The 57,671-nt window shown below is 59.0% G+C and carries 45 protein-coding genes and 1 pseudogene (2 of these 46 only partly in view); 18 read left to right on the top strand and 28 right to left on the bottom strand.

All coding sequences use genetic code 11. From position 1 onward, the window contains the following. The 5 genes in view from hofQ to AC1M2H_RS01920 are tightly spaced (at most 2 nt apart) and all read right to left on the bottom strand, a layout consistent with a single transcriptional unit that may run on beyond the window. On the bottom strand, positions 1-1,164 hold the 5' portion of the coding sequence (gene hofQ, locus AC1M2H_RS01940) for a DNA uptake porin HofQ (RefSeq protein ID WP_480150106.1). Its footprint begins 72 nt before the window's first position; 1,164 of the gene's 1,236 nt are visible here — the first part of the coding sequence; the start codon lies at positions 1,162-1,164; its stop codon lies off the left edge, out of view. Continuing rightward, on the bottom strand, positions 1,112-1,483 hold the full coding sequence (locus AC1M2H_RS01935) for a HofP DNA utilization family protein (protein WP_480150105.1): 372 nt from the start codon (positions 1,481-1,483) through the stop codon (positions 1,112-1,114). Before AC1M2H_RS01935 ends, hofQ begins: the two co-directional genes overlap by 53 nt. After that, positions 1,473-1,922 (bottom strand): HofO family protein, encoded by a 450-nt coding sequence (locus AC1M2H_RS01930; RefSeq protein WP_480150104.1) that lies wholly within the window; start codon positions 1,920-1,922, stop codon positions 1,473-1,475. The genes AC1M2H_RS01935 and AC1M2H_RS01930 overlap by 11 nt, the downstream gene beginning before the upstream one ends. Further along, positions 1,906-2,445, bottom strand: a complete 540-nt coding sequence (locus AC1M2H_RS01925) for a PilN domain-containing protein (RefSeq protein WP_480150103.1) — start codon at positions 2,443-2,445, stop codon at positions 1,906-1,908. The genes AC1M2H_RS01930 and AC1M2H_RS01925 overlap by 17 nt, the downstream gene beginning before the upstream one ends. Before the next feature lie 2 nt (positions 2,446-2,447). Continuing rightward, complete coding sequence (locus AC1M2H_RS01920) at positions 2,448-3,233, bottom strand: type IV pilus biogenesis protein PilM (RefSeq protein WP_480150102.1); 786 nt, start codon at positions 3,231-3,233, stop codon at positions 2,448-2,450. 117 nt (positions 3,234-3,350) lie between these two features. On the opposite strand from AC1M2H_RS01920, the gene mrcA reads away from it, so the two are divergent. After that, on the top strand, positions 3,351-5,915 hold the full coding sequence (gene mrcA / locus AC1M2H_RS01915) for a peptidoglycan glycosyltransferase/peptidoglycan DD-transpeptidase MrcA (RefSeq protein WP_480150101.1): 2,565 nt from the start codon (positions 3,351-3,353) through the stop codon (positions 5,913-5,915). Between the two features lie 84 nt (positions 5,916-5,999). Here the strand turns inward: mrcA and nudE are convergent, their stop codons facing one another. Then, positions 6,000-6,560: an ADP compounds hydrolase NudE gene (gene nudE / locus AC1M2H_RS01910; protein WP_480150100.1), complete on the bottom strand. Its 561-nt coding sequence runs from the start codon at positions 6,558-6,560 to the stop codon at positions 6,000-6,002. A 457-nt stretch (positions 6,561-7,017) separates the two neighbouring features. Here nudE and AC1M2H_RS01905 point away from each other — a divergent pair, with 457 nt between their 5' ends. From AC1M2H_RS01905 to pckA, 5 genes are all read left to right on the top strand, one after another. Next, entirely contained in the window at positions 7,018-9,147 is a 2,130-nt protein-coding gene (locus AC1M2H_RS01905) for an intracellular growth attenuator family protein (protein WP_480150099.1), read from the top strand. Between the two features lie 59 nt (positions 9,148-9,206). Continuing rightward, entirely contained in the window at positions 9,207-9,890 is a 684-nt protein-coding gene (gene yrfG, locus AC1M2H_RS01900) for a GMP/IMP nucleotidase (protein ID WP_480150098.1), read from the top strand. Next, positions 9,887-10,288 carry a ribosome-associated heat shock protein Hsp15 gene (gene hslR, locus AC1M2H_RS01895; protein WP_480150097.1) on the top strand — a complete coding sequence of 134 codons (402 nt, stop codon included), beginning with the start codon at positions 9,887-9,889 and terminating at the stop codon, positions 10,286-10,288. Before yrfG ends, hslR begins: the two co-directional genes overlap by 4 nt. A 45-nt stretch (positions 10,289-10,333) precedes the next feature. Beyond that, a complete protein-coding gene (hslO, locus tag AC1M2H_RS01890) occupies positions 10,334-11,212 on the top strand; it encodes an Hsp33 family molecular chaperone HslO (protein WP_480150096.1) in 879 nt (292 codons plus the stop codon). A gap of 359 nt (positions 11,213-11,571) precedes the next feature. Next, complete coding sequence (gene pckA, locus AC1M2H_RS01885; protein ID WP_480150095.1) at positions 11,572-13,194, top strand: phosphoenolpyruvate carboxykinase (ATP); 1,623 nt, start codon at positions 11,572-11,574, stop codon at positions 13,192-13,194. A gap of 108 nt (positions 13,195-13,302) precedes the next feature. Here pckA and envZ read toward each other — a convergent pair whose 3' ends face one another. Continuing rightward, positions 13,303-14,664: a two-component system sensor histidine kinase EnvZ gene (gene envZ / locus AC1M2H_RS01880; RefSeq protein WP_480150094.1), complete on the bottom strand. Its 1,362-nt coding sequence runs from the start codon at positions 14,662-14,664 to the stop codon at positions 13,303-13,305. Continuing rightward, complete coding sequence (ompR, locus tag AC1M2H_RS01875) at positions 14,661-15,380, bottom strand: osmolarity response regulator transcription factor OmpR (RefSeq protein ID WP_001157751.1); 720 nt, start codon at positions 15,378-15,380, stop codon at positions 14,661-14,663. Before ompR ends, envZ begins: the two co-directional genes overlap by 4 nt. A gap of 225 nt (positions 15,381-15,605) precedes the next feature. Here ompR and greB point away from each other — a divergent pair, with 225 nt between their 5' ends. The 5 genes from greB (at position 15,606) to feoC (ending at position 21,787) form a co-directional block, all read left to right on the top strand. Further along, positions 15,606-16,079: a transcription elongation factor GreB gene (gene greB / locus AC1M2H_RS01870; RefSeq protein ID WP_480150093.1), complete on the top strand. Its 474-nt coding sequence runs from the start codon at positions 15,606-15,608 to the stop codon at positions 16,077-16,079. Between the two features lie 152 nt (positions 16,080-16,231). After that, positions 16,232-18,559, top strand: a complete 2,328-nt coding sequence (locus AC1M2H_RS01865; protein ID WP_480150092.1) for a Tex family protein — start codon at positions 16,232-16,234, stop codon at positions 18,557-18,559. A gap of 405 nt (positions 18,560-18,964) precedes the next feature. Continuing rightward, positions 18,965-19,192 carry a ferrous iron transporter A gene (gene feoA, locus AC1M2H_RS01860; RefSeq protein WP_004868486.1) on the top strand — a complete coding sequence of 76 codons (228 nt, stop codon included), beginning with the start codon at positions 18,965-18,967 and terminating at the stop codon, positions 19,190-19,192. Positions 19,193-19,221: 29 nt separating this feature from the next. Continuing rightward, complete coding sequence (gene feoB / locus AC1M2H_RS01855; protein ID WP_480150091.1) at positions 19,222-21,540, top strand: Fe(2+) transporter permease subunit FeoB; 2,319 nt, start codon at positions 19,222-19,224, stop codon at positions 21,538-21,540. A gap of 10 nt (positions 21,541-21,550) precedes the next feature. Next, positions 21,551-21,787, top strand: a complete 237-nt coding sequence (gene feoC, locus AC1M2H_RS01850) for a [Fe-S]-dependent transcriptional repressor FeoC (RefSeq protein ID WP_480150090.1) — start codon at positions 21,551-21,553, stop codon at positions 21,785-21,787. Between the two features lie 49 nt (positions 21,788-21,836). On the opposite strand, the gene AC1M2H_RS01845 is transcribed toward feoC, so the two are convergent. Both AC1M2H_RS01845 and bioH read right to left on the bottom strand, forming a co-directional pair. Beyond that, entirely contained in the window at positions 21,837-22,106 is a 270-nt protein-coding gene (locus AC1M2H_RS01845) for a YdgH/BhsA/McbA-like domain containing protein (RefSeq protein ID WP_480150089.1), read from the bottom strand. A 109-nt stretch (positions 22,107-22,215) separates the two neighbouring features. Continuing rightward, positions 22,216-22,998 carry a pimeloyl-ACP methyl ester esterase BioH gene (gene bioH / locus AC1M2H_RS01840; RefSeq protein WP_480150088.1) on the bottom strand — a complete coding sequence of 261 codons (783 nt, stop codon included), beginning with the start codon at positions 22,996-22,998 and terminating at the stop codon, positions 22,216-22,218. 39 nt (positions 22,999-23,037) lie between these two features. On the opposite strand from bioH, the gene gntX reads away from it, so the two are divergent. The 3 genes from gntX (at position 23,038) to gntT (ending at position 26,013) form a co-directional block, all read left to right on the top strand. Next, positions 23,038-23,712: a DNA utilization protein GntX gene (gene gntX / locus AC1M2H_RS01835; protein ID WP_480150087.1), complete on the top strand. Its 675-nt coding sequence runs from the start codon at positions 23,038-23,040 to the stop codon at positions 23,710-23,712. A gap of 58 nt (positions 23,713-23,770) precedes the next feature. Then, complete coding sequence (gene nfuA, locus AC1M2H_RS01830; RefSeq protein ID WP_045854024.1) at positions 23,771-24,346, top strand: Fe-S biogenesis protein NfuA; 576 nt, start codon at positions 23,771-23,773, stop codon at positions 24,344-24,346. A gap of 350 nt (positions 24,347-24,696) precedes the next feature. Further along, positions 24,697-26,013, top strand: a complete 1,317-nt coding sequence (gntT, locus tag AC1M2H_RS01825) for a gluconate transporter (protein ID WP_480150086.1) — start codon at positions 24,697-24,699, stop codon at positions 26,011-26,013. A 112-nt stretch (positions 26,014-26,125) separates the two neighbouring features. Here the strand turns inward: gntT and malQ are convergent, their stop codons facing one another. Beyond that, positions 26,126-28,216, bottom strand: coding sequence for a 4-alpha-glucanotransferase (gene malQ / locus AC1M2H_RS01820; RefSeq protein ID WP_480150085.1), 2,091 nt, complete (start codon positions 28,214-28,216; stop codon positions 26,126-26,128). A gap of 10 nt (positions 28,217-28,226) precedes the next feature. Next, positions 28,227-30,617: a maltodextrin phosphorylase gene (gene malP, locus AC1M2H_RS01815; RefSeq protein WP_480150084.1), complete on the bottom strand. Its 2,391-nt coding sequence runs from the start codon at positions 30,615-30,617 to the stop codon at positions 28,227-28,229. Positions 30,618-31,237: 620 nt separating this feature from the next. Between malP and malT the strand changes: the two genes are divergently transcribed. Next, positions 31,238-33,943: an HTH-type transcriptional regulator MalT gene (malT, locus tag AC1M2H_RS01810; protein ID WP_480150083.1), complete on the top strand. Its 2,706-nt coding sequence runs from the start codon at positions 31,238-31,240 to the stop codon at positions 33,941-33,943. 6 nt (positions 33,944-33,949) lie between these two features. Here the strand turns inward: malT and AC1M2H_RS01805 are convergent, their stop codons facing one another. The 3 genes from AC1M2H_RS01805 to glpE form a co-directional block, all read right to left on the bottom strand. Next, complete coding sequence (locus tag AC1M2H_RS01805) at positions 33,950-34,708, bottom strand: DeoR/GlpR family transcriptional regulator (protein ID WP_480150082.1); 759 nt, start codon at positions 34,706-34,708, stop codon at positions 33,950-33,952. 51 nt (positions 34,709-34,759) lie between these two features. Next, positions 34,760-35,590 (bottom strand): rhomboid family intramembrane serine protease GlpG, encoded by an 831-nt coding sequence (glpG, locus tag AC1M2H_RS01800; protein WP_480150081.1) that lies wholly within the window; start codon positions 35,588-35,590, stop codon positions 34,760-34,762. 139 nt (positions 35,591-35,729) lie between these two features. Further along, on the bottom strand, positions 35,730-36,059 hold the full coding sequence (glpE, locus tag AC1M2H_RS01795; protein ID WP_041143029.1) for a thiosulfate sulfurtransferase GlpE: 330 nt from the start codon (positions 36,057-36,059) through the stop codon (positions 35,730-35,732). Between the two features lie 213 nt (positions 36,060-36,272). On the opposite strand from glpE, the gene glpD reads away from it, so the two are divergent. Beyond that, positions 36,273-37,793, top strand: a complete 1,521-nt coding sequence (gene glpD, locus AC1M2H_RS01790; protein WP_480150080.1) for a glycerol-3-phosphate dehydrogenase — start codon at positions 36,273-36,275, stop codon at positions 37,791-37,793. Between the two features lie 62 nt (positions 37,794-37,855). Here glpD and glgP read toward each other — a convergent pair whose 3' ends face one another. The 11 genes and pseudogenes from glgP to AC1M2H_RS01735 all read right to left on the bottom strand — a co-directional run bounded on the left by glgP (position 37,856) and on the right by AC1M2H_RS01735 (position 54,072). Next, positions 37,856-40,303, bottom strand: a complete 2,448-nt coding sequence (gene glgP / locus AC1M2H_RS01785; RefSeq protein WP_480150079.1) for a glycogen phosphorylase — start codon at positions 40,301-40,303, stop codon at positions 37,856-37,858. Positions 40,304-40,319: 16 nt separating this feature from the next. Further along, entirely contained in the window at positions 40,320-41,753 is a 1,434-nt protein-coding gene (gene glgA, locus AC1M2H_RS01780; RefSeq protein ID WP_480150078.1) for a glycogen synthase GlgA, read from the bottom strand. Next, entirely contained in the window at positions 41,753-43,048 is a 1,296-nt protein-coding gene (gene glgC, locus AC1M2H_RS01775) for a glucose-1-phosphate adenylyltransferase (protein WP_480150077.1), read from the bottom strand. The genes glgA and glgC overlap by 1 nt, the downstream gene beginning before the upstream one ends. Before the next feature lie 80 nt (positions 43,049-43,128). After that, entirely contained in the window at positions 43,129-45,105 is a 1,977-nt protein-coding gene (gene glgX / locus AC1M2H_RS01770) for a glycogen debranching protein GlgX (RefSeq protein WP_480150076.1), read from the bottom strand. Next, positions 45,102-47,288, bottom strand: coding sequence for a 1,4-alpha-glucan branching enzyme (glgB, locus tag AC1M2H_RS01765; protein WP_480150075.1), 2,187 nt, complete (start codon positions 47,286-47,288; stop codon positions 45,102-45,104). The genes glgX and glgB overlap by 4 nt, the downstream gene beginning before the upstream one ends. 243 nt (positions 47,289-47,531) lie before the next feature. Next, on the bottom strand, positions 47,532-48,635 hold the full coding sequence (gene asd, locus AC1M2H_RS01760) for an aspartate-semialdehyde dehydrogenase (protein WP_480150074.1): 1,104 nt from the start codon (positions 48,633-48,635) through the stop codon (positions 47,532-47,534). Positions 48,636-48,982: 347 nt separating this feature from the next. Next, positions 48,983-50,323: pseudogene (gene gntU, locus AC1M2H_RS01755) on the bottom strand (gluconate transporter). Next, positions 50,323-50,853, bottom strand: coding sequence for a gluconokinase (gene gntK / locus AC1M2H_RS01750; protein ID WP_480150073.1), 531 nt, complete (start codon positions 50,851-50,853; stop codon positions 50,323-50,325). Before gntK ends, gntU begins: the two are co-directional and overlap by 1 nt. Before the next feature lie 185 nt (positions 50,854-51,038). Beyond that, positions 51,039-52,034, bottom strand: coding sequence for a gluconate operon transcriptional repressor GntR (gntR, locus tag AC1M2H_RS01745; RefSeq protein WP_480150072.1), 996 nt, complete (start codon positions 52,032-52,034; stop codon positions 51,039-51,041). A gap of 183 nt (positions 52,035-52,217) precedes the next feature. Continuing rightward, positions 52,218-52,913: a quercetin 2,3-dioxygenase gene (gene yhhW, locus AC1M2H_RS01740; protein WP_041143039.1), complete on the bottom strand. Its 696-nt coding sequence runs from the start codon at positions 52,911-52,913 to the stop codon at positions 52,218-52,220. 121 nt (positions 52,914-53,034) lie between these two features. Then, positions 53,035-54,072 carry an oxidoreductase gene (locus tag AC1M2H_RS01735; protein ID WP_480150071.1) on the bottom strand — a complete coding sequence of 346 codons (1,038 nt, stop codon included), beginning with the start codon at positions 54,070-54,072 and terminating at the stop codon, positions 53,035-53,037. 357 nt (positions 54,073-54,429) lie between these two features. Between AC1M2H_RS01735 and yhhY the strand changes: the two genes are divergently transcribed. Continuing rightward, entirely contained in the window at positions 54,430-54,909 is a 480-nt protein-coding gene (gene yhhY, locus AC1M2H_RS01730) for an N-acetyltransferase (protein ID WP_480151820.1), read from the top strand. 44 nt (positions 54,910-54,953) lie between these two features. Here yhhY and ggt read toward each other — a convergent pair whose 3' ends face one another. Further along, on the bottom strand, positions 54,954-56,696 hold the full coding sequence (gene ggt, locus AC1M2H_RS01725; protein WP_480150070.1) for a gamma-glutamyltransferase: 1,743 nt from the start codon (positions 56,694-56,696) through the stop codon (positions 54,954-54,956). A 120-nt stretch (positions 56,697-56,816) separates the two neighbouring features. Between ggt and AC1M2H_RS01720 the strand changes: the two genes are divergently transcribed. After that, positions 56,817-57,143 (top strand): DUF2756 family protein, encoded by a 327-nt coding sequence (locus AC1M2H_RS01720; protein ID WP_480150069.1) that lies wholly within the window; start codon positions 56,817-56,819, stop codon positions 57,141-57,143. Positions 57,144-57,161: 18 nt separating this feature from the next. On the opposite strand, the gene ugpQ is transcribed toward AC1M2H_RS01720, so the two are convergent. Then, positions 57,162-57,671 carry the 3' portion of a glycerophosphodiester phosphodiesterase gene (gene ugpQ, locus AC1M2H_RS01715; protein WP_480150068.1) on the bottom strand. It continues 231 nt past the right edge of the window, so 510 of the gene's 741 nt are visible here — the last part of the coding sequence; the start codon falls outside the window, past its right edge; its stop codon occupies positions 57,162-57,164.

The raw sequence follows: 57,671 nt of genomic DNA, 5'->3' as shown, positions 1-57,671 counted from the left end.
GCGAAACAGCTGACCAAGCAGGGGTATATCGCCGAGTAGCGGAATAGCGTCGCGGGCCGATTTGTTTTTTTGTGAAAAAATCCCTCCCAGCGCGAGGGTTTCACCGCTGCTGACCTCGACCTGGGTTTCAATTTCCTGTTTATCGATCGCCAGCACCTCGCCATTTTCCTGCTTCAGCACCTGGCCCGGCATATTTTCGCTAATACGCAGCTTCAGACGCACGCGGTTCTGCTGCAGCACCGTTGGCGTCACCTCCATTCCCAGCACCGCCTCTTTGAACTCGACCGACGTTGCGCCGCTCTCTCCCCGGGAAACCTGATAGGGTATCTCGCTCCCCTGCTTGATGCTGGCCGGCTGCATATGGGAAGCCAGCAGCCGCGGGCTGGCGATGATGTCTACCTGCTGCTTTTGCTCCAGCGCCGACAGCTCCAGCGCCAGCAGGCGCCCGTTGATGCGCCCGATATTAAAACCTGCTCGCGTGCTGGCATCGCTCACCGCCAGCTGGCCGCCCAGCGCAGTAAACGTGCCCGAGCCCGGCGGGCTGCTGGCTTCAGCCAGGCTCCATTTCACCCCCAGCTCGCGCAGGCTGGTTTCGCTCATTGAGACAATATGCGCCGCCAGCTCTACCTGACCGACGGGCTGGTCCATCTCCAGAGCCCAGGACTTCAGGACGGCCAGATGCTCAGCGTCATCGCGAATCATCAGCCGGTTGGTGCGTTTATCGACGGTCAGGCTACCGCGCGGGCCGAGCAGCTTGTCGCCATCCTTCGCGAGCTCGTCCGCATCAGCATAGCGCAGCACAATGCTATGCCGCTGCAGGGGAAGGTTCTGTGCTCGCTTTGCGCGCTCCGACTCAAGCTGCGCCTGCTGCGCTTTTTTCCACGCCAGAGTATGCACGTACAGTATCGTTCCCTGCTGACTGAACGTCAGCCCGGCGCTGTCGACGACCGAGCGCAGGGCCTGCTGCCAGGGAACGTTAGTCAGCTGCAGCGAGAGCGTCCCGCTAACGTCGGAAGCGACCACCAGATTCTGCTGACGCAGCGCCGCCAGCGTTTGTAGCACCTGCACCACCGGGGCATCATCGACCACCAGAGAGATCGGTGGCTCTTTTTTAGCCGCCGCGACCGCCAGCGGCAGCAGAAATAACAGGCTTATCCATCGCATCTTTTTTCTCCTCACGCAGCCAGCGCCAGTGCAAAGGGTCGCATCCCGGCCCCGTCGTTATCTCGATTTTTTCCGCCGTCAGCAGGCTAATCTGCCAGCCGGCCGCGAGGGTGTCGTTCACCCTCACCCGACGCCACTTTCCCGCGCTGTCCTGCAGGATACCGATCCACTGCTCCGGGGAGCCTATCGCCCCGCCGTAGCGCCACTGCGTCAGCTGCGCCACCTGACAGCGATCTTCCGCCGGCTGGAAGGGGTCGCGCTCCTCAGCGGCCAGAGGAAGAGACAGCAGCAGCGCCAGGCGCCACCATTTACTCCGCATCTTCGGCCTCCAGCTGCAGGCTCAGCCGCAGTACCTTTTTCTGCGGATGTAGCGAAAACGCGGTCACCCGCATTCCGCAGTCTGCCAGCCAGGCAAACAGGGCCGGTACCGACGGCCAGCGCAGCTCAAGCTCCATCTCCCCGCCTCTTCCTCCGGGCCGCCACGCAATCAGCGCCGCCCCATCAACCGGCAGATGAAGCGGGGAAAAAACCCGGCTCGCGGGCCCGACGGCCCCCTCCCGGGCCAGCGCTGCCCGTAGTGGCAAAAGCTTCTGCCACTGCTGACGTAGCCGATCCGAGCGGCCGCTTTCCTGCGCCGGCGGCGGAGATAGCAGCCACAAACCGGCGGCGATGGCGAGCGGCAGCGCGATTGCCAGCGCCAGCCAGCCGCCGCGCAGGGGAAAAAGCGATGCCTTCCAGTGCTCAATCAGTGCCCGCATAAAGGCTTTCTCCTGCAAGAGAAAAACTAAACAACCAGCGCCCACCGGCATCGCGTCGGGTTTCACCGGTTTTTGCCAGTCGAAAGCCATCGACCGTCGTCAGCGCGGTTGCCAACGTCGATAGTGCGTTCAGGCGTAGGGTCAGGCCGTTGAGCGTCAGGGTGTGTTGCTGATATTCCAGCCGGGTAAGCCAGGCCGGTTCCGGCACCAGCGAGGCAATCTGGCGCAGCCGCGGCTGCCAGGATCGGGTCAGCTCCCGCTGCTGCTGGCGCAGGCGCTGCTTTTCATGCTGCCTAAGCTGCTCCTGCATCAGGCGCTCACGCTGCTGGAGTGCCGCGTACAGCTGATTTTCGGCGGCTAGCCTCACTGAACCTGACCTGTCGTCCGCGTCCCGCGACGCCCGGGAAAGCGACAGCGCCATCAGCAGGCCCAGCAGCAGCTCGCCGGCGGAGAGCAGCCAAAGGCGTAGCCGCTGCCGCCGACGCATTTCCCGCCAGGGAAGAAGGTTGATAGTCTGCGCCACGATCAGCGCACTCCCAGCGCCAGCCCAAGCGCCACGGCGAAGCTATCGCCGCAGGAGGGGAGCGGAGGCTGCAGGCGATGGATCACGCTCCACGGATCAAAGCGATATTCATCGGCAGACCGGGCCGCACAAAGCCCGAGCTGGCGAGCGTTTAATCGCGCAGAAAGCTGAGCGAATGAGGCTACCTCTGCGCACGGGCAGCTGCCCCAGCTATCCTGCAAAGCCCATATCCAGTGAATTTCATCGTGCCACGCCAGTCCTGATAGTTCCGGCGGCAGCCAGGGGAAAAAGGCGCTGAGGGCGCTGGCATCCGGGACAATCGCCCTCACCCTGAGCTTTAACCGGGCGGCAAGCTGGCGCAGCGCGTCGATATCAAGCCGCTGAGCGGCGGTCACCAGCCACTCGTTGGAGGCCGAGGATGCGCTATAATCGACGCATAATGAGGATACTGGCATTTCCAGCTGCTGAGCCATGGCGTTGGCCGCCCACATCGCCTGCTCGCTTTCCCGCAGGGAAAGCTGTGGAGGAGGAACGCTTTTTTGCAGCGTCCGGCTGGCCGGAAACGCGATACTCACCTGATGCTGTAGCGGCAGCTCCCGTCGCCAGCCGCGCAGCCGCTCGGCCAGCGCCACGCAGTCGGCCACCTGCCCGTTTCGGACGATGCCGGGCGCCAGCGCGATATGCCACCAGCGGCACAGCGCCCAGCGGGATCGTTCAAACCGCAGCGCCACGATAGCTATCTTATCCTGCTGGATATGCATTCCTATTCGCCAGTTCCTGAAAGCCATGCCGATATCTCCTTATCCGCCGTTACGGTTGAGCTCTATCAATGCACCAGGCTTGCCTTTATACTACCGCGCGTTTGTTTATAAACTGCCCAAATAAAACTAAATGAGAAATCTCCGGTGAAGTTCGTAAAGTATCTATTCATCCTTGCAGTCTGTTGCGTTCTGCTGGGTGCAGGCTCGATTTTTGGCCTTTATAAATATATTGAGCCACAGCTCCCCGACGTCGCGACCCTGAAGGATGTGCGCCTGCAGATCCCGATGCAGGTCTACAGCGCGGACGGCGAGCTGATTGCGCAATATGGCGAGAAGCGCCGTATTCCCGTGACCCTGCAGCAAATGCCGCCCGAGCTGCTCAAGGCGTTTATTGCTACCGAAGACAGCCGCTTTTACGAGCATCACGGCGTCGACCCGGTCGGTATTTTCCGTGCGGCCAGCATCGCCATGTTCTCTGGTCATGCGTCGCAGGGCGCCAGCACTATCACCCAGCAGCTGGCGCGTAACTTCTTCCTTAGTCCGGAGAAGACGCTGATGCGTAAGATCAAGGAGGCATTCCTCGCGATCCGCATCGAGCAGCTGCTGAGCAAAGATGAAATCCTCGAACTGTACGTGAATAAGATCTACCTCGGCTACCGCGCCTACGGCGTCGGCGCCGCGGCGCAGGTCTACTTTGGTAAATCTGTCGAGCAGCTCAGCCTGAGCGAAATGGCCGTCATCGCCGGCCTGCCGAAGGCTCCGTCGACCTTTAACCCGCTATACTCGCTGGATCGCGCAACCGCACGCCGCAACGTGGTGCTGGCGCGTATGCTGAGCGAAGGCTATATCACGCAGCCTCAGTACGACCAGGCGCGCAGTGAAGCGATCGATGCCCGCTACCATGCGCCGGAAATCGCCTTCTCCTCGCCGTATCTCAGCGAGATGGTGCGTCAGGAGATGGTTAACCGCTACGGCGAACAGGCCTATGAAGACGGCTACCGCGTCTACACCACGATTACCCGTAAAAACCAGCAGGCGGCCCAGCAGGCGGTACGTAATAACGTGCTGGACTACGATATGCGTCACGGCTACCGCGGACCGTCAGCCGTGCTGTGGAAGGTGGGTGAAACCCCGTGGGACAGCAAGAAAATCATCGCGACGTTAAAAAACCAGCCCGCCTCCGGGCCGCTCTCTCCGGCGGTCGTAACGTCGGCTAATCCGCAGGAAGCCGTGGCGCTGCTCGCTGACGGCACGTCGGTGTCGCTGAATTTGGACGGCATGCGCTGGGCGCGTCGCTTTATCTCCGATACCCAGCAGGGCGCAACGCCGCGTAAGGTGAACGACGTGGTGCAGACGGGGCAACAGATCTGGGTCCGTCAGGTGGGCAGCAGCTGGTGGCTGTCGCAGGTGCCGGACGTAAACTCGGCGCTGGTCTCCATTAATCCGCAAAACGGCGCCATTATCGCGCTGGTCGGCGGCTTCGACTTTAACCAGAGCAAATTTAACCGCGCCACTCAGGCCCTGCGTCAGGTGGGGTCGAACATTAAGCCGTTCCTCTACACCGCGGCGATGGATAAAGGCCTAACCCTGGCGAGCATGCTCAACGATGTGCCCATTTCCCGCTGGGACGCCGGCGCGGGTTCCGATTGGCAGCCGAAAAACTCGCCGCCGCAGTACGCGGGCCCCATTCGCCTGCGTCAGGGGCTGGGACAGTCGAAAAACGTGGTGATGGTTCGCGCGATGCGCGCGATGGGCGTTGATTACGCGGCGGAATATCTACAGCGCTTCGGCTTCCCGGCGCAGAACATCGTGCACACCGAATCGCTGGCGCTGGGCTCTGCATCCTTTACGCCACTGCAGGTTGCCCGCGGCTATTCGGTGATGGCTAACGGCGGCTTCCTGATTACACCGTTCTTTATCAGTAAGATAGAAAACGATCAGGGCGGCGTTATCTTCGAAGAAAGGCCGAAAGTTGCCTGCCCGCAGTGCAACTCCCCGGTGATTTACGGCGATACGCCAAAGTCCAACGTCCTCGAGAATAAAGACGTTGAGGAGGTGGCGACCTCTGAAGATTCGCAGAACCCGGCAGCCCCGCCGCAGCCGCAGCCGCAGCTTGAGCAGGCTAACCAGGCGCTGGTTGCCCAGAGCGGAGCCCAGGAGTACGCGCCGCACGTCATTAACACCCCGCTGGCCTTCCTGATTAAAAGCGCGCTGAACAGCAACATCTTCGGCGAGCCGGGCTGGATGGGAACCGGCTGGCGCGCCGGCCGCGATCTCCAGCGCCACGATATTGGCGGCAAAACGGGGACCACCAACAGCTCGAAAGATGCATGGTTCTCAGGCTATGGCCCCGGCGTCGTGACCTCGGTATGGATTGGCTTTGACGATCACCGACGCGATCTGGGCCGCACCACCGCTTCCGGCGCCATTAAAGATCAGATCTCCGGTTACGAGGGCGGAGCAAAAAGCGCCCAGCCGGCGTGGGATGACTTTATGAAGAGAGTGCTTGAAGGCATACCGGAAGAGCCGCTGACGCCGCCCGCGGGCGTAATCACGGTCAATATCGATCGCAGCACCGGCCAGCTGGCCAGCGGCGGCAATAGCCGTGCGGAGTATTTTATTGACGGCACGCAGCCCACCCAGCAGGCGGTTCATGAAGTCGGTACAACACTCACCGACGGCGGTGGCGAGACCCACGAGCTGTTCTGACAAAAAAAGCGCCTGCGGGCGCTTTTTCTTTTTCATCTCTTCGTACGATCGATGCGTCGCATCGCCGCAAGGCGCGTCTTCGAGCTACATCCGCCCCTGCGCCTGCAGCCATTCGCGCAGCAGGAACAGCGCGCTGACGTTGCGCGCTTCGTTAAAATCCTCTTCGTCCAGCAGCGTCATCAGCTCAGAGAGCGGCCAGCGCACCTGCGGTAAAGGTTCCGGCTCATCGCCCGGCAGCGACTCAGGGTAGAGATCTTCGGCAACCAGGATATTCATTTTGCTGGAAAAGTAGGAGGGAGCCATGCTCAGCTTTTTCAGAAACGTCAGCTTCTGCGCGCCGAAGCCGACCTCTTCTTTCAGCTCGCGATTGGCCGCTTCCAGTACGCTCTCACCCGGATCGATCAGTCCTTTTGAGAAACCTAACTCATAGGACTCCGTTCCTACCGCGTATTCGCGAATCAGAATAATATGGTCGTCGACAATCGGCACAATCATCACGGCTTCACGCGTGGAGGGCCGCATGCGTTCATAAACGCGCCGCACGCCGTTGCTGAATTCGAGATCCACGCTTTCAACGTTAAAAAGACGCGAACACGCTACCGTTTCAACATTGAGAATAGTGGGTTTTTGTAATGATTTGCTCATCGTCATCGGTCTATGCTGTGATTACAGAGGTCATTGTGCGATATGGGGCACGCTTTCGGCAATTCAATTCGCCACTAATTTACATAGTTGCAACGTTGCCGGCCTCAATGAGAGAATCATAAAGATAAAAAAGTCAATAGGTTGAAATGTATTTGAGAATTTACTGATTCCTGCAGTTTGACGTTTTTGATAAGCTTATATGTTGCTGTAATGCGCAATAAATTTTCCCTTACTTACACAATATCTGCCGGTAGCAAACTGCAGGCGCACGCAACGAGCCTCTTCCACCGGGCGTTAGCGTCGCGGGCAGCCTGAGCGGATAGCGCGCTGAAACCGACGCGTACCCAGCGTACCCGAGGATTTCGCGCTCTTCCCTGGCCCATAACCGCAGGTAGCATTGTCCTGAAGGATGGCTTTTGAGTGTTAATGGCAAAAGAATAACTATGATGGGATGGGCATGGGCACCTTTCTGATTTTCTTCACGGCACTGCTGCTCTGCGCGCTGCTGATCGGGTGGTGGTATCGCGCACACGCCAGGCGTCGTCGCCTCCCGTTACTGAGCGCCTTTAGCGATGCGGCTACGCGCAAGCTTTCCGCCGAGGAGCGCCGGGAGGCCGAAAAGTACCTCGAAGGACTCAGCCAGGCGCAGAAGATACCGGCTACGGGCGCCAGCGTCGCGCCCGTCTCGCTGACGCTGAACGCGCAGAGCGATACCGTTATTACGGTTACCCGGGCCATCACCCGCTACGGCATCACCACCGACGATCCGAACAAATGGCGCTACTTCCTTGATTCGGTGGAGGTCCACCTGCCGCCGTTTTGGGAGCAGCACATCAACGACGAAAATAGCTTCGATCTGATCTCAACCGACAGCCTGCCGCTGGTTATTGCGCTCAACGGCCACGCGCTCAGCGACTATCCGCAGGAGGCCCGCGGCTACGCGCTTGAAAGAGCCTCGGCAACCCAGGCATCCATTCGCGGCGAAGAGAGCGAGCAGATCGAGCTGCTGAGTATTCGCCAGGAGAGCGCGGAAGAGCATGCGCTGAACCGCCCCGACGGTCTACGCGAAGCGGTGCTGATAGTTGCCGCGTTCCTGCTGTTTTACTTCAGCCTGATCGGCCCCTACGTTTTCACTCCCTGGCTGCTCGGTGGCGGGATCCTGCTGCTGCTCGCTGGCCTGTGGGGGATGTACGCTCCGCCGCGTAAAAACGCCCTGCGGGAGATCCACTGCCTGCGTGGAATGCCAAAACGCTGGGGCCTGTTTGGTGAAAACGATCAGGAGCACATCAATAATATCTCCCTGGGTATTATCGACCTGATCTATCCTCGCCACTGGCAGCTCTGGATTGCCCAGGATCTCGGTCAGCAAACGGATGTCGATATCTACCTCAATCGTCACGTCGCGCGTCAGGGACGCTTCCTGTCGCTGCACGATGAGGTCAGGAACTTCCCGCTCCAGTACTGGCTACGCAGCGCCATTATCGCCGCCGGCGCCCTGCTGGTGGTAGTGATGCTGTGGGCCAGCGTGCCGCTGAATATGCCGTTTAAATTTACGCTTTCGTGGCTCAAAGGCGCGCAGACGATTGAAGCGACGACCGTAGCGCAGTTAGAGAAGTCGCAGGTCCGCATCGGCGATACCCTGCGGCTTAAGGGCACCGGCATGTGCAATATCCACACGCCGGATACCTGGACGGCAAAAGAGAGCTCGCCGTTTATGCCGTTTGACTGCTCGCAAATCGTCTGGAACGATGCGCCTCCCCTGCCGCTGCCGGAGTCTGACGTCGTCGGCAAAGCCACCGCGCTGATGCAGTCCGTCCAGCGCCAGCTGCACCCGGACGCGGACGACGATTCGCGCGTCAGCCCGGCGCTGCGCTCGGCCATTCAGAAATCAGGCATGGTGCTGCTGGATGATTTTGGCGATATCGTGAGCAAAACGAACAGCCTGTGCTCGGCAAAAGATGACTGCACGCGCCTGAAGAATGCGCTGGTCAACCTTGGCAATACGCGCAGCTGGGATGCGCTGACCAAACGCGCCGGCTCGGGCAAGCTGGACGGCGTCAACGTGCTGTTACGCCCGGTCAGCGCCGAGTCGCTGGAAAACCTGGTGACCACCTCCACGGCGCCGTTCGTACTCCGCGAAACGTCGCGCGCGGCACAGGCGCTGAACAGCCCGGCTCCCGGCGGTTTTTTAATCGCCAGCGATGAGGGCAGCAATCTGGTCAATCAGCCGTGGCCCACCGTCAGCCTGTATGATTACCCTGCCCAGGACCAGTGGGGCGAGCTGCAGCGGCTGGCCGGAATGCTGATGCATACGCCTTTCCACGCCGAGGGTATCGTCACTAATCTCTATACCGATGCCAACGGCACGCAGCATATCAACCTACACCGCATTCCCGATCGCTCAGGGCTGTGGCGCTATCTCGGCACGACGCTGCTGCTGCTGCTGATGCTCGGCTGCGCGTTCTGGCACGGCGTGCTGGCGATCCGCCGCTACCAGCGCCATCGCCAGCGGATGGAAGAGATTCAGAAATATTATGAAAGCTGCCTGAACCCGGTGCTCATCCCCGCGCCGGAACATCACGAGTAACCCTTTGCGCGACGGGGTGTGTTAACCTGTCGCGCATTTCCCCTCGCTGGAGACTCACCATGCGCTTTGATATCGCCTGGCAGAAGGTTGATACCGTTCTGCTGGATATGGATGGCACCCTGCTCGACCTCGCCTTCGATAACTATTTCTGGCAAAAGCTGGTGCCGGAAACCTGGGGAGCCGCCCGCGGCCTTAGCCTGCAGGAGGCCAGAGAGGCGATGCGTCAGGAGTATCACGCGGTGCAGCATACGCTAAACTGGTACTGTCTGGACTACTGGAGCGAGCGCCTGAATTTGGATATTCGTGCGATGACCAGCGAGCAGGGACCGAAAGCCGCCCTGCGCGAAGATACCGTGCCGTTCCTTGATGCCCTCAAAGCCAGCGGCAAGCGGCGCATTCTGCTGACCAACGCCCATCCGCACAACCTGGCGGTCAAGCTCGAGCACACCGGTCTGGATGCACACCTTGATTTATTGCTTTCCACCCACACATTTGGTTATCCGAAAGAGGATCAGCGCCTGTGGCATGCGGTGGCTGAGGAAACCGGCTTCGATGCGCGCAAGACGCTGTTTGTGGATGACAACGAGGCGATCCTCGATGCGGCGGCGCAGTACGGTATCCGCTACTGCCTTGGGGTGACCAATCCGGATTCCGGGCTGGCGGAGAAGCGCTACGCCCGCCATCCAGGCATGAATGATTACCGGCGCCTGATCCCCTCGCTGATGCTAAAGGAGAGGCTATGAAAGAGAAGCCCGCCGTCGCCATCAGGCTGGACAAATGGCTTTGGGCAGCCCGCATCTATAAAACCCGCGCGCTGGCGCGCGAGATGATTGAAGGCGGCAAGGTGCACTATAACGGACAGCGCAGCAAGCCCGGGAAAATCGTTGAGCTGGACGCTACCCTGACGCTACGCCAGGGCAACGACGAACGCACCGTCATCGTAAAAGGCATAACTGAACAGCGCCGGCCCGCCAGCGAAGCCGTTGCGCTGTACGAAGAGACGGTAGAGAGCATCGAGAAACGCGAGAAAATGGCGCTGGCGCGCAAAATGAACGCGCTAACCATGCCGCATCCCGACAGACGTCCGGACAAGAAAGAGCGCCGCGACCTGATGAGATTTAAACACGGCGATAGTGAATAACGACCTGAACGCCAGGCGGCGCTGTTGCCAGCAAGAGAGACTATTATGACTCAACACGATCAATTACATCGTTACCTGTTTGAAAACTATGCCGTGCGCGGTGAGCTGGTTACCGTTTCAGACACTCTGGAGCAAATTCTGGCTAATCATAGCTATCCGCAGCCGGTGAAAACCGTGCTGGCGGAGCTGCTGGTGGCCACCAGCCTGCTGACCGCAACGCTGAAGTTTGCCGGTGATATTACCGTGCAGCTGCAGGGAGACGGTCCTCTCTCTCTGGCGGTGATTAACGGCACTAACCAGCAGCAGCTGCGCGGCGTCGCACGCATCCAGGGCGAGATCCCGGAAGATGCCGACCTGAAAACGCTGGTGGGTAACGGTTATCTGGTCATCACCATCTCTCCGAATGAGGGCGAGCGCTATCAGGGCGTTGTCGGTCTGGAAGGCGAAACCCTGGCCGCCTGCCTGGAAGATTACTTCCAGCGCTCGGAGCAGCTGCCGACCCGCCTGATCATTCGTACCGGCGAACATGACGGAAAACCGATGGCCGGCGGCATGCTGCTGCAGGTGATGCCGGCGCAGGACACCCAGGCCGCTGATTTCGAACACCTGGCTACCCTGACGGAGACCATTAAGGCCGAGGAGCTGTTGACCCTGCCGGCTAACGATGTCCTGTGGCGCCTGTACCATGAAGAAGAGGTCACGGTTTACGATCCGCAGAACGTGGAGTTCAAATGTACCTGCTCCCGCGAACGCTGTGCGGGCGCGCTGAAGACGCTGCCGGATGAAGAAATTGATAGCATCCTGGCCGACGAGGGCGAAATTGATATGCACTGCGATTACTGCGGCAATCACTATCTCTTCAACGCTATGGATATTGCTGAAATCCGCAATAACGCTTCTCCGGCCGATCCCCAGCTTCACTAACCATCCTGTCCGCCAGGCGCGTCGTCGGGGGGTTGCTCCCCCGCCGTTCCTGGCGTCAAGTTTTTTACGCGCGAGATGAATCGATTCCCACTGAAAGTGTTACGTAATTTTCTTTCAGGAAAGCGATTACATTCACAGTTCAGCAGTTTTTTTAATTACTTTTTAACCATTAATAAACATCTATCCCCACCAATCGCCAATTTCCTGAGATAATCCTCCCGTTTCGTGACAGGAGTCACCGTGTTTTCCGTCAGCAGGGCGTTTGTCGAGATACGTAAATCTATGAGCCTGGTCGCGGTCTATACCCCTCAATAACCCCTACAATTTAAAGCAGTATATATTGGCTAAGGAGCAGTGACATGCGCGTTAATAATGGTTTAACCCCGCAGGATCTCAAGGCTTATAGTATCAACGACGTCCAGGATATCGTCCACAATCCCGACTACGACACATTGTATCAGGAGGAGCTCGACCCCAATCTGGAAGGGTATGAGCGTGGCGTATTAACCAGTTCTGGTGCTATCGCCGTCGATACCGGTATTTTCACCGGCCGTTCGCCGAAAGATAAATATATCGTTCGCGACGATACGACCCGTGACACCGTCTGGTGGTCCGATAAGGGTAAGGGCAAGAACGACAACAAGCCGCTCTCACAGGAGACCTGGCAGCACCTGAAGGGGCTGGTTACCCATCAACTCTCCGGCAAGCGTCTGTTCATCGTTGACGCCTTCTGCGGCGCCAACGCCGACACCCGCCTGAGCGTACGCTTTATTACCGAGGTGGCCTGGCAGGCGCACTTCGTCAAAAACATGTTTATCCGCCCTACGGATGAAGAGCTGGCGGGATTTGAGCCGGATTTCATCGTCATGAACGGCGCGAAATGCACTAACCCGCAGTGGCAGGAGCAGGGGCTGAACTCAGAGAACTTCATCGCCTTCAACCTGACCGAGCGTATCCAGCTGATTGGCGGGACCTGGTACGGCGGCGAAATGAAAAAAGGGATGTTCTCGATCATGAACTACCTGCTGCCGCTGCAGGGCATCGCGTCAATGCACTGCTCGGCCAACGTCGGTGAAAAAGGCGATGTCGCCGTCTTCTTCGGCCTCTCCGGCACCGGTAAAACCACCCTTTCCACCGATCCGAAGCGCCGCCTGATCGGCGATGACGAACACGGCTGGGATGACGACGGGGTGTTTAACTTCGAAGGCGGCTGCTACGCGAAGACCATTAAGCTTTCCGAAGCCGCTGAGCCTGATATCTACCACGCCATTCGCCGCGACGCGCTGCTGGAAAACGTCGTCGTTCGCCCGGACGGCACCATTGATTTTGATGACGGCTCAAAGACCGAGAACACCCGCGTCTCCTACCCGATCTACCACATCGAGAATATTGTTAAGCCGGTATCGAAAGCGGGCCACGCGACCAAGGTTATCTTCCTGACCGCCGACGCCTTTGGCGTGCTGCCGCCGGTATCGCGCCTGACCGCCGATCAGACGCAGTACCACTTCCTCTCCGGCTTTACCGCCAAGCTGGCGGGAACCGAGCGCGGCGTGACGGAACCAACGCCGACCTTCTCCGCCTGCTTCGGCGCCGCCTTCCTGTCGCTGCACCCGACGCAGTACGCGGAGGTGCTGGTGAAACGCATGCAGGCATCCGGCGCGCAGGCCTACCTGGTGAACACCGGCTGGAACGGCACCGGCAAGCGCATCTCGATTAAAGACACTCGCGCGATCATCGACGCGATCCTCAACGGTTCACTGGATGACGCGGAAACCTTTACGCTGCCGATGTTCGACCTGCAGATCCCAATCGAGCTGCCGGGCGTGGATAGCCATATCCTCGATCCGCGCAACACCTACGGTTCGCCGGAGCAGTGGCAGGAAAAGGCCGAGCAGCTGGCGACGCTGTTTGTGGAAAACTTCGAGAAGTATACCGATACGCCGGCGGGCGCGGCGCTGGTTGCCGCAGGGCCGAAGCGCTAAGCGTGAACGAGCGTTAAGAAAAAGCCGGGCTTTGCCCGGCTTTTTTATGCCTAATCTTTATGCCTCGTTGCCCGGCTTCGCGGGCTGACAGCCTGGCGCAGCACGCTATCAGCTCTCTTTGTTCTGCCTCGCCGGCACGAGGGCGCGATGGACGGGGATCGGCAGCCATGCGCGGATCAACAGCCCGCCCCGCTCGCTGGAGCCTATCTCCAGCCGACCGTTATGGTTGTCGACAATACGCTGCACGATGGCCAGCCCCAGCCCGGTACCGCTGGTGCTGCGGGCGCTATCGCCGCGCACAAACGGCTGGAACAGGTGCTCGCGCTGCTCCGGCTTGATGCCCGGACCATCGTCCTCGACCTGGAACCACGCGCTGCTTGCTTCACTGCCGCTGCTGACCTTAATCCAGCCGTTGCCGTAGCGCGCGGCGTTCACCACCATATTGGCCAGCGCGCGCTTGATGGACAGAGGATGGATGCGCAGCGGGATCTCCCCCGCCTGCAGGTCGGTGGCAATTTCGCGCTCATAGCCGCTTTCCGCCGCGATAACCTCGCCCAGCACCGAGTTCAGGTCCGCCAGCTCCATCGGCATCTCCTGCCCGGTACGCAGATAGTCAATGAACTGCTCGATGATGGCGTTACACTCTTCGATGTCTTTATTAATCGACTCGGCAAGGTAACCGTCCTCCTCCGCCATCATCTCCGTCGCCAGGCGAATACGCGTCAGCGGCGTGCGCAGATCGTGGCTCACGCCGGCCATCAGCAGCGTGCGATCGTCAGCCAGCTGCTTAACGCCTGCGGCCATATGGTTGAAGGCGCGGGTCACCGAGCGGACCTCTGACGCCCCGTACTCGCGCAGCGGCGGCGGAATAATGCCCCGCCCAACCTGCAGCGCCGCGTGCTCAAGGTCAACCAGCGGTCGGTTCTGAATACGGATAAAGAGCCAGGCGCCGCCAATCGCCAACAGCATAATCGCCAGGGTATAGCGGAACAGCGGCGAGAAATCGCCCTGATGGATTTCCGTCAGCGGGACGCGCACCCAGATATTCGGGGAGAGCCAGGTTTTCAGCCACACCACCGGCGAGCTTTTGTTGACCTCGACCCGCACTTCGGTTGGCCCGCCGAGCTGGTGCGCCATCTGCTGACTTAAAAATTCGTAATGTTGCGCCCAGCGCAAACCCGCATCTTCCGCCGCTTCGTTGGAATAGAGCGAAATGCCCAGTTCCCGATAAATCTCGCGACGAAAGGCCGGAGGCACCACCAGCTGGGTGCCATCCTCGAGCTGCAGCTTATCGGTCATCAGCATACGGACTTCGTATGCCAGAACCTTATTAAACTGCTGCAAACTCGGCAGGATCGCGAAATTCAGCACCACCAGGTAGGTCGTCACCAGGCTGACGAACAGCAGGGTGACAATCAGCAGCAGGGTGCGAGCAAACGAACTTCGCGGCGAAAAGCGCACGCGTTTCATGCCTTAGAGCCGTCCGGTACGAAGACGTAGCCAAGGCCCCACACGGTCTGGATATAGCGCGGATGTGCCGGGTCCTCTTCCACCATGCGGCGCAGGCGGGAGATTTGCACATCGATGGAGCGCTCCATCGCCGAGTATTCGCGGCCGCGGGCAAGGTTCATCAGCTTATCGCGGGAGAGCGGCTCGCGCGGGTGGCTCACCAGCGCCTTCAGCACCGCAAACTCACCGCTGGTCAGCGGCATAGGCTCATCTTCACGGAACATCTCGCGGGTGCCGAGGTTAAGCTTGAATTTACCAAACGCGATAACCGCCTCTTCCTGCGAGGGCGCGCCCGGCAGCTCATTCGCCTGACGGCGCAGCACGGCGCGGATACGCGCCAGCAGCTCGCGCGGGTTGAAGGGTTTGGGAATGTAGTCGTCGGCGCCGATCTCAAGGCCCACGATACGGTCAACTTCTTCCCCCTTCGCCGTCACCATAATGATCGGCATCGGGTTGCTCTGGCTACGCAGGCGACGGCAAATGGACAGGCCGTCTTCGCCGGGCAGCATCAAATCCAGCACCATCAGGTGGAAGGACTCGCGGGTCAGCAGGCGATCCATCTGTTCGGCGTTGGCGACGCTTCGAACCTGGAAGCCTTGCTCGGTCAGATAACGCTCGAGCAGCGCGCGCAGGCGCATGTCGTCATCGACAACCAGAATCTTATAATTCTCTTGCATTGTTTATACTCCCAAAGGTTCACTGCAATGGTCAGTGCGTATTCTCAAAAAAGCCCGTGCCGCCCACCAGCTAAATCTGGTATATATTCCAGGCTAAATTGTTACAAAGCATATTTTACAGCAGCTTAAGTATACATTTAATCATAAGACACATTGTTTATTCTGTCGGTATTATCACGCATGACGTACCGCGCAATGCCCGACAATCAGAAGGTAGACCGATTAATGAAAACGCCGCTGATTACCCGTGAAGGGTATGAAAAACTTAAAAAAGAGATGGACTATCTATGGCGCGAAGAGCGCCCTGAAGTCACTAAAAAAGTTACCTGGGCGGCAAGTCTTGGCGACCGCAGTGAAAACGCCGACTATCAGTATAATAAAAAACGCCTGCGCGAAATTGACCGCCGGGTGCGTTATCTGAGCAAATGTCTTGAGCATCTGAAGATCGTTGATTACTCCCCGCAGCAGGAGGGTAAAGTGTTCTTCGGCGCGTGGGTCGAGATTGAAAACGATAACGGCGACAGCAAGCGCTTTCGCATCGTCGGCTACGATGAAATCTTCGGCCGCAAAGACTATATCTCGATCGACTCGCCCATGGCCCGCGCCCTGCTGAAGAAAGAGGTCGGTGACCTGGCTATCGTCCAGACGCCCGCCGGCGAAGCCAGCTGGTACGTTAACGAAATTGAATACGTCAAATAGATCCCTGGGCCATCAGGCTATTTTATCTGCCGCCTTGCGCCCGGATTTATGCCCGGAAGATTCCGAGAGACCTCCGCCGCGACTGGCATTTTGCGATGTCAGTCCGTATAACTATCCCCTGATTTTTTTGATCCAGTAGATGAAGCCAAGCCATGATGAATGATTCGCTCTGCCGCATTATTGCGGGTGAACTTCAGGCCAGGTCTGAACAGGTAGAAGCTGCCGTTCGCCTGCTTGATGAAGGGAACACCGTGCCGTTTATTGCACGTTATCGTAAGGAAGTCACCGGCGGTCTGGATGACACGCAGCTGCGTAATCTGGAAACCCGCCTCGGCTATCTCCGCGAGCTGGAAGAACGCCGTCAGTCGATCCTCAAATCGATCGGCGAGCAGGGCAAATTGACCGATGCGCTGGAAAAAGCCATCGCCACCACCCTGAGCAAAACCGAGCTCGAAGATCTTTACCTGCCGTATAAGCCCAAGCGCCGCACCCGCGGGCAGATCGCTATCGAAGCCGGGCTGGAGCCGCTGGCGGACCTGCTGTGGAACGACCCGTCCCACGACCCGGAGGCCGAAGCCGGCAAATTTATCAATGCCGACAACGGCGTGGCGGATACCAAGGCCGCCCTTGACGGCGCGCGCTATATCCTGATGGAGCGCTTCGCTGAAGATGCCGGGCTGCTGGCAAAAGTGCGCGACTATCTGTGGAAGAACGCCCATCTGGTCGCCACCGTGGTCAGCGGGAAAGAAGAGGAAGGCGCGAAGTTCCGCGACTACTTCGATCATCATGAGCCAATTTCAACCGTGCCTTCACACCGCGCGCTGGCGATGTTCCGCGGCCGCAACGAAGGCATCCTGCAGCTGGCCCTCAACGCCGACCCGCAGTTCGACGAGCCGCCGAAAGAGAGCCACTGCGAGCAGATCATTATCAGCCATCTCGGCCTGCGCCTGAATAACGCTCCGGCAGATAGCTGGCGTAAAGGGGTGGTGAGCTGGACCTGGCGCATCAAGGTCCTGATGCATCTCGAAACCGAGCTGATGGGCACCGTACGCGAACGCGCGGAAGATGAAGCCATCAACGTCTTTGCGCGTAACCTGCACGACCTGCTGATGGCGGCGCCTGCGGGGCTGCGCGCGACGATGGGCCTCGACCCGGGCCTGCGTACCGGCGTGAAGGTGGCGGTCGTTGACGGCACCGGCAAGCTGGTCGCCACCGACACCATCTATCCGCACACCGGCCAGGCGGCGAAAGCCGCGGTGGCGGTCGCCGGGCTGTGTCAAAAACACAACGTTGAGCTGGTCGCTATCGGTAACGGCACCGCCTCGCGCGAAACCGAACGCTTCTTCCTCGACGTGCAGCAGCAGTTCCCGAAGGTCACCGCGCAGAAGGTGATCGTCAGCGAAGCGGGGGCGTCGGTCTATTCGGCCTCCGAGCTGGCGGCGCTGGAGTTCCCGGACCTTGACGTTTCCCTGCGCGGCGCCGTATCTATCGCCCGCCGCCTGCAGGATCCGCTGGCCGAGCTGGTGAAGATCGATCCGAAGTCTATCGGCGTCGGCCAGTATCAGCACGATGTCAGCCAGACGCAGCTGGCGCGCAGGCTGGATGCGGTAGTTGAGGACTGTGTGAACGCCGTCGGCGTTGACCTCAATACCGCCTCCGTGCCGCTGCTCACCCGCGTCGCCGGGCTGACCCGCATGATGGCGCAGAATATCGTCGCCTGGCGCGATGAAAACGGCCAGTTCCAGAACCGCCAGCAGCTGCTGAAGGTGAGTCGCCTCGGTCCCAAAGCCTTTGAGCAGTGTGCGGGGTTCCTGCGCATCAACCACGGCGATAACCCGCTGGATGCCTCCACCGTGCACCCGGAAGCCTATCCGATCGTTGAGCGGATTCTGGCCGCTACGCAGCAGGCGCTTAAAGAGCTGATGGGTAACAGCAGCGAACTGCGCAACCTCAAGCCTGGCGAGTTCACCGATGAGAAATTCGGCGTCCCGACGGTGACCGACATCATCAAAGAGCTGGAAAAACCGGGCCGCGATCCGCGTCCGGAATTCAAAACCGCGAAGTTCGCTGACGGCGTAGAAACCATGAACGATCTGCTGCCGGGCATGGTGCTGGAAGGGGCGGTCACCAACGTCACCAACTTTGGCGCGTTTGTCGATATCGGCGTACACCAGGACGGCCTGGTGCATATATCATCGCTTTCGAATAAGTTCGTTGAAGACCCGCATACCGTGGTCAAAGCGGGCGATATCGTCCAGGTTAAGGTGATGGAAGTTGACCTGCAGCGTAAGCGTATTGCCCTGACGATGCGTCTGGATGAACAGCCCGGAGAAGGCAACGCGCGTCGCGGCGGCGGCGAGCGCCCGCAGGGCAATCGTCCGCCGGCAAAAGCGGCAAAACCGCGCGGCCGTGAAGCGCAGTCGAACGGCAATAGCGCCATGATGGACGCGCTGGCGGCGGCAATGGGTAAAAAACGCTAGCCCTCCTCTTTGCCCCCCGTTCCGGGGGGCTATCTCCTGCTAATCGCTCAGCAATATTGCGTAAACGCTTCGCGATAAATTCCAATAGTCTGTTAATAAACGCGAGCGCAAGTCTATTTATTAAATATTCATTTCATTAACCAATGAAACCTCAATTAAACAGTAATGTCAGAATGTAATATTTTATTTATTTAATCCTATCGCACAGACCTTGAGTCATATCAATAAAACAGCGAATTTCCGCACAAAGTCTATTATTACGCCAGTTATGTATTGATGATAAAAACTATTCTCATTATCATTATTTACAGTATCAATTCTTCTTCGTTGGCGATGTTCCCCGATGCCGCACAGTCGCTGCGCACGGTAAACTCTCGCTCAGTTAGCGATATATAAGTAGGCCCTATGCAATTCACTCCCGATAGCGCTTGGAAAATTACCGGTTTCTCTCGCGATATAAGCCCGGCTTACCGGCAGAAACTGTTATCCCTTGGCATGTTGCCTGGCTCCTCTTTTAACGTCGTACGCGTGGCGCCGCTTGGCGATCCTGTTCATATCGAAACCCGGCGCGTGAGCCTGGTATTACGTAAAAAGGATCTCGATTTAATAGAACTGGAAGCGGTTGCACAATAACTTCCGGCCCGGCAATAAGAGTCTGAAATATGAAAAAGTTAACCATTGGTTTAATTGGCAATCCTAACTCCGGCAAGACCACTTTATTTAATCAGCTCACCGGCGCGCGCCAGCGCGTGGGTAATTGGGCCGGCGTGACCGTTGAGCGTAAAGAGGGAGCCTTTACCACCACGGATAATCAGGTCACGCTGGTTGACCTGCCCGGCACCTATTCACTGACCACCATCTCCTCGCAAACCTCGCTGGATGAGCAGATTGCCTGTCACTATATTCTCAGCGGCGACGCCGACCTGCTGATTAACGTCGTCGATGCCTCAAACCTTGAGCGTAACCTCTACCTGACGCTCCAGCTACTGGAGCTGGGGATCCCCTGCGTTGTGGCGCTGAATATGCTGGATATCGCCGAGAAGCAGAAAATTCGCATCGACGTCGACGCTCTTTCAGCGCGGCTTGGCTGCCCGGTTATCCCGCTGGTGTCGACCCGCGGTCGCGGTATCGAAGCCCTGAAGATGGCTATCGATCGTCACCACAAAAATAAAGAGATTGAGCTGGTGCACTATCCGCAGCCGCTGCTGCGCGAGGCGGAAAAGCTGGCGCAGGCTATGTCCCGTGACATTTCATCGCGCCAGCGCTGCTGGCTCGGCCTGCAGATGCTGGAAGGCGATATTTATAGCCGCGCCTACGCCGGCGACGCCGCCGACAGGCTCGATGCCGTCCTTGCGAACCTGGGCAACGAGATTAACGATCCGGCGCTGCATATTGCCGATGCCCGCTACCAGAGCATTGCCGCCATCTGCGATGCCGTCAGCAACACCCTGACCGCCGAGCCGAGCCGCTTCACCGCCGCGATGGATAAAATCATCCTCAACCGGGTGCTTGGGCTGCCCATTTTTCTGTTCGTCATGTATCTGATGTTTTTACTGGCCATCAACATCGGCGGCGCCCTGCAGCCGATATTCGACGCCGGATCGGTAGCTATCTTTATCCACGGCATTCAGTGGCTGGGCTATACCCTGCATCTGCCGGAGTGGCTGACCGTATTCCTCGCCCAGGGGGTCGGCGGCGGCATCAACACCGTGCTGCCGCTGGTGCCGCAAATCGGCATGATGTACCTGTTCCTCTCCTTCCTCGAAGACTCCGGCTATATGGCGCGCGCGGCGTTCGTGATGGATCGACTGATGCAGGCGCTGGGCCTGCCGGGGAAATCCTTCGTGCCGCTGATTGTTGGCTTCGGCTGCAACGTGCCGTCGGTGATGGGCGCGCGTACGCTGGATGCGCCGCGCGAGCGCCTGATGACGATCATGATGGCGCCGTTTATGTCCTGCGGCGCGCGGCTGGCTATCTTTGCCGTCTTCGCCGCCGCCTTCTTCGGGCAAAACGGCGCGCTGGCGGTATTTTCGCTGTACCTGCTGGGCATCGTGATGGCGATCCTCACCGGCCTGATGCTCAAGCACACCATTATGCGCGGTGAAGCCTCGCCGTTCGTGATGGAGCTGCCGGTGTATCATGTACCGCATATCAAGAGTCTGGTCATCCAGACCTGGCAGCGCCTGAAAGGCTTCGTGCTGCGGGCGGGTAAAGTCATTGTGATCGTCAGCATCTTCCTCAGCGCGTTCAACAGCTTCTCGCTCAACGGCAGGCTGGTAGATAACATTAACGACTCGGCGCTGGCGTCGGTGAGCCGGATCATTACCCCGCTGTTTAAGCCGATTGGCGTTCATGAAGACAACTGGCAGGCGACGGTCGGGCTGTTTACCGGCGCAATGGCCAAAGAGGTGGTCGTCGGCACGTTAAACACGCTTTACACCGCCGAAAACATTCAGAATGAAGCCTTTAATCCTCAGGAATTCCACCTCGGCGACGAGCTGCTGGCGGCGGCGGATGAAACCTGGCAGAGCCTGAAAAGCACCTTCAGCCTGAGCGTGCTGGCGAACCCCATTGAAGCCAGCAAAGGTGATGGCGAAATGGAAACCGGCGCCATGGGCGTGATGAGCAGCAAATTCGGCAGCGCCGCCGCGGCGTATAGCTACCTGATTTTCGTCCTGCTCTATATCCCGTGTATCTCGGTGATGGGCGCCGTCGCCCGCGAATCAAGCCGCGGCTGGATGTCGTTCTCCATTCTCTGGGGGCTGAACATCGCTTACTCGCTCTCCACGCTCTACTATCAGACCGTGAGCTTTAGCCAGCACCCACGCTACAGCCTGGCATGCATCCTCGCCGTCGTGCTGTTCAACATCGTGCTCTTTGGCCTGCTGCGCCGCGCGCGCAGTCGGGTCGACGTCTCGCTGCTGGCGACGCGCAAAACGCCGTCGTCGTGCTGCCAGAGCCCGGCCGGCGATTGCCACTAAGGAGCGATGAATGGCTTCGTTAATTGAAGTACACGATATGCTGGCTCTGCAGGGGCGCATGGCGGCCGCGCAGCTCAGCGCCCGCCTGCAGGCGCCGCAGCCGCTGATTGACGCCATGTTGGGTCGGCTCGAAGGCATGGGTAAGGTTCAGCGGATCGCCGAGGACCCGGAGGGATGCCTGTCCGGCAGCTGCAAAAGCTGCCCGGAAGGAAAGGCCTGCTTACAGGAGTGGTGGTCGCTGCGTTGAGGGCTGGTGAAGAACTGGAGAAGCGGGTCCAGAGGACCCGCCTGGCGGATTATTTATAAACGTCGGCGTTAGCGTGAACCGTTTTTTCGTTCTTCTCGCCGGCAATCACCACGAAGTATTTACCGCCGAGCTCATCCGCCTTTTCCGACAGATCGCGCTTCGCGTCCATCGGCGAGGTCGTATTGGCGGTGGTAATGCTGCCGATTTTCGTCAGATTCATCGACGCCACTTCATCTTTTTGAATCTCTTTCGCCGCAAAGGCGCCAAAAGACAGGGTTCCAATCACCAGAGATGCAACAATACTCGTTATAAGTTTCATAGTTTCAATGCTCCAGAAGGTTGTTTTTATAGATCGCGAAGACGACGGCTATCATCATTCCCCGCGACCCTCTAAGTATTACCAGGAGCCTGATTTTTGCCACAGCGCGCTAAAACGCATGGCTCAGCCGGCTTTTTAGCGCCAGCAGCGTGTCGCAAAACGCCTGCGGATGCGAAATAAACGGCGCATGCGCCGCCTTGTCGAAGACCACGGATTCACTCTTTTCCCACAGCGTATCAAGAAGAGGGACGATTTTGCGCGGTACCAGGCCGTCCAGGCGACCGTACAACCGCAGGAAAGGCATCGGCAGCGCGGCCAGCGGCTGGCGCAAATCGGCGGTTTTGAGGATTTCCAGGCCGCCGTTCAGCGTCGCTATCGACGGCATCGGCAGCGACAGGACGGTGCTTTTCAGCGCCCGCGCATCCTGGCGCGCGCTTTCGGTTCCCATGGTTTGCAGGGCAAGAAAACGCTCAACGGTGCGCTGAAAGTCATCGCCGAGCTGCTGCTGAAAACCGCTCAGCACTTCCGGCTTAATGCCCGGCCAGTCGCCGTGGGCGCTGAAGCTCGGGGACGACGCGACGGTGACCAGCGCCAGCACGCGCTGCGGATGGCGTAAGGCTACCTGGCTTGCCACCAGCCCACCCAGGCTCCAGCCCAGCCAGATGGCCTGCTCGGGGGCTTTTGCCAGCACCTGCTGCGCCATCTCCTCCAGCGACAGCGCGCCGAAGCCGCGGCTGCGACCGTAGCCCGGCAGGTCAACTACGTGCAGCGTGAAGTGCGAAGCCAGCTGCGGCGTAATGCAATCCCACACCCCGGCATTCAGTCCCCATCCGTGCAGCAGCACAAGATGACACTTCCCTTCGCCAACGGTTTGCCACCAGATGTCGTTCATCAGCTATCGTTCTCTTTTCACCAGATATGAGGGGGAAATATGCTAACAGCACACGGCTTATGCTGGCTATGCCAAATGCCGCTGGCCGTTGCCAGCTGGGGATTTTGCTCCCGCTGCGCCGCATCGCTGGCGCCCCGCCTGCCGCGGTGCCCGCGCTGCGGCCTGGCCGCCGGCGTCGACACCGCACCCTGCGGGCGCTGTATCCAGGATCCGCCGCCGTGGCAGCGGCTGGTGGCCGTCGGCGACTACCTCCCGCCGCTAAGCGGCCTGATCCATCAGCTGAAATTTACCCAACACCCGGAGCTGGCCCCGGCGCTGGCTCGCCTGCTGCTGCTGCGTATCCGCCAGAGCGAAGACCTGCCTCCTGCGGATCGGATTGTCGGCGTCCCGCTGTGGCAGCGGCGGCAGTGGCGGCGGGGTTATAACCAGAGCGATCTGCTGTGCCGCCCGCTGGCCCGCTGGACGCGCGCCGCCTGGCGCAGCGACGCGCTACGGCGCAGCCGCCCTACCGGAACCCAGCGCCAGCTCACCGCGAGGCTGCGCAAACGGAACCTGAAAAATGCGTTTCAGCTTGAATTATCCGTTCAGGGCCACCATATCGCCATTGTGGATGATGTCGTCACAACCGGAAGCACCGTCGCCGAGATATCCCGCCTGCTTTTGCGAAACGGCGCCGCGACGGTTCAGGTATGGTGTATATGCCGTACCTTGTAGACCCCTGCTGATGGGCGTATAATAACCCAGTAAAATAGTCAACTATTAGGCCAACGCTATGATCCGTATTTCCGATGCTGCACAAGCGCACTTTGCCAAACTGCTGGTAAATCAGGAAGAAGGGACACAAATTCGCGTATTTGTGATTAATCCCGGCACCCCAAACGCTGAGTGCGGCGTATCCTACTGCCCGCCGGATGCGGTGGAAGACACCGACACGACGCTGAAGTTTGAGCAGCTGACCGCCTACGTCGACGAACTCAGCGCGCCGTACCTGGAAGACGCCGAAATCGACTTCGTGACCGATCAGCTTGGCTCCCAGCTGACGCTGAAAGCGCCAAACGCCAAGATGCGTAAAGTCTCCGACGACGCGCCGCTGATGGAGCGCGTTGAATATATGCTGCAATCGCAGATCAACCCGCAGCTGGCCGGCCATGGCGGTCGCGTGACGCTGATGGAAATCACCGAAGACAACCTGGCGATTCTGCAGTTCGGCGGCGGCTGTAACGGCTGCTCAATGGTCGATGTGACCCTGAAAGAAGGGATCGAGAAGCAGCTGCTGAACGAATTCCCGGACCTGAAAGGCGTGCGCGATCTGACCGAGCATCAGCGCGGCGAGCACTCCTACTACTAAGCCGTCCGTCATACCGCACTCCCCAGCCCGGCCGGACTTTTGCCGCCGGGCCGCCCCTTCTGGCGTTCCCCCTTCCGCATTATCGTTAGTCGTACCGGCAAACAACCCGGGAAAGAGTATGACTTAAGTCTCATATTTAAAATATTCACCGCCAGGGTGATTCTCAACCTTCACATGTTACCCGTATCATCTCTCTCAGGCTCCGCTGCTATAAAAATAGCCAGCTATCCTTTCTGATAAGAAGTGATAGTCGATTTTATGGCGCCATACAGTTTGTATCCCCGCCCGGAGCAAACGGAACAAGATTGACGTTTTACGTTACCCATAACAAATGAAAGGCCAGGTAAATTATGCCATTAGTCATCGTTGCTATCGGGGTCGCCCTGTTATTACTGCTGATGATCCGCTTCAAAATGAACGGCTTCATCGCTTTGATTCTGGTGGCGCTCGCCGTCGGACTCATGCAGGGCATGCCTCTGGACAAAGTCATCGTCTCCATCAAAAACGGCGTTGGGGGCACCCTCGGCAGCCTCGCGCTGATCATGGGCTTCGGCGCAATGCTCGGCAAGCTGCTGGCGGACTGCGGCGGCGCGCAGCGCATTGCCACCACGCTCATCGCTAAATTTGGCAAAAAGCATATTCAGTGGGCGGTGGTCCTGACCGGCTTCACCGTCGGTTTCGCACTGTTCTATGAAGTGGGCTTCGTCCTCATGCTGCCGCTGGTGTTCACCATCGCCGCGTCGGCCCGCATCCCGCTGCTGTACGTTGGCGTGCCGATGGCGGCCGCGCTCTCCGTTACCCACGGCTTCCTGCCGCCGCACCCGGGCCCGACGGCGATCGCCACCATCTTCCACGCTGATATGGGTAAAACCCTGCTCTACGGTACGCTGCTGGCCATCCCGACCGTGATCCTTGCCGGCCCGGTCTTCGCCCGCTGCCTGAAAAATATCGATAAGCCGATTCCTGAAGGCCTGCACAACCCGAAAACCTTCACTGAAGAAGAGATGCCGGGCTTTGGCGTCAGCGTCTGGACTTCTCTGGTGCCGGTGGTGCTGATGGCGACGCGCGCCGTTGCCGAAATGGTGCTGCCGAAAGGCCACGCGTTCCTCTCCTGGGCCGAGTTCTTTGGGGACCCGGTGATGGCAACGCTGATCGCCGTCCTGATTGCCCTGTTCACCTTTGGCCTCAACCGCGGCCGCTCGATGGAACAGATCAACGAAACCCTGACCTCGTCGATTAAAATCATCGCCATGATGCTGCTGATTATCGGCGGCGGCGGCGCCTTTAAGCAGGTTCTGGTTGATAGCGGCATGGATAAATACATCGCCTCGATGATGCATGAATCCAACATGTCCCCGCTGTTTATGGCGTGGTCCATTGCGGCGGTTCTGCGTATTGCGCTGGGTTCGGCGACCGTCGCGGCCATTACCGCGGGCGGTATTGCGGCTCCGCTGATCGCCAGCACCGGCGTCAGCCCGGAGCTGATGGTTATCGCCGTCGGCTCCGGTAGCGTGATTTTCTCCCACGTCAACGACCCGGGATTCTGGCTGTTTAAGGAGTACTTCAACCTGACCATCGGCGAGACCATTAAGTCGTGGTCGATGCTGGAAACGATTATCTCCGTCTGCGGTCTGGTGGGCTGTCTGCTGCTGGGAATGGTTGTGTAAGAGACGTAAGCATAAAAAAGGCCGGGTATGCGTCACGCTACCCGGCCTTTTTATTTATCGCCTTAGCCGCTTCCCGGCGACAAATTACCGCCGCCGGGGAAGCACGATCTCACTACGGTTTCTTCTTTGCCGCCGCCCTGCGGCGCTTATCTAAATCCTTGATCAGCTTATTGACCTGCGCATCGGCAAACATCTGCTCAAGCGAAGTCGCAAGCTTACGCCGCCAGTTCGGGTACTCGGTGCTGGTGCCCGGAATGTTCACCGGCGAAGCCATCTCCAGCCAGTCCTCCGGCTGCAGGCCCAGCAGCGCGCTATTGCTGTCGGCAATGTAGCGCTGCATCCCGCGGTTGAGGGTCGAGGTCATCGTCATCAGCGACGCTTTATGCCCGGCGCGCTTAGGCAGACAGCCGTACTGATGCAGCGCATCCAGCAGCCCCTGCTTCGCCAGCTCCCTGTCCTGGTACAGCCCGCGCAGCACCACTTCATCCGGATAGATCCCCAGAGATTTACCGAGCGTCAGGTCGCCGCTTTCCCAGTAGCCGCGCAGCGTTGGCAGGTCATGCGTTGTTGCCACCGCCATCGACTGCTCCGGATAGTTCTGCGGCGCGCGGAACGTCTTCTCATGATCATTTTCAAAGTACAGCACTTTGTAGGAGTAGACGCCGCTCTTACGCAGCTTGCTGACAATTTCCACCGGCACGGTGCCGAGATCTTCACCGATCACCATACAGCGATGGCGCTTGCTCTCCAGCGCCAGAATAGACAGCAGATCGTCGACCGGATACTGGACGTAGGCACCGTGATCGGCTGTTTCGCCGTACGGGATCCACCACAGGCGCAGGACCGACATCACGTGGTCGATGCGCAGCGCGCCGCAGTTTTGCATATTGGCGCGCAGCAGCTCGATAAACGGCTCATAGGCGCGGGAGACGATGATATGCGGATCCATCGGCGGCAGGCCCCAGTTTTGCCCGAGCGGCCCGAGAATATCCGGCGGAGCGCCAACGGAAGCCTTCAGGCAGTAGAGCTCGCGATCGCACCAGGTTTCAGACCCGCCCTCCGCCACGCCCACCGCCAGGTCACGATAGAGACCAATCGGCATCGCATCGCGCTGGCTGGTGTGCCAGCAGGAGGCAAACTGCGAACAGGCCAGCCACTGCAGCCAGAGGTAAAAATCCACCTCGTCGGCGTGCTCGGCACAGAAAGCCTTCACTTCCGGGCTGGAGATATCCTGATACGCCTTTGGCCAGGCCGGCCAGCCCCAGCGCAGCGGATCGAGCTCGACCTGCCGCGCGTGCAGCGCATCATACGCCGCCTGCCAGTAGAGGCTTTCCCCTTCGCGCAGAACGAACTGACGGAACTCCGTCATCGCCTCATCGCTGCGGGCCGAGAAACCTTTCCAGGCCATGCGCAGCGCGGTCATTTTCAACGTCGTGACGGCGGTGTAATCAACGTCATCCGCCTGTCGCGCCGCCCGTAAAGCCTGCTGGGTCGCCGGCAGCTGCCACCACGCCTGCGCCTCTTTGCTCAGGCGGAAATCTTCGACCGCGTTAACGTCGATATAGATAACGTTCAGCCAGCGGCGCGAGGAGGGGCTATACGGACTGGCGCTTTCCGGGTTAGCCGGATAGAGCGCATGAATCGGGTTGAGGCCAATGAACGCCCCGCCTCGCTGAGCGATTTCCGGCAGCATCGCGCGCAGGTCGCCGAAGTCGCCAATCCCCCAGTTTTTTTCCGAACGCAGCGTATACAGCTGCACGCAGGCGCCCCACAGCTTTTGCCCCTCTTTCAGGGCCTGCGGCTCGTAGCAGCGCGCCGGGGCGACAATCGCCCGACAATGCCAGCGATCGCCGTCCCGGGTGAGCGTCAGGGTATGATAGCCTTCCGGCAGCTTCGTCGGCAGCGACAGCGTGTCGCCTCCTGTTACCTGCCCCTGATACTGCTTCCCTTCTTCGGTGGTAAGGATCCACTGAAACTCACCGTGCCCGGCCACCGGCAGCGACATTTTTTTGCCGTGGGTGAAAACCTGTACATTCGGCAGCGGATTAACCGCCGCCTGCGCGGCGGTCGTCGTACGGTGCATCGCATCAAGCAGACGCTGCTTGGTCACCGCGGCAATCGACTGCGGCTTGCCGTGGGCGTTGATGTAGCTCGGGCTGATCCCCGCCGCCAGCGCGGCGTTATCAAGGCGTTTCATCTCCATAGGCCTGTCCTTAGCGTTTTGCCTGCCAGATACGTTGCTGATAATCGCGAATTGAGCGATCGGAGCTGAACATGCCGCAGCGGGCGGTATTCAGAATCGTTGCCCGGGTCCAGGCATCCTGGTCACGGTACAGCTCATCCACCTGCTTCTGCGCGGCCACATAGCCCGCGAAGTCCGCCAGCACCAGGTACGGATCGCCGCCTTTGAGCAGGCTATGCAGCATCTGGTCAAACGCGTGCTTATCACCGTCGCTGTACTTACCGCTTTCCAGCTCTTTCAGCAACGCGTCCAGCAGCTTGTCTTTCTTACGCCATTTCAGCGGATCGTAACCCTTCGCCTTCAGCGCCTTAACTTCTTCCACGGTATTACCGAAGATAAAGATGTTTTCCTCGCCCACCTGCTCGGCGATTTCAACGTTGGCGCCGTCCAGCGTACCGACGGTCAGCGCGCCGTTCAGCGCCAGCTTCATGTTGCCGGTACCGGAGGCCTCTTTACCCGCCGTCGAGATCTGTTCAGAGACGTCCGCTGCCGGGATCAGCATTTCCGCTGCCGACACGCAGTAGTCCGGCAGGAAGACCACCTTCAGCTTATCGCCAACCAGCGGATCGCTGTTGACGGCCTGTGCCACCTTGTTGATCGCGAAAATGATATTCTTCGCCAGGTAGTAGCCCGGCGCCGCCTTCGCGCCGAACAGGAATACGCGCGGTACGCGGTCGGCCTGCGGGTTTTCGCGAATCTCTTTATAGTGCGCCAGGATGTTCAGCAGATTGAGGTGCTGACGTTTGTACTCATGCAGGCGCTTGATCTGGATATCAAAAATCGCCTGCGGGTTAATATCGATCCCGGTACGGGCCTTCACAAATGCGGCGAGGCGAACCTTATTGGCCTGCTTAATCTCGCGATAGCTCTGGCGGAACGCCGCATCATCGGCGTACTTCTCCAGGTTAATCAGCTGGTCGAGATCGTTAGCCCACTCTTTTTTCAGCGATTTATCGAGCAGCGCGGCCAGGGCCGGGTTGCACTGTTTGATCCAGCGGCGCGGCGTGATGCCGTTGGTTACGTTGTGGAATTTGTTCGGCCACAGCTGGTGGTATTCCGGGAACAGATCCTTCACCACCAGCTCGGAGTGCAGCGCGGCGACGCCGTTCACCGCAAAGCCGCTGACCACGCACATGTTGGCCATGCGCACCTGCTTGTCATGCACCACCGCCAGCTTAGCCCATACCTGCTCATCGCCCGGCCAGGTTTTATCTACCAGCGTCTTAAAGCGGGCGTTGATCTCTTTGATAATCTGCATATGGCGCGGCAGCAGCGCTTTGACCAGCTTCTCGTCCCAGCACTCCAGCGCTTCAGGCATCAGCGTGTGGTTGGTGTAGGCGAAGGTTTTACTGGTGATTGCCCACGCGTCGTCCCAGCTCAGCTGGTGCTCATCGATCAGCACCCGCAGCAGTTCAGGGATCGCAATCGTCGGGTGGGTATCGTTCAGCTGAATCACTTCATAATCCGCCAGCTCGGCCAGCTTACGGCCCGCCAGGTGATGACGACGCAGAATATCGGCAACCGAGCAGGCGCACTGGAAGTACTGCTGCATCAGGCGCAGCTTTTTCCCGGCCTGGTGGTTATCGTTCGGATAGAGCACTTTGGTCAGCTTTTCCGCGTCGATACCCTGCTGCTCGGCGCGCAGGAAGTCGCCGTCGTTAAATTTCGTCAGGTTAAACGGGTGCGCGTGCTTAGCCTGCCACAGGCGCAGCGGCTGGGCGACGTTGTTGCGATAGCCCAGCACCGGCAGATCCCAGGCTTCGCCGGTAATGACAAACGCCGGCTGCCAAAGCCCGTTTTTCGAGACCTTGCCGCCTAATCCTACCTGCACGTCAAGCTGCTCATTGTGGCGGAACCACGGATAGCTGCTACGTCCCCAGTCATCCGGCGCTTCCGCCTGCTGGCCGTCGTCGAAAGATTGACGGAACAGACCGTATTGATAGTTCAGGCCATAGCCGGTCGCCGACTGGCCGACGGTGGCCATCGAATCGAGGAAGCACGCCGCCAGGCGGCCCAGACCGCCGTTACCGAGGCCCGGATCGATCTCCTCTTCCAGCAGGTCGGTCAGGTTGACGTCGTGCGCCTTCAGCTCATCGCTGCCCCCTTGATACCAGCCGAGGTTAAGCAGGTTGTTGCCGGTCAGACGGCCGATCAGGAACTCCATCGAAATGTAGTTAACGTGGCGCTGGCCTTCCGCAGCCTCGGCCGCCGGCTGCGCCGCCAGCAGCTCGGCTAACGCGCCGCTCACCGCACGCCACCACTGACGCTGGGTCATCTCAGAAGCGGACTGTAGGCCAAAATGCTGCCACTGACGCGTCAGTGCAGCCTGAAACCGATCTTTGTTAAAAGAAGTCTGTGACATAGGAAATCCGGGTCCTTTACTAAAACGTTAGCGTTAGTGTGCCGACCTCCCGGCGCAACGTCCTCATCCCGGCAGGGATTAGCCAGGGAGGAGTAGCAGGGATGAGCAAAAAGTGTGATCGCGACCACTATAACAGTAGCCTCCGGCTAAAAAGATGCTGCAAAATTCGCCGCTTCGAAACAATATATCGCTCAATTACCGTGCTAACAGATTTGTTACAGGCCACTACCGCGCGGATGAATAAAACAAGCCCTTTGTAATAATCGGCAAATAACAATTAGCTCTCCGGCAAAATAAGCATGCTTGATGAAGTAAATACGGCAAAGAGATTACTGATCAGAATTAACTGACATTAACTTAATAAAAACAAACAACTACAAAAAATGGGAATACAAGTAATTTCCCGGCAGGCGGAAGTGGAGCAAACCCAGACGGCATGCACACTGGTACCGGTTTTAGGATGCTGACGATCTTATTGAGAATTTGTGACACGGTGCAAATTCAAGAGCATAAAATTCGGACATAACTTGCAATAACTTTCATTATCGCCGACCTTATTAGATATTAATTACGAAGCGCAAAAAAAATCGCCCCTCTCTTGCACAGCGAAATGTTGAACTATGTTGATTCCGTCTAAATTAAGTCGCCCAGTCCGCCTTGAACACACCGTGGTTCGCGAACGATTGCTGGCCAAACTTTCCGGCGCGAACAATTATCGTCTCGCGCTGATCACCAGCCCCGCCGGGTACGGCAAGACCACGCTCATTTCCCAGTGGGCGGCAGGAAAAAATGAGCTCGGCTGGTTCTCGCTGGATGAAGGCGATAACCAACAGGAGCGCTTTGCCAGCTACCTGATCGCCTCGATTCAACAGGCGACCGGCGGCCACTGCGTGGCCAGCGAAAAAATGGTGCAAAAGCGCCAGTATGCCAGCCTGCCCTCGCTGTTCGCGCAGCTGTTCATCGAGCTTGCCGAGTGGCAGCGCCCGCTATTCCTCGTCATTGACGATTACCATCTGATCAATAATCCGGTGATCCACGACGCCATGCGCTTCTTCCTGCGCCATCAGCCGGAAAACCTGACGCTGGTGGTCCTGTCGCGCAACCTGCCGCAGCTGGGTATTGCCAACCTGCGCGTGCGCGATCAGCTGCTGGAAATTGGCAGCCAGCAGCTGGCGTTTACCCATCAGGAAGCCAAACAGTTTTTCGACTGCCGCCTCGCTTCGCCTATTGAGGCTGAAGACAGCAGCAGGCTGTGCGACGACGTCGCCGGTTGGGCAACGGCCCTCCAGCTTATCGCCCTCTCCGCGCGCCAGAACAACTCCTCCGCCCAGCACTCCGCCCGCCGCCTCGCCGGGATTAACGCCAGCCACCTTTCCGACTACCTAGTGGATGAGGTGCTGGACAACGTCGACGCGCGCACCCGCAGCGTACTGCTGAAAAGCTCCCTGCTGCGTTCGATGAACGATGCGCTCATCGTCCGCGTTACCGGTGAAGAAAACGGCCAGATGCAGCTGGAGGAGATTGAGCGTCAGGGGTTGTTCATGCAGCGCATGGACGATTCCGGCGAGTGGTTCCGCTACCATCCGCTGTTCGGCAGCTTCCTGCGCCAGCGCTGTCAGTGGGAGCTCGCCACCGAACTGCCCGAAATTCACCGCTCTGCGGCGGAAGGGTGGATGGCGCAGGGCTTCCCGAGCGAAGCGATTCACCACGCGCTGGCGGCCGGCGATGCCAAAATGCTGCGCGATATTTTACTTAATCACGCCTGGGGCATGTTCAACCACAGCGAGCTGGCGCTGCTCGAGCAGTCGCTGGCGGCGCTGCCGTGGTCAAACCTGCTGGAAAACCCGCGGCTGATCCTGCTGCAGGCCTGGCTAATGCAGAGCCAGCACCGCTACAGCGAAGTGAACACCCTGCTGGCCCGCGCCGAGCAGGAGATGGACGCGGAGATGGATATCGCCATGCACGGCGACTTCAACGCCCTGCGCGCGCAGGTCGCCATTAACGCCGGCGATCAGGACGAAGCCGAACGTCTGGCAATGGTGGCCTTAGAAGAGCTGCCGCTGGCAAGCTACTACAGCCGCATCGTCGCCACCTCGGTGCACGGCGAAGTTCTGCACTGCAAGGGCCAGCTGAGCAAATCGCTGGCGGTAATGCAGCAGACGGAGCAGATGGCGCGTCGCCACGATATCTGGCACTACGCCCTGTGGAGCATGATCCAGCAGAGCGAGATTCTGTTTGCCCAGGGCTTCCTGCAGGCGGCGTGGGAAATTCAGGAAAAAGCCTTCCAGCTCATCCGCGACCAGCATCTCGAACAGCTGCCGATGCACGAATTCCTGCTGCGTATTCGCGCCCAGCTGCTGTGGGCATGGGCGCGGCTGGACGAAGCCGAGGCCTCCGCGCGCGGCGGGATGGACGTTCTTTCAAGCTATCAACCGCAGCAGCAGCTGCAGTGCCTGGCGCTAATGGTGCAGTGCTCGCTGGCGCGCGGCGATCTGGACAACGCCCGCAGCCACCTGAACCGGCTGGAAAACCTGCTCGGCAACGGCCACTATCACAGCGACTGGGTGTCAAATGCCGACAAGGTGCGGGTGATCTACTGGCAGATGATCGGCGATAAAGCCTCGGCGGCCAACTGGCTGCGCCAGACGCCGAAGCCGGAGTTCGCCAATAACCACTTCCTGCAGAGCCAGTGGCGCAACATCGCCAGGGCGCAAATCCTGCTCGGTGATTTCGACTCCGCCGAAATGGTGTTGGAAGAGCTCAATGAGAACGCGCGCTCGCTGCGCCTGATGAGCGATATTAACCGCAACCTGCTGCTGCTCAACCAGCTCTACTGGCAGGCGGGACGCAAGAGCGAGGCGCAAAAGGTCCTGCTGGAAGCGCTCACGCTCGCCAACCGCACCGGCTTTATCAACCACTTTGTGATCGAAGGCGAGGCCATGGCCCAGCAGCTGCGCCAGCTTATTCAGCTTAATACGCTGCCGGAGCTGGAGCAGCATCGCGCTCAGCGCATTCTGCGCGATATCAACCAGCATCATCGCCACAAGTTCGCCCACTTCGATGAAGGCTTTGTCGAACGGCTGCTCAACCACCCGGAAGTCCCGGAGCTTATCCGCACCAGCCCGCTCACCCAGCGCGAATGGCAGGTGCTCGGCCTGATCTATTCCGGCTATAGCAACGAGCAGATCGCCGGCGAGCTTGACGTGGCGGCAACGACCATTAAAACGCACATTCGCAATCTGTATCAGAAGCTCGGGGTCGCGCACCGCCAGGATGCCGTTCAGCACGCCCAGCGGCTGCTTAAAATGATGGGATACGGCGTCTGACGCCGTTTAGCACAGCTCCAGCTGCAGGTTATTGTCCTTAATAACCTTCAGTACGCCCGCCGGCGGCATCACGTCGGTGTAGACCGCATCAACCATGCTGATGCTGCCCATGTTCACCATCGCGTTACGGCCGAACTTCGAATGATCCACCACCAGCATCACGTGACGCGAGTTTTCAATAATCGCGCGCTTGGTGCGGACCTCGTGATAGTCAAACTCCAGCAGCGAGCCGTCGCTATCGACGCCGCTGATGCCGAGAATGCCAAAATCAAGACGGAACTGGGAGATAAAATCCAGCGTCGCTTCGCCGATAATCCCGCCGTCCCGGCTGCGCAGCTCGCCGCCCGCCAGAATGATGCGGAAATCGTCCTTCGCCATTAGCGTATTGGCAACGTTGAGGTTGTTGGTGACGATGCGCAGATCGTTATGCTCCAGCAGCGCGTGCGCCACCGCTTCTGGCGTCGTACCGATATCGATAAACAGCGTCGCCCCGTCGGGGATCTGGCTGGCAACCTTGCGGGCAATGCGCTCTTTTTCCTGGGTCTGGGTCGCCTTCCTGTCGTGCCAGGAGGTGTTGACCGAGCTGGACGGCAGCGCGGCGCCGCCGTGATGGCGCAGGATCATTTTTTGTTCGGCGAGATCGTTCAGGTCACGACGAATGGTCTGCGGGCTGACGGCAAATTGCTCCACCAGCTCTTCCGTACTGACATATCCCTGTTTTTTTACCAGCTCGATAATAGCGTCATGACGTTGTGTTTGTTTCATGCAATATCCCTGGGAAAATTTGACTCGCTTATCATGGATGACGGGGAGTCTCTATGTTCGTTTTCGCACATGCTGAGTATCCACAAACGCCATCGCCAGTCCGGTCACCAGGCCGGCTACGTGCGCGCCGTTCGCAATCGACATGCCAAAAACATCAAACCATCCAGCAATTAACCATACTAAGGAGAAGAGTATCAAGCCGCGCTGTAAATAAACGCCGCTCTGCGGATCCCGCTCTCCCCGCAGCCAGACGTAGCCCATCAGCGCATACACCACGCCGGATAAGCCGCCAAACCAGGGGCCGCTAAACTGGTGTTGAACAAATCCGCTCAGCAGCGCGCTGATGACGGCGATCACCACCAGCTTGCCGCTGCCAATCCGCTTTTCAACCGCGCCGCCGAGGTACCACCACCATAGCAGGTTAAACAGAATGTGCATCAGCGAGAAGTGCATCAACGCATGGCTAAAGTAGCGCCAGACCTCGAACTTCAGCGCGGGATCGTACGGCCAGGCCAGCAGTAGCATAACCGGCTGGTCGCCAAGGACATTTTGCAGCGCAAAGACCAGCACGCAGAGCGTGAGAACCGCCCACGTAACGGGCCCGGCGTTGTGGCGCAGGGTCGCGAAGAAGGGAAAACGCTGGTAGCGCAGCCCGCTGTTGGTTTGTCCCGACTGCCAGCTTGCCGCCAGATAGCGCGGATCGGCGGGGTTTTCGAGAAAGCGGGTCAGTTCGGCCTGCACCCGCGCGGTCTGGCTCTCATCCGCCAGCCAGACGTCGCTCTGGCCGTGCTGCTGAATTGTCAGGATAACGCCCTGAGTCGCCATATAGTCGACAAACGCCTGGGCCACGCGCGGATTGGCAAAAGAGGTAATCATTAACATGCAGCGGATCGCTTATTCCACACAAAGGGGGACAGTATATACGCAAAATCATGCAGGGTGCGTGGCGACGGGCGCCGCGGGCGAGCATCGATGCCCGCAACGGAAGGCGTTCGAACCCTAAAGCCTATACGCTAACGTCTCAGAGCGTGCCGTGCGCCACTTCCGCCGGGAAGTGACGATGCCAGGCATCGAAGCCGCCGTCCACGCTGTAGACTTTGTCATAGCCCTGCTGCAGCAGATACTGCGCGGCGCCCTTGCTGCTGTTGCCGTGGTAGCACATCACCATCACCGCCGTCTCAAAGTCGTTATCACGCATAAACGCGCCCAGCGTATCGTTGGTCAGATGAAACGCACCCGGAGTGTGGCCCATCGCGTAGCTTTGCGGGTCGCGGATATCCACCAGCACCGCCATCGCCTGCTGCAGCTTCTGATGCGCCTCTTCTACGTTGATACATTCAAAGTGATCCATGTGCTCTTGTCTCTTTATTACGGGGGATTTAGCAGGCTGGTTGCCGGCCATGATTCTACTGCCTAGTTTACCGTCAGACGCGAAATAAACGCCAATATGTTACATGCATCACTCTGAAATGTTTTTTTGATGTTACCAAGGGCGCGTTTGTTTGCTATATTGAGCGATATCGAACATTTGTGAACTTAAACGAAAGTGTCAGAGGTAGCGAACGTGGAAACCAAAGATCTGATTGTGATAGGGGGAGGCATCAACGGTGCCGGTATCGCGGCAGACGCCGCCGGGCGTGGTTTATCCGTACTGATGCTGGAAGCGCGCGATCTCGCCTGCGCCACCTCCAGCGCCAGCTCAAAGCTGATTCACGGCGGGCTGCGCTACCTTGAACACTACGAATTCCGCCTGGTCAGCGAAGCGCTGGCCGAGCGTGAAGTGCTGCTAAAAATGGCGCCGCATCTCGCCTTCCCGATGCGCTTCCGCCTGCCGCACCGCCCGCATCTGCGCCCGGCGTGGATGATCCGCATTGGTCTGTTTATGTACGATCACCTGGGAAAACGCACCAGCTTACCCAGCTCAACCGGCTTGCGATTTGGTGCAGAATCGGTACTTAAACCTGAAATCGTGCGCGGTTTCGAATATTCCGACTGCTGGGTAGACGATGCGCGGCTGGTGCTGGCGAACGCGCAGATGGTGGTGCGCAAGGGCGGCGAGGTCCGTACCCGCACCCGGGCCATCTCGGCAAAACGCGAAAACGGCCTGTGGGTAGTCGAGGCGGAAGATATCGACAGCGGCGAGAAATTTACCTGGCAGGCCCGCGGTCTGGTCAATGCCACCGGCCCGTGGGTTAAACACTTCTTTGATGAAGGGATGCACCTGCGTTCACCTTACGGCATCCGTCTGATTAAAGGCAGCCACATCGTGGTACCGCGCGTGCATACCCAGAAGCAGGCCTACATTCTGCAAAACGAAGACAAGCGAATTGTCTTCGTGATCCCGTGGATGGACGAGTTCTCGATAATCGGCACCACCGACGTGGAGTACAATGGCGATCCGCAAAAAGTGGCGATCGATGAGAAAGAGATTAGCTACCTGCTCAACGCCTACAACGCTCACTTTAAAAAGACGCTGTCCCGGGACGATATCGTCTGGACCTACTCCGGCGTCCGTCCGCTATGCGACGATGAATCTGATTCACCGCAGGCGATTACCCGCGACTATACGCTCGATATTCATGACGAAAACGGCCAGGCGCCGCTGCTGTCGGTCTTTGGCGGCAAGCTGACGACCTACCGCAAGCTGGCAGAGCACGCGCTGGAGAAACTGACGCCGTACTATAAAGGCATCGGCCCGGCGTGGACCAAAACCGCCGTGCTGCCCGGGGGCGATATCGACGGCGATCGCGACGATTACGCCGCGAAGCTGCGCCGCCGCTTCGCGTTTATCAGCGAATCAATGGCCCGCCACTACGCTCGCACCTACGGCAGCAACAGCGAATGGGTGCTCGGCGAGGCGGCATCGCTTGCCGACCTCGGGGAAGATTTTGGCCACGAGTTTTATGAAGCCGAGCTGAAATATCTCGTGGAGCATGAGTGGGTGCGCAGCCTGGATGACGCCATCTGGCGCCGTACCAAACAGGGGATGTGGCTGAACGAGGAGCAGCAGGCGCGAATTAGCGCATGGCTGGCGCAGCACGTGGGAAAGTCTGAGCTCTCTGGCCTCGTAGTCAGCGCAGCCTGAGGGCGGAGTCAGTATCAAAAAAACGGGGCCTGCTGGCCCCGTTTTTTATGTCGTAACGGTGGCTACAGGCGCACCGGATCGATATGCCAGATATGGTCGGCGTACTCCTGAATCGTACGGTCGGAAGAGAAGTAGCCCATATTGGCGATGTTGAGCATCGCTTTGGTGGCCCACTCCTCCGGGTGACGATACAGCTCATCCACCTTATCCTGACAATCGACGTAGCTGCGATAATCCGCCAGCACCTGATAGTGGTCGCCAAAGTTAATCAACGAATCCAGCAGGTCGCGATAGCGTCCCGGCTCCGACGGGCTGAACAGGCCGGTACCGATTTGCGTCAGCGTCTGGTGCAGCTCCGGGTCCTGCTCGTAGTAGTCACGCGGTTTGTAGCCGCTGGCCCGCAGCGCCTCAACCTCCTCCGCGGTATTGCCGAAGATGAAGATATTCTCCTCGCCCACGTGCTCCAGCATTTCGACGTTAGCCCCGTCGAGGGTACCAATGGTCAGCGCGCCGTTGAGCGCAAACTTCATGTTACTGGTCCCGGAGGCTTCCGTTCCCGCCAGCGAGATCTGCTCGGAGAGATCCGCCGCCGGAATAATCAGCTGGGCCAGGCTAACGCTGTAGTTCGGGATAAACACCACTTTCAGCCTGTCGCCAATCTGCGGGTCGTTGTTGACCACCGCCGCCACGTCGTTAATGAGATGAATAATATGCTTGGCCATGTAGTAGGCCGAAGCGGCTTTCCCGGCGAAGATATTGACCCGCGGCACCCACTCGGCGTCGGGATCGGCCTTGATGCGGTTATAGCGCGCAATGACGTGCAGCACGTTCATCAGCTGCCGCTTGTACTCGTGGATGCGCTTGATCTGCACATCAAACAGCGCCTTCGGGTTCACCACCACGTTAAGCTGCTGGCCGATATAGTTCGCCAGCCGCTGCTTGTTCTCCAGCTTCGCCTGGCGCACCGCCTGGTTTACCGTCGGATAATCAATATGCTGCTCCAGCTCCTTGAGCTGGCTGAGATCGGTACGCCAGGTGCGGCCAATATTTTCATCCAGCACCTTCGACAGCGGCGGATTCGCCACCGCCAGCCAGCGGCGCGGGGTGACGCCGTTGGTCACGTTGGTGAAGCGCATCGGGAAAATCCGCGCAAACTCGGCAAACAGCGACTCCACCATCAGCCTCGAGTGCAGCTCGGAAACGCCGTTAACCTTGTGGCTAACCACCACCGCCAGCCAGGCCATCCGCACCTGGCGGCCGTTGGACTCGTCGATAATCGAGGTCCGGCTCAGCAGCGCGGTATCGTTGGGATACTGCTCCTGCAGCGTCTTGAGGAAGTAGTCGTTAATCTCAAAGATAATCTGCAGATGGCGCGGCAGAATTTTACCCAGCATATCGACGGGCCAGGTCTCCAGCGCTTCGCTCATCAGGGTATGGTTGGTATAGGAGAAGACCTGACAGGTCACCTCAAACGCCTCATCCCAGCCAAACTTATGCTCGTCAATCAGCAGACGCATCAGCTCCGGGATCGACAGCACCGGGTGGGTGTCGTTGAGGTGGATAGCGATTTTGTCGGCCAGGTTGGCGTAGGTTTTATGCAGCTGATAGTGGCGGCTAAGAATATCCTGCACCGTCGCGGAGACGAGGAAATACTCCTGCCGCAGGCGCAGCTCGCGCCCGGAGTAGGTGGAGTCATCCGGATAGAGCACCCGGGAGACGTTTTCGGAGTGGTTTTTATCTTCTACCGCCGCGAAATAGTCGCCCTGGTTGAATTTACCCAGATTGATCTCGCTGCTGGCCTGAGCGCTCCACAGCCGCAGCGTATTGGCGGCATCGGTATCGTAGCCCGGGATAATCTGATCGTAGGCCTCCGCGAGGATCTCTTCGGTTTCCACCCAGCGGGACTTTTTCCCCTCCTGCTGGGTTCGCCCGCCGAAGCGCACCTTATAGCGGGTATTATGGCGCTCAAACTCCCACGGGTTGCCGTATTCCAGCCAGTAGTCCGGAGACTCCTTCTGTCGGCCATCGACGATATTCTGCTTAAACATCCCGTAGTCATAGCGGATGCCGTAGCCGCGGCCGGGCAGGCCCAGCGCCGCCAGCGAGTCGAGGAAGCAGGCCGCCAGGCGCCCAAGCCCACCGTTGCCCAGCCCCGGGTCATTCTCCTCGTCGATCAGCTCTTCAAGGTTCAGCCCCATCTCCTCCAGCGCGTTGTTCACATCCTCATAGATGCCCAGCGACAGCAGCGCGTTAGAGAGGGTACGGCCAATCAAAAACTCCATCGACAGGTAGTAAACCTGGCGAACTTCCTGCGAAAGCTGGGCGCGGTTAGAGCGCAGCCAGCGCTCCACCATCCGGTCACGCACGGCAAACAGCGTGGCGTTAAGCCACTCATGCTTATTGGCGATCGCCGGATCTTTGCCGATTATAAACATCAGCTTATAGGCGATAGAGTGCTTTAACGCCTCAACGCTCAGCGTCGGTGATGCGTAGCTAAAGGGTACATTCATCGCAATGACTCCTGGGTTACATCAAGCGTTGATAAAGTTCGCGATAAGAGCTCGCTGCGACCTGCCAGCTAAAATCCATATTCATCGCCTGACGCTGCACGTAACGCCAGAGCGAAGGGCGCGACCACAGAACGAATGCGCGCCGGATGGCTCGCAGTAGCGACAGGGCATTGCTGTCTTCAAAGACAAATCCGCTGGCCAGGCCATCGGCCAGATTTTCCAGCGAGCTGTCGGTGACGGTATCCGCCAGGCCGCCGGTACGCCGCACCAGCGGCAGCGTGCCGTACTTGAGGCCATACAGCTGCGTCAGGCCGCACGGTTCAAAGCGGCTGGGAACCAGGATAACGTCGGCGCCGCCCATGATGCGGTGCGAAAAGGCCTCGTGGTAGCCAATCTGCACGCCCACTTTGCCCGGATGTTCGGCAGCCGCGGCCAGAAAGCCCTCCTGCAGTACCGGATCGCCGGCGCCAAGCAGCGCCAGCTGTCCGCCCTGCTCCAGCAGGCCCGGCAGCGCTTCAAGCACCAGGTCCAGCCCCTTCTGGCTGGTCAGACGGCTGACCACGGCAAACAGCGGCACCTTGTCGTCCACCTTTAGCCCCATAGCAATTTGCAGCTGGCGCTTGTTCTCCGCCTTGTCTTCAAGACTGTCGCGGTCGTAGCGCGCGGCCAGCAGCAGATCGTTTTGCGGATTCCAGATATTTGCATCCACGCCGTTAAGAATGCCCGACAGGCGCCCCTCGTGCTGCCGCTGGCGCAGCAGCCCCTCCATGCCGTAGGCAAACTGCGGTTCGGTTATCTCCCGGGCGTAGGTTGGGCTGACCGCCGTAATATGGTCGGCATAGTAAAGGCCCGCTTTGAGGAACGAGAGCTGGCCGTTGAACTCAAGGCCGTGCATGTTATAAAACGACCACGGCAGCTCGATCTCGTTCATATGCCAGGAGTAGAACATCCCCTGATAGGCCAGGTTGTGCACCGTGAACACCGATTTCGCCGGGTGGCCGCGCGCCGCCAGATAGGCCGGCGTCAGGCCCGCGTGCCAGTCATGAGCATGCACTACGTCAGGGCGCCAGAAGGGATCCAGCCCGCAGGCCATTTCGCTGCCCACCCAGCCAAGCAGCGCAAAGCGCAGTACGTTATCGGTGTAGGCATACTGGTTGGTATCGTGGTAAGGACTCCCCGGGCGATCGTAGAGATGTGGGGCATCAATCAGGTAGATGCCTACGCCGTTAAAATGGCCAAACAGCAGCGTAATGCGGCCGGCAAAGGTGTCTCTGCGCGTCACCACCTGCGCATCGGGTATTCCGCGACGAATATCAGGAAACGCGGGCAGCAGCACCCGCGTATCGATACCTTCTGCAATTTGTGCTGCAGGCAGCGCACCGATAACATCCGCCAGACCGCCGGTTTTTAACAGCGGGAACATCTCTGAACATACGTGTAAGACCTGCATTATCGCTCCTGTGGGTGCCCCAACTTCCTCAGCATGTCCCGGGTGACCAGCACAATACCTTCCTCTGAGCGGTAGAACCGACGCGCATCTTCTTCCGCGTGTTCGCCAATCACCATGCCTTCCGGAATCACGCAGGCGCGGTCGATCACGCAGCGACGCAGGCGACATGAGCGCCCCACCCACACGTCTGGCAATAAGACTGCCGAATCAATGTTACAGAATGAGTTCACCCGCACGCGCGGGAACAGCACCGACTGCACCACCACCGAACCGGAGATAATACAGCCGCCGGAAACCAACGAGTTCAGCGTCATGCCGTGGCTGCCGGAGCGATCCTGGACGAATTTCGCCGGCGGCAGCGACTCCATGTGGGTGCGAATCGGCCAGTTCTGATCGTACATATCCAGCTCCGGCGTCACCGACGCCAGGTCGAGGTTCGCCTTCCAGTAGGCTTCAAGCGTCCCCACGTCGCGCCAGTAGGGTTCGGCCTCGGGATCCGACTGTACGCAGGAGAGTGGGAAAGGATGTGCATAAGCCATGCCAGCTTCGGTTATCTTCGGAATGATGTCTTTGCCGAAGTCGTGGCTGGAGTTTTCATCGTTATCATCTTCCGCCAGCAGCTCATAAAGATAATCGGCATCAAAGACATAGATCCCCATGCTGGCCAGCGATTTGCTGGCGTCGCTCGGCATGGCGGGCGGCACGGCGGGCTTTTCGACAAACTCAATGATCCTGTCGCTCTCATCGACCGCCATCACGCCGAAAGCGGATGCCTCTTCGATGGGCACCGGCATACAGGCCACGGTGCAGCGCGCCCCTTTTTCGACGTGATCGATAAGCATGCGCGAGTAGTCCTGCTTATAGATATGATCGCCGGCGAGGATCACCACGTACTCCGCCTTATAGCGGCGAATGATATCGAGGTTCTGGGTTACCGCATCCGCGGTGCCGCGATACCAGTTTTCCCCGTGCACGCGCTGCTGCGCCGGCAGCAAATCGACGAACTCGTTCATCTCCTCGCTAAAGAACGACCAGCCGCGCTGGATATGCTGTACCAGCGTGTGCGATTGATACTGGGTGATCACGCCAATACGGCGAATACCTGAGTTAATGCAGTTAGATAATGCGAAATCGATAATGCGAAACTTACCGCCAAAATGGACGGCCGGTTTTGCGCGCTTAATCGTTAAATCTTTCAGTCGGGTACCGCGACCACCCGCGAGAATCAACGCAACGGTTTTGATGGGCAGCTGACGCGCCAGCATCAACGGATCGTTCTTTTCTAGCCTAACCATGATTAACTCCTTTTTACATCCCAGCCTTCCTGCCCTTCCCGCCGCGTTGCCGCCGCGAAGCTTACCGGAAGCCTCAGGACTTACGACCTTTGAAATACGCACACTCCGTGCGCGGGCCCATGCCAGACATCCATGATGACCGGATTATTCTCTCCGGCGAACGGAAGAACGGCGTGCCATTCCCCCGCGGGTAATTCCATACTGGTAACTTCTGGGGTGGCGTTCAGCGTAATCAGCCAGCGTTCGGATAGCTGGATTTGCATACGCATCGCGCCATGCTGCCACTCATCAGCGCTCAGCGGCTGCGCGTGTTGGTTTAGCCAGCGCACGCTGCCGTCTCCCTCCTGCCACCAGCGGTTGCCGGTTAACGCGGGGATACGGCTGCGTAGATGAATCAGCGCGGCGGTGAACGCGGTGAGCCCGCTGTTCGCCTTGCCCCAGTCAAGCCAGGTCAGCGCGTTGTCCTGACAGTACGCATTGTTGTTGCCATGCTGGCTATGGCCGTGTTCATCACCCGCCAGCAGCATCGGCGTACCCTGCGACAGCAGGAGCGTCACCAGCAGGGCGTGAACGCTATCGCGCCGCCTTTCAATCACGTCGAGCGTAGCCTCTAAACCCTCTATACCATGATTGCTGCTGTAGTTATTGTTAGTCCCATCGCGATTATCTTCCCCGTTCGCCTCATTATGTTTCTGATTGAAACAGACGCAGTCGCGCAGGGTGAAGCCATCATGGGCGGTAATCAGATTGACCGCCGCCGCCGGCTGCCGACCGCTGCGCTGAAAGAGGTCGCTGGAGGCGGCAAAGCGTTGGGCGAAGTCGCCCAATGACACGTTTTGCTGCAGCCAGAAACGGCGCGCCACATCGCGAAAATGGTCGTTCCACTCGGCAAACAGCGGCGGGAAATTGCCCACCTGATAGCCGCCGGCGCCGATATCCCAGGGCTCAGCAATCAGCTTCACCTCCGCCAGCTGCGGATCGCTGCGGATCGCCTCAAACAGCGGCGCATCCTGACGAAACTCCGGCGTCCGTCCCATGACCGAAGCCAGATCGAAGCGGAAGCCGTCAACGTGGCACTCATCCACCCAGAAACGCAGGCACTGGCGGGCGTACTCCACTACCCCAGGATGGCTGAGGTTGATGGTGTTCCCGCAGCCGGTCCAGTTGTGGTAGTCGCCGTCTTCTCTTATCCAATAATAGCTACGGTTGTCGATTCCGCGCAGGGAGAAGGTCGGTCCCTCAAGGTCGATTTCAGCGCTGTGGTTCAGCACCACGTCGAGAATCACCTCGATGCCCGCGGCGTGAAGCGCCTTCACCGCGTCGCGAAATTCGTCAAGCGCGCGCTCGGGCTCGCTGGCGTAGCGCGGGTCGAGGGCGAAAATCGCCAGCGGGTTGTAGCCCCAGTAGTTGCTTAATCCCATCCGCTGCAGGCGCGGCTCGCTGGCAAACTGCGCCACCGGCATCAGCTCCAGCGCGGTAATTCCCAGCGTGTTGAAATAGTCGATCATCACCGGATGACCCAGCGCCCGGTAGGTGCCGCGAATCGCCTCGGGCAGCCCGGGATGCAGATACGTCAGCCCCTTGACGTGGGCTTCATAAATGACCGTCTGACCCCACGGCGTGCGCGGCGGTTCGTCGCCCAGCCAGTCGTAACGCAGGTCGACGACCCGCGACTTCGGCGCGATCGCCGCGCTGTCGCGGTTATCGGGCTGCCGGTCGCCGCCGTGAAGACGCTCATCGTCAGGCAGCGCGCCCTCCACCCGATGGCAGCAGGGATCGAGCAGCAGCTTCGCCGGGTTGAAGCGATGCCCCTGCCCGGGCTCCCACGGGCCGTGAACGCGATAGCCGTAGCGCAGCCCCGGCCCGACGCCGCCCAGCCAGCCGTGCCAGACGTCGCCGCTGCGCGCGGGGAGATCGAAACGTCGTTCGTTCCCCTGCTCATCGAACAGGCAAAGCTCTACCCGCTCGGCATGGGCGGAAAAGAGGGTAAAGTTCACCCCCTTCCCGTCATAGCTTGCGCCCAGCGGAGCGGGCTTTCCTGGAGAAAGCGTCGTCATTGCGCCTCCCGTACCAGCCAGATGGTTGCCAGCGGCGGCAGGGTCAGCGCGAGCGAGTGCTCGCGGCCGTGGCTGGCGATCGCCTCGCTTTCCACCGCTCCCCCGTTGCCGGTATTGCTGCCGTGGTAGTACAGCGAGTCGGTGTTCAGCTCTTCGCGCCAGCGCCCCGGCTGGTTTATCCCGAAGCGATAGCCGTGACGCGGCACCGGCGTGAAGTTGCTGGCGACGATAATCTCGTTCCCGGCCCTGTCGCGACGAACGAAGACAAACACCGAGCGCTCGTGGTCGTCCACGACCAGCCATTCAAAACCGTAGCGGTCAAAATCAAGCTCGTGCAGCGCCTTGTGCCGACGATAGGTATGGTTCAGGTCGCGCACCAGACGCTGGACGCCGTGGTGCCAGTTGTCGCCGCCTTCCAGCAGATGCCAGTCGAGGCTGGCGTCGTGGTTCCACTCCCGCCCCTGGGCAAACTCGTTGCCCATAAACAGCAGCTTTTTACCGGGGAAGGCAAACAGCCAGCCGTAGTAGGCGCGCAGGTTGGCAAACTTCTGCCACGCGTCGCCGGGCATGCGGTCGAGAATCGATTTTTTACCGTGCACCACTTCATCGTGGGACAGCGGCAGGACGAAGTTCTCGGTGTAGTTGTAGAGCATGCCGAAGGTCATCTTGTCGTGATGATGACGGCGGTGAACCGGATCGAGCTTCATGTAGTCGAGGGTGTCGTGCATCCAGCCGAGGTTCCATTTGAACCAGAAGCCGAGTCCGCCCGTCGGGGCGGGACGCGAAACTCCGGCAAAGTCGGTGGACTCTTCGGCCATGGTGACCGCGCCCGGGGTCTGTTCGCCGAGCACGCGGTTGGTGTTACGCAGGAACTCAATCGCTTCGAGATTTTCCCGCCCACCGTACTCGTTCGGTACCCACTCGCCCTCTTTCCGGCTGTAGTCGCGATAGATCATCGACGCCACCGCATCGACGCGCAGGGCGTCAATGCCGAAGCGCTCAATCCAGTACAGGGCGTTGCCCACGAGGAAGTTGCTGACCTCCCGGCGGCCGTAGTTGTAGATCAGCGTATTCCAGTCCTGGTGATAGCCTTCACGCGGGTCGCTGTGCTCGTACAGCGCGGTGCCGTCAAATGCGGCAAGGGCAAAATCATCGGCGGGAAAGTGGCCCGGCACCCAGTCGAGGATCACGTTGAGACCCGCGGCGTGCGCGGCGTGAATGAAATAGCGGAAGTCTTCCCGGGTGCCGAAGCGGCGGGTCGGCGCGTACAGCCCGGTGGGCTGGTAGCCCCAGCTGCCGTCAAACGGATGTTCGTTGACCGGCAGCAGCTCCAGATGGGTAAAGCCCATCCATTTGGCATAAGGCACCAGCTGCTCCGCCAGCTCGCGATAGCTCAGCCAGAAGTTGTTGTCGGTATGGCGGCGCCAGGAGCCCAGGTGGACCTCATAAATCGAAACCGGCGCATCAAACTGGTTGGCCTGCCTGCGCTCCGGCGGCCGGTCGACTTTCTCCGGCAGGCCGCAGATCAGCGAGGCGGTATCCGGGCGCATCTGCGCTTCAAAGGCGTAGGGGTCGGACTTCACCCGCAGGTGGCCGTGCGCGTCGATCATCTCAAATTTATACAGCTGGCCGTTCTGCGCCCCGGGGACAAACAGCTCCCAAATCCCCGACTCTTTACGCAGGCGCATCGGGTGGCGGCGGCCGTCCCAGTAGTTGAACTGGCCGACGACGGAAACCCGACGGGCGTTCGGCGCCCATACCGAGAAGCGGGTGCCGGTGATGCCATCCATCGTATCGGCGTGGGCGCCGAGCGTTTCATAGGGCCGCAGGTGGGTGCCTTCGGAGAGCAGCCAGGCGTCCAGCTCCTGCAGCAGCGGGCCAAAGCGGTAAGGGTCATCGATCAGAGTGAGCTGACCGTGCCAGGTGACGGCCAGCTGATAGCGGAAAGCATTTTTTCGCCGCGGCAGAACGCCGCTAAAGAAACCGCGCGAGTCGAGGCACTCAAGCTTGCCGACTTTGCGTCCGGTTTTCGGTTCAATCACCCACACGTCGGTGGCATCGGGTAATAATGCGCGTACTTCCAGCCCGGCATCGGTGGCGTGCATGCCGAGTACGGAAAAAGGGTCCGCAAAATGGCCGGCGATAAGCTCATTAATCACGTCTCTATCAATATGATTAGACATGGTTTCATCCTGTTGTAAGTGCCGCCCTTTCCTGTATCTGGCGACTTTTTTTGACCTGAACGGCGCAGCACAATGTGCGTCCTTCTGCTCCGTCCCACCTTCAGGTAAGGAAACGTCGTTCCTTACTAAAGCATAGCCAAGGCTTTCTTACCCCCGTTGAGAAAAATCGAACATCCGCGTGTACTCCGTGTATTACGCAAAAAAAGGGGGTGTCAGACACCCCCTTTTTATTCATCCTGTGATTTACGCTAGCTGCCGCAGCATGCGGCGTAGCGGCTCGGCGGCACCCCACAGCAGCTGGTCGCCGACGGTGAAGGCCGAGAGATACTCCGGCCCCATATTCAGCTTACGCAGGCGACCAACCGGCGTTGTCAGGGTGCCGGTTACGGCAGCCGGAGTCAGCTCGCGCATGGTGATATCGCGATCGTTAGGAACCACTTTCGCCCACGGGTTGTGCGCCGCCAGCAGCTCCTCAACGGTGGGGATAGAAACGTCTTTTTTCAGCTTGATGGTGAACGCCTGGCTGTGGCAGCGCAGCGCGCCAACGCGCACGCACAGGCCGTCAACCGGGATAGCCGCCGAGGTGGCGAGGATTTTGTTGGTCTCAGCCTGGCCCTTCCACTCTTCGCGGCTCTGGCCGTTATCCAGCTGTTTGTCGATCCACGGGATCAGGCTGCCGGCCAGCGGGACGCCGAAGTTGTCCACCGCCAGCTCGCCGCTGCGGGTGAGCGAGGTCACCTTGCGCTCAATCTCCAGAATCGCGGAGGCCGGATTGGCCAGCTCCGTCGCGACGTGGCCGTGCAGCTGGCCCATCTGGGTCAGCAGCTCACGCATATGGCGCGCGCCGCCGCCGGAGGCCGCCTGGTAAGTCGCCACGCTGACCCACTCGACTAAATCCTGGGCAAACAGGCCGCCGAGGGACATCAGCATCAGGCTAACGGTACAGTTACCGCCGACAAAGGTCTTGACGCCATTGTTCAGGCCGGCGGTAATCACGTCCTGGTTAACCGGGTCAAGAATAATGATCGCATCGTCCTTCATGCGCAGCGAGGAGGCCGCGTCAATCCAGTAACCCTGCCAGCCGCTTTCACGCAGCTTTGGATATACGTCGTTGGTATAATCGCCGCCCTGGCACGTCACAATAATATCCAGCGCCTTCAGCGCCTCCAGGTCAAACGCATCCTGAAGCGTACCGGTGCTGCCAGCGAATGATGGCGCAGGCTGCCCCAGCTGGGAGGTGGAGAAAAAAACAGGGCGAATGGCGTCGAAATCGCGCTCTTCAACCATGCGTTGCATGAGTACAGAGCCGACCATTCCGCGCCAGCCGATAAAACCAACATTTTTCATAACGTATTTCCTGGGAGATGTGTGCTGTTTGTGCCAAGCCAGTTTCCTGCTGGATCATCCCTCACATTACAAAATGCTGCTAAAGTCGCAAGTGAAATTAATCAATGATTGCCCGGCAATCAGTAAAGCAGCTTATCTCATGCGCCAGCGGCCACCGTCGGCGTTTATAAAAACCCTATAGATTATCCGTGTAAGCGTAGCGAAAAGGGAATCATTTCCGCCGCAGTTTCGTTGATCTGGGTTATGGATTCGCGCGGAAACAGGGCGTTGAGGCGGGGATAAAAAACGGCGTTAGCCGTCGGGCGAAAAGAGCCCGACAGCGCTGCGCCGGGCCCTCTTATTAACGTTTAGCTGAGCAGCGAAAACGCAATCATACCGACGATGGCGCCGGTGGTGCCGAGGATAGTTTCCATCAGGGTCCAGGTCTTCAGCGTCTGGGCTTCCGTTGCGCCGGTAAACTAACCGAACAGCCAGAAGCCCGCGTCGTTGACGTGGCTCACGACGATTGAGCCGCCGGCGATGCAGATGGAAAGAGCCGCCATCTGCGCGCCGCTGTAGTTCAGCTGCTCGATAACCGGCATCACCAGACCGACAGCCGTTAGGCAGGCGACCGTCGCGGAGCCCTGGATAATGCGCACCGCGGCCGCCAGCACGAAGCAGGTAATCGCAATCGGCAGCCCCATCCCGGTCAGCGCTTCGCCGAGCGCCGGGCCGACGCCGGAGTCAACCAGCACCTGCTTAAAGACGCCGCCCGCGCCGATAACCAGCAGGATAATCCCCGCCGGCTGCAGCGCGTGACCGCAGATCTCCATGACGCGGTCTTTCGCCATCCCCTGGCGTACCGCCAGGCCATAAATCGCCACCAGGCACGCCACCAGAATCGCGGTGAACGGATGGCCGATAAATTCGAACCACTCATAGGTGCTGGAGCCTACCGGCACAAAGCGCGCGGCGACCGTTTTCAGCCCCACCAGCACCAGCGGCAGCAGGATCAGCGACAGGCTGAAGGCGAACGACGGCATTTTGCCTTCGCCGAGATGCGGCTCGGTCACGTCGTCCGGAATATGCAGCTCGACATAGCGGCTGATAAAGTTGCCCCACAGCGGCCCGGCGATAATCATCCCCGGGATCGCCGCGCACAGGCCAATCAGGATCATCCAGCCAAAATCGGCGTGCATTTGCGACGCCAGCAGCATCGGCGCGGGCCCCGGCAGCAGAAACGCCGCGGCGGCGGCTACGCCGGCAAACAGCGGAATGACCAGCTTCACCAGGTTGGTACCGGTATGGCGCGCCATCGAGAAGGCGACGCTAATCAGCAGCACGATGGCCACTTCGAAAAACAGCGGCAGCGCGCAGATCAGGCCGGCCAGGCCAATGGCGTAATGCGCCCGATTGTGGCCGAAAGATTTCAGCATCTTAACGGCTATCTGGTCGACGGCGCCGGTTTCGTGAAGAATCTTACCGAACATCGCCCCCAGCGCCACGACGATCGCCAGAAAGCCGAGCGTCCCGCCCATCCCTTTTTCCATGGTTGCCGCAATTTTATCCAGCGGCATCCCGGAGAAGAGACCGGCGCCAATAGAAACCACCATCAAAGCCACGAAGGCGTGCATACGCGCCTTCATGACTAAAAACAGCAGCAGCAAAACGGAGCCGACTGCTGTTAAAACAAGCGTTAATGTACTCACTATTTACTGCCTTTGTTGATCACCTCAATGGTGCTTGCGACCACGCCTTCCAGCGATTGATCTATATCGACGATTAATACATCGCCTTCGTCTGCGCCGGGTTCCTGCAGGGTTTCAAACTGCGTCACCAGCATCTGGGTTTTGAAGAAGTGGCCCTTGCGCGCCTTCAGGCGGCTTTCGATCAGGTCGAAGTCCCCTTTCAGGTAGACGAAGGAGAGGTTCGGATTGCCTTTGCGCAGAATGTCGCGATAGCTTTTTTTCAGCGCCGAACACACGATAAGCGACACTTTATTGGTCCGCTGCATGGCGAAGGCGGCGTCGTTCAGCGCCTGCAGCCACGGCGTGCGGTCGTCGTCATTCAGCGGCTCGCCGGAAGCCATCTTGTTGATATTGCTACGCGGATGCAGAAAGTCGCCGTCGAGGAACGCGGCATTCAGCCGATGCGCCACTTCGCTGGCGACGGCGGATTTTCCGCTGCCGGAAACGCCCATCAGGACATAGACGTGGTGATCATGGTTAGTCGTGCTCAAAGCTTCCTCCCACTGGACACATACGCGTTGACCTTCAGGCCGTTGGGATTCGACGTGAAAGCGCGCGCGCAGATTGATTGTTACGGGTAACTGTTATCGGTAACATTGTCATACCGGACTAATGGAGAAGCAATCACCATTGGTGCCAGAAGTGAATATGTGTGATCTACTTCAAACTTGTCAGTTTAAATAGATCCGCCCGGTGACAATGTGAAACCTAAATCTAACATCTTAGGGGTAACTGTTTCACCACGAATACGTGCCAGCAGACGCTCGGCGCCGATGCGCCCCATCCGCTCGCGCGGCGTCAGCACGCTGGCAAGGCGCGGCTCCATCACCTGGCCAATATCGTGGCCGTGGAAGCCGGCAATCGCCATATCATCCGGAATTTTCAATCCCAGACGCTGGCACTCAAAGGCCGCGCCGACCGCCAGGTCATCGTTGGTGCAGAAGATCCCGTCAAGCTGCGGATATTCGCGACGCGCCTGGCGCATCAGCTCAATCCCCGACGAGTAGGAAGAAGATTGTTCGACCATCACGCTATACGGCGTCATGCCCGCGTCGTGCATCGCCTGCTCATAGCCCTTCTGCTTGATAATAGTACGTTCATCAAGACGCGCACCAAGATAGGCCACGTGGCGATGGCCGCGGGCGATAATGGCGGCGGTCATCTGGCGCGCGGCGTCGAAGTTATCAAAACCGACGGCGATATCGAGGCACGGCGAGCGGCTGTCCATTAGCTCGACCACCGGGATGCCGGCGACTTCGATCATTTTCAGCGTCCGCGGCGTATGGGTACGTTCGGTGAGAATCAGGCCGTCGATGTTCCATGAGAGCATCGATTCGAGGCGTTTCTCTTCCATTTCAGGCTTATAGCCGTAGTGCGCCAGCATGGTCTGATAGCCAAAAGCATCGGTGACGCTTTCAATGCCGCGCAGCACTTCGGAAAAGACCTGGTTGGTTAACGAGGGCAGGAGCACGCCGATGGCGCGGCTGGTCGCGTTGGAGAGAATATCAGGGGCGCGATTGGGAATATAACCCAGTTCATCGAGAGCAACGGCAATCTTGCCACGCAAAGCCTCGGAAACCTGTTCCGGGTTGCGTAAAAAGCGACTGACCGTCATTTTGGTCACGCCGACAAGATCGGCTACATCCTGAAGTACGGGTCTTTTCTTTTTCATCGTCCTGACTGTGATAAATGGGAGAGATTTTCTCAGTTTATCACGGACAAAGCGCAACCTTCCCGGAGAAAAGCGCGCTAACGGCTTTATTTAGCGTTAATGGGCGAAATCGGGCGAGCGGCAGCGCCAAAAATCCCCGGCCGCGCAAGCGACCGGGTGACCGACAGAAAGCTGGCCGGAGTATTAGACCGGCGGCAGGTCGAACAGCAGAATTTCGCTGTCGCTATCGGCGTGAACCGAGATCGCCTGCTCGTCCCAAATCGCCAGGCCATCGCTGGTGGTCGCTTTGGTCCCGTTGATGGTGACCTCACCTTTTACCACCTGGATCCACACGCGACGCTCCGCGGCAATCTGGTGAACCGACTGCTCGTCCTTCAGCAGCGCCCAGCGGTAGAGCTCCATATCCTGATGCACCTTCAGCGAACCTTCGCGAGCGTCCGGCGACAGCACCAGCTGCTTGCCCTGCAGGGCATCAAACCGGCGCTGCTCGTAGCGCGGAGCGATGCCGTTTTCTTCCGGCATAATCCAGATTTGATACAGGTGCAGACGCTCGGTGCTGCTCGGGTTGTATTCCGAGTGACGCACCCCGGTACCGGCGCTCATGATCTGGAATTCGCCCGCAGGAACCTGTTCTTTGTTGCCCATGCTATCCTGGTGTTCAACCACCCCTTCCAGCACGTAGGTCAGAATTTCCATATCTTTATGCGGGTGGGTCCCGAAGCCCTGGCCGGCGTCAATCACGTCGTCGTTAATGACGCGCAGAGCGGAAAAGCCCATAAAATTGGCGTCATAATAGTTGGCGAAAGAGAACGTATGCCAGGAATCGAGCCAGCCATGATTAGCGTGACCGCGTTCGTTAGCTTTGCGTAAGTAGATCATGTTGCACCCCCGTATGTTTGCGATGGAATAAGTGTGGACTCATTCCGCTAACGATCATAGAGGGTGAAAATTGACTCCTCTGTTCAAAAAATATGAATAAGAGCAGAGGAGCTCAGAAAGCTTATTTATCGAGGATTATCGTGGCCGGAGAGGGCTGTCTGAAGCCGCGCTCAAGGATCTCCATATTGGTGAGAACCTCAGATTCCTTGATGTAATTTTCCGCCCCGTTCACCACGGTCTCGTAGAGTGAATCATAGACGCGCCCGTAGTCGCCGGGCTCCACCCGCAGCTCTTCGCGCACGCTCGCGCCGTTATCATCCACGAACTCCAGCAGGCCAATGCTTTCATCCGCCGCAAAGCCCGGCTCGCCCGGCATGATATTGGCCTTCAGGCTGGTTTCCTGCTGGTCGATGCCGTATTTGATAAACGACCCTTTATGACCGTGAACGATAAATTTCGGATACGCCAGCTTCACCAGGTGGCTGGTTTTGACAATCGCCTTCAGGTCGCCGTAGAACAGCTGAGCTTCGAAGGTATCATCCGGATTGGCCTGATTACGCAGGCTGCGAATATCGTACGCCACGCGATCCGGGCGGCCGAACAGGGAGATTATCTGATCCATCGTATGCACGCCCAGGCCATAAAAAGCGCCATCCTGCGCTAATCCGGGCTGCGTTTCCGCCGTCGGGCGATAGAGGTCGAAGTGGCTTTCAATTTCAACAATCTCACCCAGCTTACCGCTTTCAATCGCCTTCTTAGCGGTCAGGAAGCAGGAGTCAAAGCGGCGGTTCTGGTACGGCGTTACCGTCAGCCCCTTGCTCTTCGCCAGCGCAAACAGCTCTTTCGCTTCCGCCAGCGTCGGGGTAAAGGGTTTTTCCACCAGCACGTTCTTGCCGGCTTCCAGCGCGCGCTTCGCGTAGTCAAAGTGGCTATCGGCATGGGTGCAGACAATCACCAGCTTAACCTGCGGATCGTTAAGTACCTCATCGAGATCGCTGGTGAAGTGGATATGCGAATACTGCGGCGCCTGCTCTTCCGGCTTCGCGCTGCGGCGATAGATATGCGCCACGTGCCAGCGGTCTTTGCGGTGCAGAACGTAAGGAAGATGGTAGCGGGTGGTGCTTTTACCGAATCCAATAAATGCGCAGTGCAGAGTCATAACGCAGTCCTTAGTTGAGGTTTCTGCTCCTAACCATAGCGCACCCCGGCGACGAACTTAACTCTTAACCCGCTTAAGATGGCGGAAAATGACCGGCAAAAAGGCAAAAAAAAAGCCAGCACCTGGCTGGCTAAAGTAATACTGGAAGCAATGTGAGCAATGTCGTGCTTTCAGGCTTTCCGCAAGGGTCTCCCTGAATGCAGGACAATAATAATCATTCTCATTCGCACTTGTCTACTTCTTTTTGCAAAAATTAGCCGTTGACGCCTTTTTTAAAGTCAGGGATGTTGAAAGGGACCAAATGAGCGGATAAAGCCTGATATCCAGGCGCTAAGGAGAAGAGGAATGAGTGAGATAGTGATACGCCACGCCGAACCACGCGATGCAGAACCGTTACGTCAGCTGACTGCGCACCCGGAGGTCTATCACGACACGCTACAGCTTCCTCATCCGGCGATGGAAATGTGGCAGGAGCGGCTACAGCCCCGGCCTAACGGCCACCATCTGGTCGCCAGCATTGATGAGCAGGTCGTCGGCCACCTGATGCTGAGCGTTGAAACCCGTCCGCGCCGCAGCCACGTCGCGACCTTCGGTATGAGCGTGGCGGCGCCCTTTCACGGACGCGGCGTCGGCAGCGCCCTGATGCGCGAGATGATAAACCTGTGCGATAACTGGCTGCGCGTCGAACGCATTGAATTAACGGTCTTCGCTGATAACGCCTCCGCCATTGCCGTCTATCGCAAATACGGCTTTAGCGTTGAAGGTACCGGGCGTAAATTTGCGCTGCGCAACGGCGAGTACGTCGATGCTCTCTTTATGGCGCGCCTGAAAGAGTAGCCCTTCCCAACCCTCTCCCACCCGGGAGAGGGTTAAGATCGCGCTTAGTATCCGGCGGTTAAATCACCCGGCGAACGCGGGTCAGATGCGCCGTACAGCGTGCCGTCCGGGCCGACCATAATGCTTTGCGTACTGCCCATCGCCTCTTTCTGCGCCACCTTCTGCCCTCTTTCCGTCAACAGCTTCAGGGTATCCGGGCTAAAGCCCTTTTCCACCCGCAGCTCATCGGGCAGCCACTGGTGATGGAAGCGCGGCGCGTTGGTAGCTTCCGCCACGTTCATTCCAAAATCGATGGAGTTCACCACCATTTGCAGCACTGTCGTGATAATACGGCTGCCGCCCGGGCTGCCGGTCACCAGCCAGGTTTTGCCATCCTTGACCACAATCGTCGGCGACATTGACGACAGCGGGCGCTTTTTCGGCCCGACGGCGTTGGCGTCGCCGCCCACCAGCCCGTAGACGTTGGGCACGCCGGGCTTGGCCGAGAAATCATCCATCTGATTATTCATCAAAATACCGGAGTTCCCCGCCACAATGCCGGTGCCAAAAGTGGTATTCAGCGTGTAGGTCACCGCCACCGCATTGCCGTCTTTATCCACCACCGAGAAGTGAGTGGTCTGATTGCTCTCGTAAGGCGCCAGCTTGCCCGGGCGGATCTGGCTGGAGGGTTTCGCTTTGTTAATATCGATCTGTTCGGCTATCGATTTGGCGTAGGCCTTGCTGGTCAGCGCCTGCCACGGAACCTTGACAAAATCCGGGTCGCCAAGATACTCCGAGCGATCGGCATAGGCGCGCTTCTCCGCTTCCGCCATCACCTGCATAGCGTCCGCGCTGCCGAAGCCGAACTTATGCATATCGAAGTTTTCGAGGATATTGAGGATCTGCACGATGTGGATCCCCCCGGAGGAAGGCGGCGGCATCGAGAACACCTGGTAGCCGCGGTAGTCGCCGCTTATCGGCGTGCGCTCCACCGCCCGGTAGTTCGCCAGGTCCGCTTTGGTGATCAGCCCGCCGTTTTTTTGCATCTCATCGGCGATCTGATCGGCAATCGCCCCTTTATAAAAGGCGTCCGGTCCGTGCTCGGCGATCAGCTCCAGGCTTTTCCCCAGCTGTTTTTGCACCAGCTTGTCGCCCTTTTTCAGCGGCTCACCGTTTTTCCAGAAGATCGCCCGGCTGTTGGCGTGTTCCGGAATCACCTCGCTGCCGTAGGTCTTCAGGTCGTCCGCCAGCGCATCGTTGACCGTGAAGCCCTCTTCGGCCAGCTTAATCGCCGGGCGGATCACCTTGTTCAGCGGCATGGTGCCGTATTTTTCCAGCGCCAGCGAGAAGCCGGCCACGCTGCCCGGCGTGCCGGAAGCGAGATGCGAGGTCAGCGACTTTTTGCTGTCCGGGTTGCCCTGATCATCGAGGAACATATCGCGGGTCGCCTGCTCCGGCGCCATTTCGCGGAAATCAATGGCCGTCGTTTTGCCATCTTTGGTGCGCAGCATCATAAAGCCGCCGCCGCCAATATTGCCCGCCTGCGGGTGCGTGACCGCCAGCGCATAGCCCACGGCGACCGCCGCATCGACGGCGTTTCCTCCCTGGCGCAAGATATCCACGCCCACGCGGGTGGCCAGCGCGTCAACCGACGCCACCATCCCCTGCCGGGCGCGAACCGGGTGAAAGACGTCCTCTTCAACGCCGTAGGATACGGGAGGCGGGGCGGGACTTGCGGCGACGGTAAAACTCCCGCCCGCCAGCAGCAATGCGATGACCGCCTGACGCCAGAATAGTGTTGTTATCATTGCCATACTCCTGAATGTGTTTTTATCCCTGCATAAGCCTGGTTTATAAGTCCTAAAAAATCATTGTTATGCCGAAAAGGAGATACACTTAAGCGATCCCACGCACGGGAGGAGAGAATAATGAAAGCAATCCTATTTCTGGCGGCGCTGATGCCGTTGACCGTCCTGGCGCAGCCGCTTAATACCACCAACAATCCCAACCAGCCGGGGTATGTCGTCCCCAGCCAGCAGCGGATGCAAAACCAGATGCAGGCCCAGCAGCAGCAGCACCAGAACATGCTCAAGCAGGATATACAGAACCAGACGCGCGCTCAGCAGCAGCATCTGCAGACGCAGCTGAATAACGGCCAGCAGCGCGTATCGCAGAGCGGAAATTTGAACCCGTCGCAGCAGCAGGTGCTGCCGAATAATAACGGTGGCATGCTGCCGCGGCGGGCGGCCCCGTAAAGGCCGCCTGCCGGCGGATTACGGCTGGAAGTTGGGGCCGATGACGTCTATCGCATCGGTACAGATGCTGTCGACACCCCAGCGCAGCAGCTCGGCGGCGCGCTGGGGTTTATTAACGGTATACACCAGAATATGCAGGCCGGCGGCCTTCAGGCTCGCCACCCGTTCTTCATCGAGCAGCTTATGGTTGAGGTGAATCGACACGCAGCCCAGCCAGGCGGTCAGTTCGCGCCAGTCCTCACGCCACTCGTCCAGCAGTAGCCCGCGCGGCAGCTCCGGCGCCGCCTGCTGCGCCGCTTCCAGGGCGTCAATTTCAAACGATGAGAGCAGCGGCGCGGTCATGCCGTACCACAGCTCGCGGGCCGCTAAGGCCACCACCCTGCCGGTCAGCGGGCCGGTGCCGGTGGTGGGCTTAATTTCGATATTGGCCATCATGTTCAGCTTACGGCAGCGCTCCGCCACGGCGGAGAGCAGCGGCAGCGGTTCGCCTTTAAATTCGCGGCCGAACCAGCTTCCCGCATCGACGTT

Source organism: Klebsiella sp. F11, from assembly GCF_056712265.1.
This window is presented reverse-complemented; position numbering and strand designations above follow the sequence as displayed.

Excerpts from the sequence above, each read along its gene's own strand:
- AC1M2H_RS01935 (WP_480150105.1), bottom strand. The coding sequence starts at position 1,483 with ATGCGGAGTAAATGGTGGCGCCTGGCGCTGCTGCTGTCTCTTCCTCTG.
- AC1M2H_RS01930 (WP_480150104.1), bottom strand. The coding sequence starts at position 1,922 with ATGCGGGCACTGATTGAGCACTGGAAGGCATCGCTTTTTCCCCTGCGC.
- AC1M2H_RS01920 (WP_480150102.1), bottom strand. The coding sequence starts at position 3,233 with ATGGCTTTCAGGAACTGGCGAATAGGAATGCATATCCAGCAGGATAAG.
- nudE (WP_480150100.1), bottom strand. The coding sequence starts at position 6,560 with ATGAGCAAATCATTACAAAAACCCACTATTCTCAATGTTGAAACGGTA.
- AC1M2H_RS01905 (WP_480150099.1), top strand. The coding sequence starts at position 7,018 with ATGGGCACCTTTCTGATTTTCTTCACGGCACTGCTGCTCTGCGCGCTG.
- yrfG (WP_480150098.1), top strand. The coding sequence starts at position 9,207 with ATGCGCTTTGATATCGCCTGGCAGAAGGTTGATACCGTTCTGCTGGAT.
- hslR (WP_480150097.1), top strand. The coding sequence starts at position 9,887 with ATGAAAGAGAAGCCCGCCGTCGCCATCAGGCTGGACAAATGGCTTTGG.
- hslO (WP_480150096.1), top strand. The coding sequence starts at position 10,334 with ATGACTCAACACGATCAATTACATCGTTACCTGTTTGAAAACTATGCC.
- pckA (WP_480150095.1), top strand. The coding sequence starts at position 11,572 with ATGCGCGTTAATAATGGTTTAACCCCGCAGGATCTCAAGGCTTATAGT.
- envZ (WP_480150094.1), bottom strand. The coding sequence starts at position 14,664 with ATGAAACGCGTGCGCTTTTCGCCGCGAAGTTCGTTTGCTCGCACCCTG.
- ompR (WP_001157751.1), bottom strand. The coding sequence starts at position 15,380 with ATGCAAGAGAATTATAAGATTCTGGTTGTCGATGACGACATGCGCCTG.
- greB (WP_480150093.1), top strand. The coding sequence starts at position 15,606 with ATGAAAACGCCGCTGATTACCCGTGAAGGGTATGAAAAACTTAAAAAA.
- AC1M2H_RS01865 (WP_480150092.1), top strand. The coding sequence starts at position 16,232 with ATGATGAATGATTCGCTCTGCCGCATTATTGCGGGTGAACTTCAGGCC.
- feoA (WP_004868486.1), top strand. The coding sequence starts at position 18,965 with ATGCAATTCACTCCCGATAGCGCTTGGAAAATTACCGGTTTCTCTCGC.
- feoB (WP_480150091.1), top strand. The coding sequence starts at position 19,222 with ATGAAAAAGTTAACCATTGGTTTAATTGGCAATCCTAACTCCGGCAAG.
- feoC (WP_480150090.1), top strand. The coding sequence starts at position 21,551 with ATGGCTTCGTTAATTGAAGTACACGATATGCTGGCTCTGCAGGGGCGC.
- AC1M2H_RS01845 (WP_480150089.1), bottom strand. The coding sequence starts at position 22,106 with ATGAAACTTATAACGAGTATTGTTGCATCTCTGGTGATTGGAACCCTG.
- bioH (WP_480150088.1), bottom strand. The coding sequence starts at position 22,998 with ATGAACGACATCTGGTGGCAAACCGTTGGCGAAGGGAAGTGTCATCTT.
- gntX (WP_480150087.1), top strand. The coding sequence starts at position 23,038 with ATGCTAACAGCACACGGCTTATGCTGGCTATGCCAAATGCCGCTGGCC.
- nfuA (WP_045854024.1), top strand. The coding sequence starts at position 23,771 with ATGATCCGTATTTCCGATGCTGCACAAGCGCACTTTGCCAAACTGCTG.
- gntT (WP_480150086.1), top strand. The coding sequence starts at position 24,697 with ATGCCATTAGTCATCGTTGCTATCGGGGTCGCCCTGTTATTACTGCTG.
- malQ (WP_480150085.1), bottom strand. The coding sequence starts at position 28,216 with ATGGAGATGAAACGCCTTGATAACGCCGCGCTGGCGGCGGGGATCAGC.
- malP (WP_480150084.1), bottom strand. The coding sequence starts at position 30,617 with ATGTCACAGACTTCTTTTAACAAAGATCGGTTTCAGGCTGCACTGACG.
- malT (WP_480150083.1), top strand. The coding sequence starts at position 31,238 with ATGTTGATTCCGTCTAAATTAAGTCGCCCAGTCCGCCTTGAACACACC.
- AC1M2H_RS01805 (WP_480150082.1), bottom strand. The coding sequence starts at position 34,708 with ATGAAACAAACACAACGTCATGACGCTATTATCGAGCTGGTAAAAAAA.
- glpG (WP_480150081.1), bottom strand. The coding sequence starts at position 35,590 with ATGTTAATGATTACCTCTTTTGCCAATCCGCGCGTGGCCCAGGCGTTT.
- glpE (WP_041143029.1), bottom strand. The coding sequence starts at position 36,059 with ATGGATCACTTTGAATGTATCAACGTAGAAGAGGCGCATCAGAAGCTG.
- glgP (WP_480150079.1), bottom strand. The coding sequence starts at position 40,303 with ATGAATGTACCCTTTAGCTACGCATCACCGACGCTGAGCGTTGAGGCG.
- glgA (WP_480150078.1), bottom strand. The coding sequence starts at position 41,753 with ATGCAGGTCTTACACGTATGTTCAGAGATGTTCCCGCTGTTAAAAACC.
- glgC (WP_480150077.1), bottom strand. The coding sequence starts at position 43,048 with ATGGTTAGGCTAGAAAAGAACGATCCGTTGATGCTGGCGCGTCAGCTG.
- glgX (WP_480150076.1), bottom strand. The coding sequence starts at position 45,105 with ATGACGACGCTTTCTCCAGGAAAGCCCGCTCCGCTGGGCGCAAGCTAT.
- glgB (WP_480150075.1), bottom strand. The coding sequence starts at position 47,288 with ATGTCTAATCATATTGATAGAGACGTGATTAATGAGCTTATCGCCGGC.
- asd (WP_480150074.1), bottom strand. The coding sequence starts at position 48,635 with ATGAAAAATGTTGGTTTTATCGGCTGGCGCGGAATGGTCGGCTCTGTA.
- gntR (WP_480150072.1), bottom strand. The coding sequence starts at position 52,034 with ATGAAAAAGAAAAGACCCGTACTTCAGGATGTAGCCGATCTTGTCGGC.
- yhhW (WP_041143039.1), bottom strand. The coding sequence starts at position 52,913 with ATGATCTACTTACGCAAAGCTAACGAACGCGGTCACGCTAATCATGGC.
- AC1M2H_RS01735 (WP_480150071.1), bottom strand. The coding sequence starts at position 54,072 with ATGACTCTGCACTGCGCATTTATTGGATTCGGTAAAAGCACCACCCGC.
- ggt (WP_480150070.1), bottom strand. The coding sequence starts at position 56,696 with ATGATAACAACACTATTCTGGCGTCAGGCGGTCATCGCATTGCTGCTG.
- AC1M2H_RS01720 (WP_480150069.1), top strand. The coding sequence starts at position 56,817 with ATGAAAGCAATCCTATTTCTGGCGGCGCTGATGCCGTTGACCGTCCTG.